At 61.6% G+C, this 57,671-nt stretch carries 37 protein-coding genes and 1 tRNA gene (1 of these 38 running past the window's edge); 20 read left to right on the top strand and 18 right to left on the bottom strand.

The window, feature by feature from the left end; genetic code table 11:
- The 3 genes from AC07N4_RS14120 to AC07N4_RS14110 all read left to right on the top strand — a co-directional run.
- Positions 1 to 5,848 carry the final stretch of a non-ribosomal peptide synthase/polyketide synthase gene (locus tag AC07N4_RS14120; protein ID WP_493066280.1) on the top strand. It extends 7,658 nt beyond the left edge of the window, so 5,848 of the gene's 13,506 nt are visible here — the last part of the coding sequence; its start codon lies off the left edge, out of view; its stop codon occupies positions 5,846 to 5,848.
- A complete protein-coding gene (locus tag AC07N4_RS14115) occupies positions 5,845 to 9,057 on the top strand; it encodes a non-ribosomal peptide synthetase (protein ID WP_493066279.1) in 3,213 nt (1,070 codons plus the stop codon). The genes AC07N4_RS14120 and AC07N4_RS14115 overlap by 4 nt, the downstream gene beginning before the upstream one ends.
- 346 nt (positions 9,058 to 9,403) lie before the next feature.
- Positions 9,404 to 11,884: a TonB-dependent siderophore receptor gene (locus AC07N4_RS14110; RefSeq protein ID WP_192560203.1), complete on the top strand. Its 2,481-nt coding sequence runs from the start codon at positions 9,404 to 9,406 to the stop codon at positions 11,882 to 11,884.
- 165 nt (positions 11,885 to 12,049) lie between these two features.
- On the opposite strand, the gene AC07N4_RS14105 is transcribed toward AC07N4_RS14110, so the two are convergent.
- The 5 genes from AC07N4_RS14105 to pvdM all read right to left on the bottom strand — a co-directional run bounded on the left by AC07N4_RS14105 (position 12,050) and on the right by pvdM (position 21,594).
- Positions 12,050 to 16,201: an amino acid adenylation domain-containing protein gene (locus AC07N4_RS14105; RefSeq protein ID WP_493066278.1), complete on the bottom strand. Its 4,152-nt coding sequence runs from the start codon at positions 16,199 to 16,201 to the stop codon at positions 12,050 to 12,052.
- 35 nt (positions 16,202 to 16,236) lie between these two features.
- The gene (locus AC07N4_RS14100; RefSeq protein ID WP_493066277.1) at positions 16,237 to 17,895 is read right to left on the bottom strand and encodes a cyclic peptide export ABC transporter; all 1,659 of its coding nucleotides are present in this window, start codon (positions 17,893 to 17,895) and stop codon (positions 16,237 to 16,239) included.
- An 88-nt stretch (positions 17,896 to 17,983) separates the two neighbouring features.
- Positions 17,984 to 18,892: a dihydropyoverdine dehydrogenase gene (pvdO, locus tag AC07N4_RS14095; protein ID WP_273539075.1), complete on the bottom strand. Its 909-nt coding sequence runs from the start codon at positions 18,890 to 18,892 to the stop codon at positions 17,984 to 17,986.
- A gap of 39 nt (positions 18,893 to 18,931) precedes the next feature.
- Positions 18,932 to 20,227 carry a pyoverdine-tailoring periplasmic protein PvdN gene (pvdN, locus tag AC07N4_RS14090; RefSeq protein WP_493066276.1) on the bottom strand — a complete coding sequence of 432 codons (1,296 nt, stop codon included), beginning with the start codon at positions 20,225 to 20,227 and terminating at the stop codon, positions 18,932 to 18,934.
- Positions 20,224 to 21,594: a pyoverdine-tailoring dipeptidase-like protein PvdM gene (gene pvdM, locus AC07N4_RS14085; protein ID WP_493066275.1), complete on the bottom strand. Its 1,371-nt coding sequence runs from the start codon at positions 21,592 to 21,594 to the stop codon at positions 20,224 to 20,226. Before pvdM ends, pvdN begins: the two co-directional genes overlap by 4 nt.
- A 184-nt stretch (positions 21,595 to 21,778) precedes the next feature.
- Between pvdM and pvdP the strand changes: the two genes are divergently transcribed.
- Positions 21,779 to 23,389 carry a pyoverdine maturation tyrosinase PvdP gene (gene pvdP, locus AC07N4_RS14080; protein WP_493066274.1) on the top strand — a complete coding sequence of 537 codons (1,611 nt, stop codon included), beginning with the start codon at positions 21,779 to 21,781 and terminating at the stop codon, positions 23,387 to 23,389.
- Between the two features lie 33 nt (positions 23,390 to 23,422).
- Here pvdP and AC07N4_RS14075 read toward each other — a convergent pair whose 3' ends face one another.
- Genes AC07N4_RS14075 through AC07N4_RS14065 form a run of 3 tightly spaced genes read right to left on the bottom strand, consistent with a single transcriptional unit; the run spans position 23,423 to position 27,971 of the window.
- Complete coding sequence (locus AC07N4_RS14075) at positions 23,423 to 24,817, bottom strand: efflux transporter outer membrane subunit (RefSeq protein ID WP_493066273.1); 1,395 nt, start codon at positions 24,815 to 24,817, stop codon at positions 23,423 to 23,425.
- Positions 24,818 to 24,824: 7 nt separating this feature from the next.
- The gene (locus AC07N4_RS14070; RefSeq protein ID WP_096821161.1) at positions 24,825 to 26,798 is read right to left on the bottom strand and encodes a MacB family efflux pump subunit; all 1,974 of its coding nucleotides are present in this window, start codon (positions 26,796 to 26,798) and stop codon (positions 24,825 to 24,827) included.
- Positions 26,799 to 27,971: an efflux RND transporter periplasmic adaptor subunit gene (locus AC07N4_RS14065; RefSeq protein ID WP_096821162.1), complete on the bottom strand. Its 1,173-nt coding sequence runs from the start codon at positions 27,969 to 27,971 to the stop codon at positions 26,799 to 26,801.
- A gap of 320 nt (positions 27,972 to 28,291) precedes the next feature.
- On the opposite strand from AC07N4_RS14065, the gene AC07N4_RS14060 reads away from it, so the two are divergent.
- The 7 genes from AC07N4_RS14060 (at position 28,292) to AC07N4_RS14030 (ending at position 38,719) form a co-directional block, all read left to right on the top strand.
- The gene (locus AC07N4_RS14060; RefSeq protein ID WP_096821163.1) at positions 28,292 to 28,774 is read left to right on the top strand and encodes a sigma-70 family RNA polymerase sigma factor; all 483 of its coding nucleotides are present in this window, start codon (positions 28,292 to 28,294) and stop codon (positions 28,772 to 28,774) included.
- Between the two features lie 132 nt (positions 28,775 to 28,906).
- Entirely contained in the window at positions 28,907 to 30,244 is a 1,338-nt protein-coding gene (locus AC07N4_RS14055) for a lysine N(6)-hydroxylase/L-ornithine N(5)-oxygenase family protein (protein WP_096821164.1), read from the top strand.
- A gap of 493 nt (positions 30,245 to 30,737) precedes the next feature.
- Positions 30,738 to 33,437 carry a magnesium-translocating P-type ATPase gene (mgtA, locus tag AC07N4_RS14050; RefSeq protein WP_096821165.1) on the top strand — a complete coding sequence of 900 codons (2,700 nt, stop codon included), beginning with the start codon at positions 30,738 to 30,740 and terminating at the stop codon, positions 33,435 to 33,437.
- 54 nt (positions 33,438 to 33,491) lie between these two features.
- Positions 33,492 to 34,208 (top strand): MgtC/SapB family protein, encoded by a 717-nt coding sequence (locus AC07N4_RS14045; protein ID WP_085711975.1) that lies wholly within the window; start codon positions 33,492 to 33,494, stop codon positions 34,206 to 34,208.
- 110 nt (positions 34,209 to 34,318) lie between these two features.
- Positions 34,319 to 34,753 (top strand): ANTAR domain-containing protein, encoded by a 435-nt coding sequence (locus AC07N4_RS14040; protein WP_493066272.1) that lies wholly within the window; start codon positions 34,319 to 34,321, stop codon positions 34,751 to 34,753.
- Positions 34,754 to 34,860: 107 nt separating this feature from the next.
- Positions 34,861 to 35,487 carry a response regulator gene (locus AC07N4_RS14035; RefSeq protein WP_493066271.1) on the top strand — a complete coding sequence of 209 codons (627 nt, stop codon included), beginning with the start codon at positions 34,861 to 34,863 and terminating at the stop codon, positions 35,485 to 35,487.
- Between the two features lie 13 nt (positions 35,488 to 35,500).
- Positions 35,501 to 38,719, top strand: a complete 3,219-nt coding sequence (locus AC07N4_RS14030) for an ATP-binding protein (RefSeq protein ID WP_493066270.1) — start codon at positions 35,501 to 35,503, stop codon at positions 38,717 to 38,719.
- A 4-nt stretch (positions 38,720 to 38,723) separates the two neighbouring features.
- Here AC07N4_RS14030 and dkgB read toward each other — a convergent pair whose 3' ends face one another.
- Entirely contained in the window at positions 38,724 to 39,527 is an 804-nt protein-coding gene (gene dkgB, locus AC07N4_RS14025; RefSeq protein ID WP_493066269.1) for a 2,5-didehydrogluconate reductase DkgB, read from the bottom strand.
- A 116-nt stretch (positions 39,528 to 39,643) separates the two neighbouring features.
- The gene (locus AC07N4_RS14020) at positions 39,644 to 40,552 is read right to left on the bottom strand and encodes a LysR substrate-binding domain-containing protein (RefSeq protein ID WP_102621968.1); all 909 of its coding nucleotides are present in this window, start codon (positions 40,550 to 40,552) and stop codon (positions 39,644 to 39,646) included.
- A gap of 104 nt (positions 40,553 to 40,656) precedes the next feature.
- Between AC07N4_RS14020 and AC07N4_RS14015 the strand changes: the two genes are divergently transcribed.
- From AC07N4_RS14015 to AC07N4_RS14000, 4 genes are all read left to right on the top strand, one after another.
- Positions 40,657 to 41,523: a pirin family protein gene (locus AC07N4_RS14015; protein WP_102621969.1), complete on the top strand. Its 867-nt coding sequence runs from the start codon at positions 40,657 to 40,659 to the stop codon at positions 41,521 to 41,523.
- Between the two features lie 93 nt (positions 41,524 to 41,616).
- Positions 41,617 to 42,300, top strand: a complete 684-nt coding sequence (locus AC07N4_RS14010) for an isochorismatase family protein (protein WP_096821172.1) — start codon at positions 41,617 to 41,619, stop codon at positions 42,298 to 42,300.
- A 51-nt stretch (positions 42,301 to 42,351) separates the two neighbouring features.
- Positions 42,352 to 42,978 carry an isochorismate family cysteine hydrolase YcaC gene (gene ycaC, locus AC07N4_RS14005; protein WP_096821173.1) on the top strand — a complete coding sequence of 209 codons (627 nt, stop codon included), beginning with the start codon at positions 42,352 to 42,354 and terminating at the stop codon, positions 42,976 to 42,978.
- A gap of 150 nt (positions 42,979 to 43,128) precedes the next feature.
- Positions 43,129 to 44,571, top strand: coding sequence for a mechanosensitive ion channel family protein (locus AC07N4_RS14000; RefSeq protein ID WP_192560214.1), 1,443 nt, complete (start codon positions 43,129 to 43,131; stop codon positions 44,569 to 44,571).
- 6 nt (positions 44,572 to 44,577) lie between these two features.
- Here AC07N4_RS14000 and AC07N4_RS13995 read toward each other — a convergent pair whose 3' ends face one another.
- Complete coding sequence (locus AC07N4_RS13995; protein ID WP_096821175.1) at positions 44,578 to 45,165, bottom strand: GNAT family N-acetyltransferase; 588 nt, start codon at positions 45,163 to 45,165, stop codon at positions 44,578 to 44,580.
- 198 nt (positions 45,166 to 45,363) lie between these two features.
- Between AC07N4_RS13995 and AC07N4_RS13990 the strand changes: the two genes are divergently transcribed.
- Positions 45,364 to 46,191: an arylamine N-acetyltransferase family protein gene (locus tag AC07N4_RS13990; protein WP_493066268.1), complete on the top strand. Its 828-nt coding sequence runs from the start codon at positions 45,364 to 45,366 to the stop codon at positions 46,189 to 46,191.
- A 3-nt stretch (positions 46,192 to 46,194) separates the two neighbouring features.
- On the opposite strand, the gene AC07N4_RS13985 is transcribed toward AC07N4_RS13990, so the two are convergent.
- Both AC07N4_RS13985 and AC07N4_RS13980 read right to left on the bottom strand, forming a co-directional pair.
- Positions 46,195 to 46,524 (bottom strand): BrnA antitoxin family protein, encoded by a 330-nt coding sequence (locus tag AC07N4_RS13985; RefSeq protein WP_096821177.1) that lies wholly within the window; start codon positions 46,522 to 46,524, stop codon positions 46,195 to 46,197.
- A 3-nt stretch (positions 46,525 to 46,527) separates the two neighbouring features.
- Complete coding sequence (locus AC07N4_RS13980) at positions 46,528 to 46,812, bottom strand: BrnT family toxin (protein ID WP_493066338.1); 285 nt, start codon at positions 46,810 to 46,812, stop codon at positions 46,528 to 46,530.
- Between the two features lie 254 nt (positions 46,813 to 47,066).
- On the opposite strand from AC07N4_RS13980, the gene AC07N4_RS13975 reads away from it, so the two are divergent.
- Positions 47,067 to 48,587 carry a nucleobase:cation symporter-2 family protein gene (locus AC07N4_RS13975; protein WP_493066267.1) on the top strand — a complete coding sequence of 507 codons (1,521 nt, stop codon included), beginning with the start codon at positions 47,067 to 47,069 and terminating at the stop codon, positions 48,585 to 48,587.
- Positions 48,588 to 48,708: 121 nt separating this feature from the next.
- On the opposite strand, the gene AC07N4_RS13970 is transcribed toward AC07N4_RS13975, so the two are convergent.
- Positions 48,709 to 48,784, bottom strand: a tRNA-Asn gene (locus AC07N4_RS13970).
- A 228-nt stretch (positions 48,785 to 49,012) separates the two neighbouring features.
- Between AC07N4_RS13970 and AC07N4_RS13965 the strand changes: the two genes are divergently transcribed.
- The gene (locus AC07N4_RS13965) at positions 49,013 to 49,243 is read left to right on the top strand and encodes a hypothetical protein (protein WP_102621973.1); all 231 of its coding nucleotides are present in this window, start codon (positions 49,013 to 49,015) and stop codon (positions 49,241 to 49,243) included.
- Here the strand turns inward: AC07N4_RS13965 and AC07N4_RS13960 are convergent.
- A complete protein-coding gene (locus tag AC07N4_RS13960) occupies positions 49,240 to 49,440 on the bottom strand; it encodes a hypothetical protein (RefSeq protein ID WP_007956421.1) in 201 nt (66 codons plus the stop codon). The two genes, AC07N4_RS13965 and AC07N4_RS13960, sit on opposite strands and share 4 nt — an antisense overlap.
- A gap of 112 nt (positions 49,441 to 49,552) precedes the next feature.
- Positions 49,553 to 50,749, bottom strand: coding sequence for an amino acid aminotransferase (locus tag AC07N4_RS13955; RefSeq protein ID WP_102621974.1), 1,197 nt, complete (start codon positions 50,747 to 50,749; stop codon positions 49,553 to 49,555).
- A gap of 336 nt (positions 50,750 to 51,085) precedes the next feature.
- Here AC07N4_RS13955 and uvrB point away from each other — a divergent pair, with 336 nt between their 5' ends.
- Entirely contained in the window at positions 51,086 to 53,101 is a 2,016-nt protein-coding gene (gene uvrB, locus AC07N4_RS13950) for an excinuclease ABC subunit UvrB (protein ID WP_096821182.1), read from the top strand.
- A gap of 60 nt (positions 53,102 to 53,161) precedes the next feature.
- On the opposite strand, the gene AC07N4_RS13945 is transcribed toward uvrB, so the two are convergent.
- Together AC07N4_RS13945 and AC07N4_RS13940 are read right to left on the bottom strand one after the other, a co-directional pair.
- The gene (locus AC07N4_RS13945) at positions 53,162 to 54,712 is read right to left on the bottom strand and encodes an MDR family MFS transporter (RefSeq protein ID WP_482082704.1); all 1,551 of its coding nucleotides are present in this window, start codon (positions 54,710 to 54,712) and stop codon (positions 53,162 to 53,164) included.
- Positions 54,702 to 55,751, bottom strand: coding sequence for an HlyD family secretion protein (locus AC07N4_RS13940; protein ID WP_096821184.1), 1,050 nt, complete (start codon positions 55,749 to 55,751; stop codon positions 54,702 to 54,704). The genes AC07N4_RS13945 and AC07N4_RS13940 overlap by 11 nt, the downstream gene beginning before the upstream one ends.
- Before the next feature lie 230 nt (positions 55,752 to 55,981).
- Here AC07N4_RS13940 and gltX point away from each other — a divergent pair, with 230 nt between their 5' ends.
- Positions 55,982 to 57,463: a glutamate--tRNA ligase gene (gene gltX / locus AC07N4_RS13935; RefSeq protein WP_102621977.1), complete on the top strand. Its 1,482-nt coding sequence runs from the start codon at positions 55,982 to 55,984 to the stop codon at positions 57,461 to 57,463.
- The last annotated feature ends 208 nt before the right edge of the window (positions 57,464 to 57,671 follow it).

Raw genomic sequence — 57,671 nt, 5'->3', positions numbered from 1 at the left:
GTTGACGCTCAACGGTCAGGTGTACGGCGGTGAGTTGAGTGTCGGCTGGACGTTCAGTTCGCAGATGTTCGACCCTGCGACGATTCAGGCGCTGGCCGATGCCTATGCGCAGGAACTGAAGGCGTTGCTGGAGCATTGCTGCCAGACCGACAGCCACGGCGTGACGCCGTCGGACTTCCCGCTGGCGAACCTGACTCAGGTGCAGCTCGATTCGCTGGCGCTGGCACCACAACAGATCGAAGACATCTATCCACTGTCGCCGATGCAGCAGGGTATGTTGTTCCACACCCTGTACGAGCAACAGGCCGGCGATTACATCAATCAGATGTGCGTCGACGTTCAAGGCCTGGACATCGAACGCTTCCGTGCAGCGTGGCAAGAGGCGCTGGATGCCCACGATGTGCTGCGCAGCAGCTTTGTCTGGGACGGTGAATTCCAGCGTCCGGTGCAAGTCATCCACAAGCACCTGACGGTGCCGTTCAGCGTGCTCGACTGGCGTGAACGCGCGGACCTGCCACAGGCCATCGCCGCCCTGGCGCTGGCCGAACAGCAGCAAGGTTTCGAACTGGGGGCCGCGCCGTTGTTGCGTCTGCGGGTGGTGCGTACCGCGGCCGATGCCTGCCGCCTGATCTATACCAGCCATCACATCCTGATGGATGGCTGGAGCAATTCGCAGTTGCTCGGCGAAGTGCTGCAACGCTACAGCGGTCAGCCACCGGCCGGTGGTGCGGGTCGTTATCGCGATTACATTCAGTGGCTGTCGCGACAGGACGCGCACGTCAGCGAAACGTTCTGGAACGCGCAACTGGCCGACCTGCAAGAGCCGACCCGACTGGCGCGCGCGTTTGCCGCGGTGCAACCGGTCAAGGGCCATGGCGAGCGTTTCCATGTACTCGACGAGGTGCGCACCCGACAGCTCAACGAGTTTGCCCGTGGCCATAAAGTCACCCTCAACACGCTGGTGCAAAGTGCCTGGCTGTTGCTGTTGCAACGCTTCACCGGGCTCGACACCGTCAGCTTCGGTGCGACCGTGTCCGGGCGTCCGGCGCAACTGACCGGCGTCGAGCAACAGATCGGCCTGTTCATCAACACCTTGCCGGTGATCGCCAGTCCGCGTGCCGAGCAAACGCTGAGTGCCTGGCTGCAACAGGTGCAGGCGCAGAACCTGGCACTGCGCGAGCAGGAACACACGCCGCTGTTCGAGATTCAGCGCTGGGCCGGGCAGGGCGGTGAGGCGCTGTTCGACAACATTCTGGTGTTCGAAAACTACCCGGTGTCCGAGGCGCTGCAACAAGGTGCGCCGCAGGATCTGCGCTTTGGCGAAGTGACCAATCACGAACAGACCAACTACCCGCTGACCCTGGCGGTCAGCCTCGACGCACAGCTCTCGCTGCACCTGAGTTTCGACCGTGAGCAGTTCGACGGGCGTTCGGTCGAGCATCTGGCGAGCCAGCTCGATCACCTGTTGCAGCAGATGGTGCAGGCACCGGCGTCGACCCGTCTCGGCGAACTGGCACTGGCGGCCGGGCCGATGCTTACTGCCGCCGACGCACCGGCCAGTGAACATTGCGTGCATCAGTGGTTTGAACAGCAAGTGGCGCAAACCCCGGACGCCATTGCCCTGATATTCGAAGACCGGCAACTGACTTACGCCGAGCTCAATGCGGCCGCCAACCGCGTGGCCCACGGTTTGTTGCAACACAACGTCGGCAGCGATGTGCTGGTGGGGATTGCGGTTGATCGTTCGATGGACATGATCATCAGCCTGTTGGCCGTGCTCAAGGCGGGCGGTGCTTATGTGCCGCTGGACCCTGGCTACCCGGCCGACCGTCTGCTGGCAATGATCGAAGACAGCGGCCTGCGCCTGATGCTCAGCCAGCAACACCTGCTGCAGCGGCTGCCCGCGGTGGCCGGCGTACGTACGCTGACCGTGGACGGCGATGCATGGCCGTTGCTCGACAGCAACCCGTCACCCGTCGTGCACGGGCAGAGCCTGGCGTACGTGATGTTTACCTCCGGCTCGACCGGGCGCCCGAAAGGCGTGGGCATCAGCCACGAGACGCTGGCGCGGCACACCCGTGTGTCCGAAGCCTACAAAGGCCTGTCGGCCAGTGATCGGGTGCTGCAATTTGCCACGTTCAACTTCGACAGTTTTGTCGAGCAGGTCTACCCGGCGCTGATCTGCGGCGCTGCGGTGGTGCTGCGTGGCAACGAGGTGTGGGACAGCGAAACCCTGTATCAGCAAATTATCGACCGGGACATCAGCATCGCCGACCTGACCACCGCGTACTGGAACGTGGTGGTGCAGGACTTCGCCGACCACGGCCCGCGCGACTACGGCCGTCTGCGCCAGATGGTGGTGGGCGGTGAAGCCATGCCGCCGCAAGGCATCGCGGCGTATCAGCGAGCAGGGCTTGAGCAGGTGCAACTGATCAACGCTTATGGTCCGACCGAAGCGACGGTCACCAGCACCGTGCTTGACTGCGTCGACTACGTGCGGGGCGGCCAGCCGCTGCCGGCGGCATTGCCGATTGGTCACGGTCTGGCAGGGCGCACGATTCATATCCTCGACAGCGCCGGGCAGCCGGTGCCGCAAGGTGTGGTGGGCGAGTTGCTGATCGGTGGCGAGCTGTTGGCGCGGGGTTACTTCCAGCGTCCTGACCTGACGGCTGATCGCTTCCTGCCGGATCCGTTCAGTGCGGTGGGTGGGCGGCTGTATCGCACCGGCGATCTGGCGCGGGTCAATGCTGACGGTTTGATCGAATACGTCGGGCGTCTCGATCATCAGGTCAAGGTGCGTGGTTTCCGCATTGAACTGGGCGAGATCGAAACGTGCTTGCTGCGTCTGGACGGTGTGCGTCAGGCGCTGGTGCTGGCACAGCCGGGGGCGGGTGGTCAGCAACTGGTGGCTTACGTCGTGCCACACGACGAATCACTGGCCAGCAACGCTGATGCAGCGCTGCTTCAAATACTGCGCGACGGGCTGAAAAACAGCCTGCCGGACTACATGCAGCCAAGCCATGTCCTGCTGCTGGCGCAATTGCCGATCGGCCCGAGCGGCAAGCTGGATCGCAAGGCCTTGCCACTGCCGGACAGCCAGGTGTCGAGCGAAGATTTCGTCGCACCACAGGGCCAACTGGAGCAACAGATCGCCCAGGTCTGGCAGGACGTGCTGGAGCGCGAGCAGATCGGGCGCAACGCGCACTTCTTCGAGGCCGGCGGTCATTCGTTGCTGGCGACCCAGGCCGTCTCGCGGTTGCGCAAGGTCACCGGTCTGACGCTGAGCCTGCGCGATCTGTTCGGTGTGCCGGTGCTCAAGGATCTGGCGGCGGTCATGCAGGCCAACGTCGGGGCCGAGCTGGCGGCGTTCGATTCGCGTCAGGTCGAGCTCAAGGCTCACGGCGCCAAGAGCAGCGCGCCGTTGTCGCTGGTGCAGCGCCGCTTGTGGATCGCCGAGCAATTGTCCGGTGGCACGTCCGCCTATGGCATGCCGATGGCGTTGCGTTTGCGCGGTGACTTGTCGGTGCAGCGCCTGCTGGCGAGTTTTGCCGAGGTGGTGCGGCGCCATGAGGTGTTGCGCACGGCCTATGTGCAGGACGACGAAGGCGATCCGATTGCCGTGATCGTCGATGAGGTCGAGCTGGATTTCCCGCTGATCGATCTGTCCGGCCTGTCGCGCAGCGATCAGGAAGAACAGGTGGCGCAAGCCGTCCTCGACAACGCCAACACGCCGATCGACATGGAGCAGGCGCCGCTGTTGCGCGGACGCATCCTGCACCTGAGCCCGGGCGAGCACGTGTTGCTGTATTCGATGCACCACATCATTTCCGATGGTTGGTCGATGGGTGTGTTGATCAACGAGCTGGTGGAAATCTACGACCGCGCCAGCGCCGGCGAACCGCATGCCTTGCCGGCCCTCGCCGTGCAGTATTCGGACTTTGCCCTGTGGCAACAGGCGCTGGAACAACAGGGCGTGCTCGGGCAGCAGGCGACGTTCTGGAAAGAACAACTGGCGGGCTACAACGGCCAGCTCAATCTGCCGCTGGACAACCCGCGCGGTGCGACGCCGTCCTACGCTGGCGACGCGGTGCAGTTTGCCCTCGGTGCGCAGTTGAGCCGTGACGTCCGGGCGCTGGCCTCACGGGCCGGTGTCACGCTGTACAGCACGTTGCTGGCGTCGTTCCAGATATTGCTGCACCGGGTCAGCGAAGGCGCCGACGTGTTGGTCGGTGCCGACGTGGCCGGGCGTGAGCGGGCGGAGCTGGAGCGTCTGATCGGCTTCTTCGTCAACGTGTTGCCGCTGCGTTCGCGGTTTGCGAGTGAGGCCTCGTTCAGCGGCTTCCTGACGCAGACCCAGGACACGCTGCTGCAAGCGCTGGAGCATCAGGACCTGCCGTTCGACATGATCGTCGATGCGTCGGGCGTGCCCCGTCACAAGGGCATGAACCCGCTGGTGCAGGTGCTGTTCGTGATGAACAACCTGCCGGGCCGCACCCAGGCCATGGGCGGTTTGAACGTCGAAGCGCTGCCGTCGCTGGAGACCCATTCTAAATTCGACATGGCATTGTTCGTTGACGAAGAAGAAGGGCAATTGCTGGGTAATTGGCAATTCGCCACAAGCTTGTTCGGACATGAGCGCATTCAGTACCTGGTCAAGGCCTGGATAGCCCTGTTGGAACAGATCGTCGCTGATCAGGACATTCAATTGGGAGCTATCAGCATGCCAGTCGACAATTTAGCAGCGGCCACCCGGCCGTCTGCCCCCGGACCCAAGGCCGACAAACTGGGCAAATTCCTCAAGCGCGGCGCCGCCCCGGTGGCCAAGGCACGCCCGGCGCCGGTGCGTGAATCGTTGATGGCGGCGCCACAACCGTTCCCGCTGCTGGTAGAACCGAACGAGCCGCAACTGGACCTGATCGAGTGGATCAAGAACAACCGGCCGCTGATCGAGGCGAAGCTCGCCACCCACGCCGGCATCCTGTTCCGCGGTTTCGAACTCGACGGCATTCAGGGCTTTGAAGCCTTCGCCGAAGCGATCCAGCCCGGCTTGTACGGCCAGTACGGCGATCTGCCGAAGAAAGAGGGCGGCAAGAACACCTACCGCTCCACGCCGTACCCGGAACGCAAGATGATTCTGTTCCACAACGAGAGCTCCCATCAGGACCGCTGGCCGCGCAAGCAGATGTTCTATTGCGAAGTGGCAGCCCCGGTTGGCGGCGCGACACCGGTGGTGGATTGCCGTTTGATGTACGAAAAACTACCGGCGGATCTGCGCGACAAGTTCGAGGAAAAGGGCCTGCTGTATGTGCGCACCTTCACCGACAAACTGGATGTTTCGTGGCAGCACTTCTTCAAGACCGAAGACCGCGCCGAAGTCGAGGCCCGTTGCCGGGCCGGCGGTATCGAATGGCGCTGGCTGGACAACGACGAACTGCAAACCCGCACCCCGGGCCCGGCGATCATTCGCCACCCGGTGACCGGTGCGAAATCGTTCTTCAACCAGGTGCAACTGCACCACATCTACTGGCTGGAGCCGGATGTGCGTGAAGACCTGTTGTCGATGTTCGGTCTGGAGCGCATGCCGCGCCACGTTTACTACGGGGATGGCACGCCGATCGAAGACGAAGTGATGCAGCGCATCGGTGAGCTCTACGAAGCCTGCGCCGTGCGGTTCGACTGGCAGAAGGGCGACGCCATTCTGCTCGACAACATGCTGGTGGCGCATGCCCGCGATCCGTTCGAAGGTCCGCGCAAGATTGTCGTGGCCATGGGTGACATGTTCGACCACAGCGACTTGCAAGGCGCCCGTGGCGAGCCGGTCCGCGCAACCGAAGGAACAGAGGCATGAACGAGGTGGTGATGGAACAACAGGACGTGGGGCAGGCGTTGACCCCCGAGCAACAGATGCTCTGCGATCAACTGCCTGGCGCTGCATGCTGGGCCGATGCCGCACGTTTCCTGCGCATCGATATCGCCGGCGAGCTCGACGTGGCGCGCCTGCAAGCGGCCTTCGACCAGGTGCTGGCACTGCAACCGATGTTGCTGGCCCGGTTGGCCAAGGCCCCCGGTTTTCATGGCCTGCGCCAGTTCACCGACGTCGCCGAGCGTTTCCCGCTAACGATGCAAAGCGCTCCCGCCAGCGAAGCCGACATTCAGGCGCAATTGACCGAATGGGCGCAGCGCGCCTTTGTGCCCGGCGAGTCAGCCGGTGTGCAAGCGGTGTTGTACGCGCTGCCCGAACAGCGTTGGACGCTGCTGCTGGGCGCGGCCCGTCACAGTCTGGACGACAACGCGCTGACGCTGGTCTATCAGCAGTTGCTGCGTGCGTATGAACAGCGTGAATGGCCTGAAGACGAAGAGGCAGGCGAGTTCGGTCAGTACCTGGAATGGCGCAGCGAAGTGATCCTCGATGAGGATGCCGCGACCGCCCGGGCGTATTGGCAGGCACAACTCAATGGCGTCGATGCGACCCTGTCGACGCCTTGGCTGGCGGCGCGCGAATCCACGGTGTCGGGCGCTGATTCGGCGAGCCTCAGCAAGCCACTCGACGCTTCATTGGTCGTGGGGCTTGAACGTCTGGCGCAGACCGTTGCACAACCGGTTGCAGTGCTGATGCAAAGTGCCTGGTGGTTGCTGCTGGCGCGTTTGAGCGGTCGCGATGAAGTGTTGATGGGCTGGCGCCACGATGGCCGCGAAGACTATGAGTATTTCTCCGGCGCGATCGGCGTATTCGAGAAAACCTTGCCGCTGAATCTGCCCGTGGATGCCGATCAGTCATTCGCGCAATGGCTGCCGACAGTCGCCGCGCGCCTGGAAGAACATCGGCTCTGGCAGGAATACTGGGCCCCTGAACTGCAACCGGCGGCTGCGTGCCCGGCCTATGGTTTTGCGCTGCACCGTCAGGCTCAGCCTGTGACGATCGGCGCCACGCGCTGCACAGCGCAACAGGTGGAAACCGGGCGTGGTGGCGTATTCGAGTTGCTGCTGCAAGTGCAGTTGAACGCGGAAAACGTGGCCAGCGCGGTGGCGCTTGAATATGCCGCGCAGCGCTACAGCGTGGCGTCCATGCAGGTGCTGCTGGATCAATACGTCACGCTGCTGGGTCAGCTCGTGGCTGACGCACACGCGCCGCTGAATACGATCAGCCTGCTGACCGAGGCCGAGCGTCAGCGCTTGCTGTCGATCAATCCGTCGGCGCGATCCTGGGCTGACATCTCTTTGCTGCCACAACGCATCGCCGAATGGGCGCAGTCCACGCCAGAAGCGCTGGCACTGACCGATGAGACCGGCAGCCTGAATTACGCGCAGTTGCAGGCGCAGATCGAGCGACTGGCGGCGGGGTTGCATGCCGAGGGTGTGGGCCGTGATTCGATCGTCGCGCTGGCCTTGCCGCGTTCGGCGGCGCTGGTGGTGGCGATGCTCGCGATCTGGCGAGTGGGCGCAGCGTATCTGCCGCTGGATCGCCAATGGCCGCTGGCCCGTCAGCAACTGATGCTCGAACAAGCGCGTGCCGGCCTGTTGTTGACCGATGCCGCGCAGATCGCTGAATGGCACGACAGCGTGCTGCCGGTGCGTTCTATCGATCAATTGCTGGCAGCGGATGCAGCCCCGGTTCCGGCTCATGAAACCCAGGGCAGCGATCTCGCTTACGTGCTGTTCACTTCGGGTTCTACCGGTACTCCGAAAGGCGTGTTGATCGAGCACCGTCATCTGCTCAACTACACTGCCAGTGTCAGCACGGCACTGGGGCTGGACGGTCACCGGCACTTCGGTCTGACCTCCACGGTGGCGGCGGATCTGGGCAACACCACGTTGTTCGGCGCGCTGTTCAACGGGGCGGCGCTGCACGTGGCCAGTGATGAATGCATGCAGGATGCACAGGCATTCGCCGGCTACCTGCAAGAGCATGCCGTCGACTGCCTGAAAATCGTCCCGTCGCATCTGGCTGCGCTGCTCGACAGCGACACGCCGCGTTTGCCGCGAACCCTGGTGCTGGGCGGTGAGGCGATTGCCGCACCGCTGATCCAGCGCATCGCGCAGGTGCGTGGCGATTGCCAGGTGTTCAACCACTACGGCCCGACCGAAACCACGGTCGGCGTGATGGTGCACAAGGTTGCGCCGGGGCAGGGCGCCGGTCTGCTGAGCCAGGTGCTCGACAACAATCAGGTGTACGTGCTCGACGCGCAGCTGCGATTGGCGCCGGTCGGTGTCGTCGGCGAGTTGTATGTCGGCGGTGCGCAGCTGTTTTGCGGTTACGTCAATGTCGAAGCCGAGGCAGGACTGTTGATCGACAACCCGTTCATCAGCGGCGAACGCCTGTATCGCACCGGCGATCTTGCGCGCTACTCGCCTGAAGGCGCGATTGTCCTGCACGGACGGCGCGATCATCAGATCAAAGTGCGCGGTTTCCGCATCGAGCTGACGGAAGTCGAGGCGCAATTGCTGCGCCTGCCATCCGTGCAGGAAGCGGTGGTGATTGCCGGGGACAGCCCTGAGCAAGGCTTGCAGGCGTTTGTCGTGGCGCGTGAATCGCTGGCGGCGGACAGTCTGCGTGAGCAACTGGCGCAGCAACTGCCGGCGGTGATGGTGCCGCAGCAGATTCGCTTCATCGAGCGCCTGCCACGGTTGGCCAACGGCAAGATCGATCGCAAGGCCTTGCAGCAACTGGCCGATCAAGGTGTCGACGACGATTACGTCGCGCCGCGTGATGCTCTCGAAACCTTGCTGGCCGGGCGCATGGCGCAGCTGCTCGGGCAGGATCGCCTGAGCATCGAACGCGACTTTTTCGCCGCCGGTGGTCATTCGTTGCTGGTGATCAAACTGGTCGCGGGTATTCGCAAGCTGTTGCAGTGCGAAATCCACCCGGGTGTGGTCTTCGACCATCCGACCGTGGCCGGGCTCGCGCAAGCATTGCGCGGTCAGGAAGCAAGTCCGGGGCAACTGGACAAACTGGCTCAGGCGCGAGTGCGTCTTGAATCGATGAGTCCCGAGGAAAAAGCCCTGCTGACCGAAAAGGCTCGGCAGCTGCAAGCCGCCAAGGTGGCTCAGGACGTTTAACCGTCCGCCCAGGAAAAACCGTCGCCCCAGTGCGACGGTTTTTTTTAATTTATTTCACAAATGATAAACAAACGCATTCCGGTTTTTTCGGTCTGCACCGTCTTACTAACGTAAGCGCGTGAAATGACTCGAAAAAGGGCCTTTTCAGTCAGGTTTTCACGCGGCAACAAACGGATTTCTTACGCAACCCATGACCGGCTCGCGCCACTGCGCGGGCGACTGCTGCCCGGGGAGGGGCCAGTCGATCGATTCACATGATTGAACGATCCCGGAGCGCGGGTATGCATTTCGAGGGGCGCTCGGCGGCCCGCAGGCTTTTCCACTTCGACCAATAATAGAGAGCACAATGTCCGCAATTCACGAATTGAAACCCCTGTTCAAGGCCCTGGTGATTTCCCGAACGTTGCGCTCGCGCTCTGTACTGGCGGGGATGGGCATGGCGTGCCTGCTGCCGCTCAGTGCTCAGGTCCAGGCCGAAGACAAAACCTTCAATATCGCGGCACAGTCCCTGCCACAGGCGCTGCAAGCGTTTGGCGAGCAGAGCAACATGCAGGTCATCTACAGCGCCGATGATCTGGCGGGCCTCAAGAGCTTTGCAGTCAAAGGCAACATGACCCCGGAGTCGGCCATCGGCCAGCTCCTGCGCGGCACCGATGTGCGTTTCACCGTGGAAGGCAACACCCTGATGCTGGTGCGCAGTGGCAGCGCCAAAGGTCTGGAACTGGGTGCCACCACGATCAACGCCACCGCGCTGGGCACCACCACCGAAGGCACCAATTCCTATACCACCGGTGCCGTGACCATCGGCAAGGGCCAGCAGAAGCTCAAGGACATCCCGCAGTCGGTCAGCGTCCTGACCCGCAAGCGCATGGATGACCAGAACATCAGCAACCTGACCCAGGCCGTCGAAGCCACCACCGGCCTGACCGCGCTGAAGTCGCCAGGCCCGGGTATCTTCATTTACTCCCGTGGTTTCGACATCGAAGCGATCCAGTACGACGGCGTGCCGATCCCGCGCAACGTGTATGCGCTGGGCAGCTACATCACCGAAAACATGGCGATCTACGACCGCATGGAAGTGATCCGTGGCGCGGCCGGTCTGCTGCAAGGCGCGAACAGCCCGGGCGGCGCGATCAACATGGTGCGCAAACGCGGCCAGGCTGAACCGACCGTGACCCTCACTGCCAAGGCGGGTAGTTGGGATCGTTATGGCTCCCAGGCTGACGTCGGTGGTCCGCTGAACGATGCCGGCACCATCCGTGGTCGTGCAGTGGTCAACTATGAAAAAGACCACTCGTTTACCGACTACGCCTGGAACTGGGAACAGACCGTGTACGGCGCCCTGGATTTCGACCTGGACGAAGACACCGTGCTCGGCATCGGTTTCAGCAACAAGAAGAGCCACGGCCGTCCGTATCTGCTGGGCCTGCCGCGCTACGCCGACGCGAGCAACATCAACCTGCCGCGCTCGACCTACACCGGTGCAACCTGGAACCGTTCGATGAACGACCAGACCGCGGTGTACGCCGACCTTGAACACCACTTCAACGACAGCTGGAAAATCAAGGCCTCGGCCATCGCCATGAACGAATCGAACGAGGCGACTTATCAGTTCGTTGCCGGCGTGGTTCCGGTGGGCGGCAGCACCGGCCCGCGTTTCTCCGATTACTCGACTGACTTCGCCAACAAGAACCGCGCATTCGACATTTACCTCGATGGCCAGTTTGAAGGCTTCGGCTTCAAGCAAGGCCTGACCGTGGGTGCCAACTACTCCAAGTTCACCAGCGATGACAAATACGCTCGCCAGTTCACGCCGGGCGTAGACATTTTCGACATCGATCACAACCGTCCGCAGCAGTCGTTCGACATGATCGCCGACAACGCCAACCTGGCCGTGAGCACTTACGATGTTCGCCAGAAAGGCCTCTACGGCAGTTACAGAATCAACCTGACCGATCCGCTGACCCTGATCCTCGGCGCGCGTACCAGCTGGTATGACTTCTCCTTCGACCAGGACAACTACTTCGCCCGCGAACTGCAGGAAGGCGGCGAGAAGAACTCGATCAAGAGCACCGGCCGTGTGACGCCTTACGTCGGCATGGTGTATGCGCTGAACGAACAGTGGTCGGCCTACGGCAGCGTTGCCGAAGTGTTCATTCCGCAAACCCAGCTGACCAAAGAGAAGACCGCGCTCAAGCCGATCGAAGGCACCAACTACGAGCTGGGTATCAAGGGCGAGCTGATGGATGGCCGCTTCAACACGTCCCTGGCGTTGTTCCGCTACATCCAGAAAAACCGCGCCGTGTCTGACCTGACCACCGACATCGAAGGGCCGGAAGCCTGCAACGGCTGGTACTGCTCGACGGCGTCGGGCAAGGTTCGCAGCCAGGGTCTGGAAGCGGAAATCGCCGGCGAACTGTTCGATGGCATGCAGATTTCCAGCGGCTATACCTACAACACCACCAAGTTCCTCGAAGACTCCGACCTCAAGGGCAAGCGTTTCGCCACCGGTACGCCGATGCACATGTTCCGCCTGTGGGGCGACTACACCCTGCCGGGTGATTTCCACAAGGTCAGCGTCGGTGCCGGCGTGAATGCCCAGAGCAGCACGGTCAGCTTCGACCGCAGCTTCGATCTGCCAGGCTTTGCCATCTGGGGTTCGCGCGTTGCCTACCAGGCTACCGACGAGGTCAACCTGGCCGTCAACCTGAACAACATGTTCGACAAGCGCTACATCATTCCGGCCTTCGCCCAGATCAACAGCAACAGCTACTACGGCGATCCGCGTAACGTGATGTTCAGCGTGACGTACAAACCGCAGTTCTGATCCACCGGTAATACCCGAACCCGGTCTGTCATTGCAGGCCGGGTTTTTTATTGCCCTGAATAAATCGTCGGCGCCTGGTTTCGGCGGCGGATGAACGAAAGGCTCCCCAAAGAAAAGCCCCGTCAACCAAGGATTGACGGGGTTTTTGGGGCTTGCGCGGAGGGCTCAGCGCACTCGACTGTTGCTCAGGAACGTGTCGATCAGGGGGTCGAGCAATTCATCCTGGAAGATCATGCTGCGGTGTTCCAGTGGTGACAGCTGCGAGCAGTTCAGTTCGCCCGATTGGCTGTAGCGCTGGATCAGCGCCTGGCTGAAGGCCAGTTCCTCTGCGGTTTTTTCCGGCACCGCCCACCAGCAACTCGGTTTGACCCGAAGTGACTTGTAGGTGAAGGCCTCGAAGGCTTCCACCAGACGCTCGTGGACCGAGAACGCCTGGGCGTTCATGACTTCACTCTTGATGTTCTGCACGGTGGCCAGCAAGTCACCTTGCCCCGGCTCGACCTGACCGGCTGCCCAGTCATAGAAGTCTTTGACGCTGCCATGCGGCGACGTTTGCAGGTAGGCGGTGGTGCGCAGTGCCAGGGTCGGGAACAACAGGTTGAAGTAGTGCACGGCGTCGAGCACTTCTTCCGAGGTGACGCCGAGCGCTTCGTCGTCCGGTCGCTGGAAGCGTGGCAGGTCGGCAGGGAAGGCCGAAGCCGGCACGGTACCGTCGACCAGTCCCAGAAACGCCACTTCATGACCCTGAGACTCCAGTGTCGCGGCCACGTCCATGGCCAGTGGACCACCCAGCGACCAGCCCATCAGGTGATAAGGCCCCTGCGGCTGGGTGTTGACGATTTCACGGCTGTAGTCGGCGATCATCTCCGACCAGGTTTGTGCGTCGTTGTGTTGCTGCGAGAAGCCGCGATGCATCACGCCGTAGACTTTCGCCCGGTTGTTCAAGCGTTTGGCCAGAGGCTGATAGCAGAACACGATGCCCCCGCTGGGGTGTAGGCAGAACAGTGCCGGTGCGTCGGCCGGTGCGTTGTTGAGTTCGACCACGCATTGCGCGGTTGCGAAATGCTGGCGGGCGACGAAAGCGGACAGTTCGGCGATGGTCGGGTGGGCCAGCAGCTCTTGCAGGCGCACTTCGATATCGAGCTGTGCCTTGAGCTGGGCGATCAACTGGATCGCGAGAATCGAATGGCCGCCCAACTCGAAGAAGTTGTCGGTGATCCCCACGCGCTCGATGTTCAACGACTGCTGCCAAAGACTGGCCAGCGCTTCTTCCAGCGGATTGCCCGGCGCCACGTAGGTTCGTTGCCAGAGGCTGGCATCCGGTTCCGGCAGGGCCTTGCGGTCGAGTTTGCCGTTGGCGTTCAACGGGAAGCGCTCAAGGAACAACAGGTGCGCAGGCACCATGTAATCGGGCAATTGCGCCCGCAGAGCAGCGATCAGGGTGTCGCGCAGTTCCGTCGAATCCGGTGCGATGACGTAGGCCACCAATTGCAGGCCGCTCGGGCCGTCGTGGGTCAGCACCGCGCAATCCTGCACCTGCGGCTGATCGAGCAGACGCGCTTCGATCTCGCCCAGTTCGATGCGGAAACCACGGATTTTTACTTGATGGTCGATCCGTCCGACGTATTCGATGCTGCCGTCGTTGCAGTATTTCGCCAGGTCGCCGGTACGGTACAGACGCCCACCCGGAACGCTGTCGAACGGGTCGGGGATGAAACGCGTGGCGGTCAGGTCGGTGCGGTTCAGGTAACCCCGGGCCAGCCCGGCACGACCGATGTACAACTCGCCGGTGCAGCCTTTGGCGACCGGGTTGAGGCCTTCATCCAGCAGGTACCAGGACAGGTCGGCAATCGGCACGCCGATGGGGCTGGCGGACTCTGCATTCAGGTCGGCCAGCGATAGCGGCCGGTAGGTGACGTGAACGGTGGTTTCGGTGATGCCGTACATGTTGATCAGTTGCGGGGCCTGATCGCCGAAGCGTTCGAACCAGGGGCGCAGGCTTTTCACCTCGATCGCCTCACCGCCGAAAATCACGTAGCGCAGCTGCTGGGTCAACGGCTGGTCGGCTTCGCAGGCGACTTTCATCAGTTGTTTGAACGCCGACGGCGTCTGGTTCAGCACGCTGACTTTTTCCTCGCAGAGCAGCGTGTAGACGTCTTGCGGCGAACGGCTGACGGCGTGGGGCACGATTACCAGGCGACCGCCGTACAGCAGCGCGCCAAAGATCTCCCAGACCGAGAAGTCGAAGGCATAGGAATGGAACAGGCTCCAGACATCGTTCTGATCGAAGCCGAACCAACCAGTGGTGGCTTCGAACAGACGTACGACGTTGTGATGCGCGAGCAGGGCGCCCTTGGGTTTGCCGGTCGAGCCGGAGGTGTAGATCACGTACGCCAGATTGTCCGGCTGCACGGCCACGTCGGGGTTGTGCTCGGCGGCGTCGCTCAGGTTCGTGGCGTCGTCGAGCAGCACGCAGCGCACGTGGGCCGGCAATGGCAATTGTTCACGCAGATGGGACTGGGTCAGGACCCAGTCGATGCGGCTGTCCTCGATCATGTAAGCCAGACGATCAGCCGGGTAGGCCGGGTCCAGTGGCACATAGGCGCCGCCGGCCTTGAGAATCGCCAGCAGGCCGATCAGCATCTGCGGCGAGCGCTCGGCGGCGATGCCCACCAGCACGTCCGGGCCGACACCGTTGGCGATCAAACGGTGGGCCAGACGGTTGGTCTGGCGGTTGAGCTCGGCGTAACTGACCTGTTGTTCGCCGAAGGTCAGGGCGATGGCGGCGCCATTGCGGGCGACCTGCGCTTCGATCAACTGGTGCAGGCACAGCGACGGGGCGATTCGGGTCTGCTGCGGGTTCCATTCAGCGAGGGTCTGCCGATGCTCTTCGGCATCAAGCAACTGCAACTCGTCCAGGCGCAAATCGGGGCGGGCGATCAGTTGCAGCAGCAATTGCTGCCAGTGCCGGGCCAAGCGCTCGATGGTGGCGGGGGTGTAGAGGTCGCGGCTGTATTCGAACGTGGCTTGCAGGTTCTGCGGGCTGAAGTCGATGTCCAGCGACAGGTCGAACTTGGCCTGGCTTTCGCCGACATCGAGAAATTGCAGGTTCAGCCCGCCCCATTCCACGGCCGCCGGTTCGCCGCCGCCCGTGCGCCAGTTGAACAACACCTGGAACAGCGGATTGAGCGATGTCGCACTGCCGCGTTGCAGTTGATCGAACAACAACTCCAGCGGGTAATCGGCGTGCTCCAACGTTGCCAGCGAATGCGCGCGCAAGGCGTTCAGGAAGTCCCGCGCCGGTTGCTGGCCGTCGAGCGTCGCCTTGTACACCTGACTGCTGACAAAAAAGCCCACCAGTTCCTGGCTGTCACTGCGGTTGCGGCTGGCGTTGGGCACGCCGACGGTGAATTCGCGTTGCTGGCTGTAACGGCCGAGCAGCAGTTGCCACGCGCCCATCGCCAGCACGAACGGGGTCAGGCCCTCGTGCTGACAGAAACGGTTGAGGGCTTGCAGCGCTGTGGGCGCAAGGCTCAGGGAATGACGCCCGGCCAGGTGTTGCTGGCCGTCGGCACGGGCATGATCGACCGGCAGCTCAAGCACCGGCAGTTCGCGGCCCAGGTACTGGCGCCAGTAATGGTCGGCGCGCTTGCAGGCCACGCCGTCGAGGTACTCGCTGCGTTGCCACTGCGCGTAGTCGCTGTATTGGATCGGCAACTCGCTCAGGGCCGGGCTGAGGCCGGCGCTGGCCTGCGCGTAGGCGCGCGCCAGATCCTGCATGAGGATTGCGTTGGACCAGGCGTCGGACACGATGTGGTGCATGTTCAGCAGCAACACATGTTCACGCTCGGCGGTCTTGACCAGGGTGGTGCGGATCAGCGGTGCGCGGCTCAGGTCGAACGGTTGCAGCGCCTGGGTCTGGAGGCGTTGTTCGAGGTGCAGGCGACGGGTGTCCTCATCCAGCGAGGAAAGGTCCTGGCGCTTGAGGTTCAGGCGTATCTGGCGCTCGACCACCTGGGTCGGCACGCCGTCGATTTCGCGAAAGGCAGTGCGCAGGATGTCGTGGCGATCGATCACCGCGTTGAGTGCGGTTTCCAGCGCCTGCGGATCGAGGTCACCGTCCAGGCGCAAGGCGCGCGGCAAGTTGTAGGCGGCATTCGCCGGTGCCTGTTGCTGCACCAGCCACAGGCGCTGCTGGGCGTACGACAGCGGCGCCCGATCGAGGCGTGCGCGGCGGGTGGCGACCGGGTCTGGCTCGACGGCGTCAGCATCGGCCAACAGCAGCGCCAGCAGGTCATCATCAAGAAGTTCGTTCATGGCTTTCTCTTAACACTCGACAGGGGCGGGCCGGTTCAGCAGACGGCTGCCGGGGCTTTTTCGCTGATGACCTGGCCGCCTTGCATGCGCACCAGTTGGTCGGCGACGTCGAAATAACGGTCGTCGTGGGAGATCACGATGATGGTCTTGCCCAGGTATTTGAGTTCTGGCAGCAGCTCGGTGTAGAAAATCCGCCGGAACACCGGGTCCTGATCCGCTGCCCATTCGTCGAACACCAGCACCGGACGTTCCTCCAGCCACGCGTTGAGCAGGGCCAGACGCTTGCGCTGGCCAGTGGACAGGTCGGTGGTGCTGAACGCGCCATCGCGAATGCTGACCTTGTGCGAAATCTCCAGGCGTTCGAGGTAGCGGTTGGCGTCCTCGGGCACTTGTTGATCGCCTTGCACCAGTTCGTCGAACAGGTAGTAGTCGGCAAAAATCGTGGTGAACAACTGACGGTAATCGTCACGGTTCTCGGCCACCACAGGCGCACCGTTGAGCAGGATTTCCCCGCCCTTTGGCGCATACAGCCCCAACAGCAATTTGATCAGGGTGGTTTTGCCGCCGCCGTTCTCGCCGACGATGAACACGATTTCACCCTGACGGATCGACAGATTGACGGGGCCGAGGGTGAACGGTTTGTTGTCGTCCACGGCGGCGAAGGCGTAGTGAACGTCACGCAGTTCCAGATGCTCGACCACCGGTTTGGCGCTGGCGGTGTCGCTCAGCAGCAGGTGGGGTTCCGGGGAGGAAAACTGTTCCGCCAGATCGGCAATGCGTTTGAAGGCGATGTTGGCGCGACTGACCACCGGCAGGGTGGTCACCAGGTATTCCAGCGGGCCTTTCATGTACAGCAGTACCAGCACGAAACCGCTGAGCACCGCTTTGTCAGTGCCCAGCCAGAAGGATTGCAGGGCGAGTGCCAGGCCGATCACCACGAAGAACAGCATCGAGCCAAACGTCTTGGCGACCACGAAGGTGTTGATCGAACGGATGTGGGTGTTGCAGATGTAATCGGCGGTGCCTTCGATGCGCTGGCTGAACATGCGCTGACGGCGCGGGCGATGGATGCGCAGTTCCTTGGCACCGGCCGCGATGGCGCTGTAGTGCTTTTGCAGTTCGTCTTCGGCTTCACGGGCGGCTTCGAAACCCTTGATGCCTTTGGCCCGGGCGATGTACTGCACGACGGTGCCGATGATGATCGCCACCAGCAGCAGCGCGAACATCGGCACCGAGAGGTAGGCCAGGTAACCCAGGCAACCGAGGGTGACGGTGAAGGCGATGGCCAGCGGCGCGAAGGAAAACGCGAAGTCGCTGACGGTGTCGACGTCATGGGTCAGCACCGGGATCAGGCGATGGCTGCGGAAGCGTTCGATCTGTTCGATCGGCGCCAGCAGGACTTTTTCGCCAAGGGATTTTCGCAGTCCGGCAATGATGTGCTGGCCGACATGGTTGGTGCCGATGTCGGACAGGATCGAGCTCAACAGTGCCAGTGCACAGAGCCCGGCGAAACTGGCGAGCACGCCCAGCGACGGGCTGCCGTTGGCGTTCAGGGCGTCATTGATGGTCGCCAGCAACGCCGTGACGCTGAGGCCGCCGACCATGCCGAGCATGATCGAGATCATGACCACCAGCCAATAGGGCTTGAGCAGACTGAGAACTTCGCTGATGGCGCCACGGGATTTAGTGGTCATGGGGGGATTCCGCTTTAGGAGGCCGCTGGGGGCGATGATTCGAGAAAAACCGGGAGGGCGTCGACCCGATGGTCGACGCCGGGGTGGATCAGAGGTCGCGGGCTACACGAAAGCCCAGCCAGTCGCCACGCACTTTGGGGTAGACCGCGTTGCGGTTGCCGGAACGCGAGAACACCGGCGCTTCGCCCCAGTCATTGCCGCGGATGCGCTGGATGGTGCAGTCGCCGCTCCGCCACGCACTGCCGTCACTCGGAGCGCCGACGTAGTTTTCGTTGTAGCAATCGGCCGTCCATTCGTAGACGTTGCCGTGCATGTCATAGACGCCGAAGGCGTTGGCCGGAAAGCTGCCGGCCGGTGCGGTGAAGTTGTAGCCATCGGCCGCGCCATAGGTGTTGGCGTGTTTGGCGATGCTGTATTCCTTGCCCTCATCGAACGGGAAAGGGAAGGGCCCGGCGCTGCCGGCACGCGCGGCGTATTCGCGCAGGGACTCACTGACCAGACGGTATTGCTTGCCGGTCTTTTTCGAGAGCCACGCCACATACGCGTTGACCTCGGCGAAGTCCATGCACACGGCCGGATGCCTGTCGGTGTACTGCTTGCGCGGGTCGCTGCCCGCATAATCCGGAATCCCGGCCTTGCACGCGCGGCCCTCGCGATCATCACCGTCGGGCATCTGATAACCGGTGTCCTTGAGGTAGGCGTCCCACTGGCCCCGAAGGACCTGGAAGCGGCTGATGGCCAGCGGTTTGGCGAACGTCACCGGGTGCATCGGGCCTTCGTCCGGCTCGCGGCCGACTTCGTCTTCCGGGGTGCCCATGGTGAACGTGCCGGTGGGCAGCACGACCATTTCCGGGCAGTCCTTGCAGTCTTTGAACACCTTGCCCGGCTGCAGCGGTTCAGCCGCCTGCGCCAGCCCCGGCAACAGGCTGGCGAGCAGGGCGGCCAGGGTCAGCGCGGGGAGCGACTTGATGGAAAAACTACGTAGCTCACTGTTCATCATTTCTCTCGATAACAGGTTTAAAGGAGTTCGCGGTGCTCAGATCTGGCTGACGAGCACGGTCATGAAGCGGTCGATTTCTTGTTCGTTGTTCAGCAGGCCCGGCGCGCTGCGAATGACCGGGCCGACGTCGCGGTCGACGGCATCGGCGATCACCTTGTTCTGCATCAGGTAGGCGGCGATCTTGTCGCAGTCCTTGCCCTTGACCCGGAAGAAGGTGAAACCGGCGGACAGTTCGGGGCTCAGCGGCGTGACCAGTTCGATCTGCGGGTGTTCCTGCAGGCGTTTTTTCAGGTAGCTGTTCAAGGCGTGAATGCGCGCCTGGACCTCGGCCTTGCCCAGTTGCAGGTGCAACTTGAACGCTTCGTTCAGGGCCCAGCGGTGCTCGAAGGCGTGGTAGCCGCCGGGGGTCATGGTGGTGGAAAACGCGGTGGCTTCGGAGAAGGTCGGAATGATCGGTGTGACGTACCTGACCTGATCAAAACGGCTGCAGACGATGCCGGTACCGCGCGGGCCGAACATCCACTTGTGGGTGCCGGCGATAAAGAAGTCGCAGTTCATCGCCGGGAAGCTCAGATCGTCGACGCCGAAGCCGTGCACGCCGTCCACCAGATAGATGATCCGGTTGTCGTCCGAACGGCCCTTGTTGTGCTTGTCGACCAACGCGCCGATTTCGGCGATCGGCAGTTTCACGCCGCTGCCCGAATGCACCCAGCACATGCCCAGCACGCGGGTTTCGGGGCGGATGTTGCTGTCGATGGCCGCGAGGATTTCGGCCTTGGTCGCCGTGTGCGGATCCTTGAACAGACGGATCTTGCGCACTTTGGTGCCTTCACGCTGTGTGCGCAGCGCGAGGATGGTGTGGGTGGCGTAGTGTTCGTGTTGAGTGGTGAGGATTTCCTGATCGGCACGCACATGGGCGCCGCCGTAAATCATCGCCAGGCCCTCGGTGGTGCTGCCGGTCAGGGCGATCTGTCTGGCACCGGCTTGCAGATAGCGTCCGGCCCAGACCCGCACCTCTTCCTCGCGCTGCTCGATCACGCCCAGGTCCCAGTCCATCGCCAGCCCTGGGTTTTTGTCGAGGGCGGCGCGGTGCAGGGCGATGGCGTCACGCACCGGTTTGGGGTGCGAGGTGATCAGGAAGTTGGAGAAGTGCAGGCAGTCCGGATCCTGCTCGAACAGCGTGCGCAGTTGCGCCCATTTGTCCTGTGCCGGCGCTGCTGGCGCAACGTTCGCGGTGTTGGCGGGGCTGGCGCCCTGGACGATGCCCGAGGCCAGCGGCAGGCCGGCGGCGAGAATCCCCGCCTGCTTGAGAAACGTACGACGATCACTCATGGCTTGATCTTGTCCTGCTGTGAAATCAGCGCAGGTCGGGCGGCTTTCTGCACCTGATCCCAGACCCGCAGGAAGTTGCCGCCCCAGAGCTTGGCGATGTCGGCTTCGGAGTAGCCGCGCGAAATCAGTTCGGCGGTGACGTTGGGGATGTCGCCGACGTTCTCCCAGCCTTTGACGCCGCCGCCTTCGTTGAAGTCGGAGCTGATGCCGACATGGTCGATGCCGATCTTGCGCACGGTGTAATCGATGGCGTCGCCGTAGTCCTTGAGCGTGGCTTTGGGTTCCTCATCGAGGATCGCGTAGAGGCGGCTGGCGTACTGGCCGAACTTGGCCTCGGGCCACGCGGCGATGATCGGGTCGCCCGGCATCAGCGCCATCGCGAGATTGGGCAGTGGCGGCAGGTCAAAGCTCTTGCGCAGTTCGTTGAGTTTGTCCTGGGTGGTCTGGGTCAGCGGGCGCAGGTACTGCGAGAAACCCACCACCTGCACCACGCCGCCGCTGTTCTTGATCAGTTGCAGTTCTTTGTCGCTGAGGTTGCGGGGGATGTCGACCATCGCCCGAGGCGCCGAGTGCGAGGCCACCATTGGTGTACGGCTCAGTTGTGCGACTTGCTCCAGGGCTTTGGTCGACATCTGTGACACGTCGATGATCACGCCCAGATCGTTGAGGCGCTTGACTGCTTGCTTGCCGATGTCGGAGAGACCGTCGAGCGCGTCCGGCGAATCATTGAAGAACGGCAGTGGCCGGGACGAGTCGGCCCAGTCGTTGTTGCCGATGTAGCTGAAACCGAACATGCGCATGCCGCGCGCGGTCCACAGGTCCAGCAGGTTCAGGTCGTGGCCCAGCGGGTAGGCGTTGAGCATGCTGATGAAAATCGCGAACTTGCCTTCGCCGTGCAGGCGCCGGAAATCATCGGGCGTGTAGGCGATCCCGACCTGATTGGGGAAGTCGCGGACCATGCCGGAGATGATCTTGTAGCGGATCTCCTGCTGGTTGCGCGCCTCTTCAACGAAACCCGCCGTCGGCTTGTGCGGCGCATTGGCGCCGTTCCACAGTTCCGGCCATCCGAAAATCGTCAGCGCCGCACCGGACAATTGCCCGCGATTGGCCTTGATCAGGTCGAATTGCCCGGGCCCGTCCTTGTCGGCTTTATTGCCGTGGGTACCGAAGTCCTGGAGGACGGTGATGTGGCTGTCGAACGACAGCAGGTGCTGGTGCATCTCGCGGGCCTGGTCCATCACCTTGGCCGGATAGCCGGGGTTGTCGTTGAGCCAGTAATCCCAGGCTGCGAAGCCTGCTGCGGCACTGATCGCCAGGGCCAGTGGCAGGCCAATGAAAAGAGCCTTTTTCGAACGTGGTTTTGTCATTGCCATCTCAGTCAGGTTCGCCGTCGAGGTACTGGCGCAGGGGCCATTGCTATCTGGAAAGAACGAGTGATTGGCAACGAAATTTAGTCGCATCGCCCCGTGGCGAGGGCGCCCTTAAATTTGTCGGGGCAGCGTACGTTCTAGCTTGGATAAGGCCTGCTTCATGGCTGACACAGGTAGGGCAATGAAGATTTCTCGACGATGGTTCATGGCAGGCCTGGCGCTGACCGGCGCTGCGGTGCCTGCGGCTTATTTTGGTCATCGTGAATGGACCAGACCGGACCCCACGATCACCCCCGGCGAGGCGTCGTTCGACGTGGCCGACATGGCCGGTCAGCGTCTGGCGAACAAATTGCGCGGGGTCTGGGACATCCGTTTCGAGGGCCGCGACGCCGGTGTCGAAGGGCTGCCGGCAAGCGGTCTGCAAGTGTTCCTCGACATCGGCCAGAAGGGGCGCGGTGTCTGCGGTTTTCTGGATACGCCCGAGCGTCTGCGCTCCGGCGAAACACCGCGTTACCGAATAATCGGAGATCTGGCCGAGGGCGACGCAGCGAAGCTGAGCTGGCGGCTGATCAGCGCGAACGGTCATGTCGATTACGAACTGCAAATGATCCTCGACGAAGTCTGGGCCGACTTCGGCAACGCCGGCAGCGGCAGCCTCAGCGGTCGGGTGTCACGTCTGGATCGGCCGTTGGCGCTGCCGATGCAGGACAACCGCTTCATTGCTGTCAAACATCTGTTCCCCGAAGCCCGGCAGCGCACGCCGCTGAATCCGACGCTGCTGGCGTGGCTGATCTCTCCCGAGCATCGGTTGTTTCACCAGGTCTGGCATGCGACGCGGGACAAGTGGCACACCCTGGCCGAAGACAAGCGCAACGCGTTGCGCGGTCTCGGCTGGCAGCCCGGCCCGCGTGACAACGAGCGCGATGCCCGTGGCGACCGCAAGGATCGCAACGGTTCGGGCGTCGACTTCTTCTTCATGCACCGGCACATGCTGGGCACGGCGCGTTCGATGCAGGATCTGCCGTCGTGGGAGTATTTCCCGCTGCCGCAACCCGAACTGATCCGCGACCGGGTCGGTTTCGCCCGCTACTTCGACAACCACGACGGCACGGCACTGCCGCCGACGTGGCTGGCCGATGGCGACAATGAGTACAGTCAATGGGTCAGCGACCTGAAAACCGCCGAAACCTATGAAAGCAATTTTCAGGTCTGGGAGTCGCAGTACCGCGATCCGGCCTATCTGGCCAAGCTCACGTTGGGCCAGTTCGGTTCAGAAGTGGAGCTGGGGCTGCACGACTGGCTGCACATGCGCTGGGCCTCGGTGCCGCGCGATCCGTCCAACGGCCAACCGGTGCCGTTTGCCCGGGATCCGGCGGATTTCGCCGCACGCTGGTTTGCGGCGGAAAACGACTTCCTCGGCGATCCGTTTTCATCCCACGTCAACCCGGTGTTCTGGCATTTCCACGGCTGGATCGATGACCGCATCGAGGACTGGTTCCGCGCTCACGAACGTTTCCATCCGGGCGAAGTCACCCGGCAAGTGGTCAACGGTGTGCAGTGGTTTGCGCCGGGGCGCTGGAACGAGGTCGCGGATCCGTGGCTGGGGCCGACCACCCACGGTTGCAGCACGACGCCGGGTTTGCAGGTGGGCAAGTCAGTGGAGATGGATCCCGAGACCATGAAGCTGGCGCTGCGCATCACCTTCATCGGCGACGAGAAGAAACTCGCCGCGCTGTTCCGCCGCGTGCCGCAACGGCCGTGGTATGCGCGTCATTTGAAAGCCAAGGTTTGAAGCAAAAGATCGCAGCTTGCGATCTTTTGTTTTTCAGCGCGTCTCCCAACCCCCGCCCAACGCTTTGTACAACGCAATGCTCGCCTGCATCCGCGCCAGTCGCAGTTGCACGTTGAGATCCTGCGCGGCGTACAGCGTGCGCTGGGTTTCCAGCACCGTCAGCAGGTCTTCGGCGCCGGCCTGGTAGCGGCTTTGGGAAAGGTTGAACGCAGTCTGTGCCTGGTTCAGTTCTTCGGTCTGCCATTGCCGCTGCTGATCCAGACCCTGAATGCTGTTCAGGGCTTTTTCCACGTCGGCGAAGCCATTGATGATCGCGCCGCGATAGGTTTCCAGCAGTTCTTCCTGGCGAGCGGTTGCCTTGTCGCGTTCTGCGGACAGACGACCGTTATTGAAGATCGGTGCGATCAGCCCGGCGGTGAAGTTGTAGAACGGGCTGCGCATTACATCGTCGAAGCGGTTGGCGCCGGAACCCAGCTGCGCGCTCAGGGTGACCTTGGGCAGCATGGCGGCGCGGGCGACTTTGACGTCCGCCTGGGCGGCTGCCAGTTGCGCTTCGGCGCGGGCGATGTCCGGGCGACGGGTCAGCAGATCGCTGGGCAATCCGGCAGCGATTTGCGGCCATTGCAGTTGATCGAACGATTCGAGGCTCGGTGGTAATTCCTGCACCGGTTGCCCGAGCAGAGCCGCAAGACCGATTCGCGCGTCCTCGGCCTGTTGCTGCACCGTGGGCAGTTGTCGCTGTTGCGCGGCCACCAGACTTTTCTGCTGGGCCAGTTCCAGCGCGGTGGCAGAGCCGGCATTGAAACGGGTCTGCACCAGTTGCAGAACACTCTGCGCGTTGGCCAGGTTCAGCGCGGCAATGCGGCTTTGTTCCTGCAATGACAGCGTCTGGGTGTAACGGTTGGCGACGTCGCTGAGCAGGGTCAGTTCCACGGTGGCCTGATCGAACTCACTGGCGCGCAAGCCTTGGCGGGCGCTTTCGCGGGTGGCGGACTGACCGCCCCAGAAGTCGATTTCATAACTGGCGCTGAGGTTGGCGTCGAAGTAGTCCACAGCCTTGTTGCTGCTGTCGGCATCCAGTTGGCTGTAGCCGTTGCCGCGCAGCAGTTTCTGGCGGTTGGCATTCAGGCCTGCGGTTATTTCCGGCAATTGCGAACCGCCGGCGATCACCGTGCTGGCGCGGGCCTGACGCACGCGGGCAATGGCGGCGGCCAGGTCGTGGCTGCCGCTTTGCGCCTGTCCGATCAACTGGTTCAGGTGCGGGCTGGCGAAATGCGTCCACCATTGCTGGTTGGTCTGCGCCACCGATTGCCCGGTCGGCGACTGCCACGCGGCGGGGGCGGTCACGCCGCTTTCCGGGCGTGGGGCGGGGCTGCCGCAGGCACTCAGCATCAGGCAAAGGGTCAACAGGCTCAGTTGCGGTTTCATAGATCGATCATTCACTGGTGAGGGCCGTGACCGGGTCGAGCCGGGCAGCTTTGCGGGCGGGCATGAAGCCGAAAACGACCCCGGTGATCAGTGCGCAGGCGAAGGCGCCGGCGATGGCCACCAAGGAAAATGCGACGGCGACTTCGCTGAGTATCAACACGCCGCCCACGAGCAACGCCAGGCCGATGCCGGCAATGCCGCCGACTACCGAGAGCATCACCGCCTCGGTCAGGAACTGACGCAGGATGTCGCGTTGACGGGCACCGGTGGCCATACGGATACCGATTTCGCGAGTACGTTCGCGCACGGTCATCAGCATGATGTTCATCACGCCGATGCCGCCGACCAGCAGCGAAATCGCGGCAATCGAACCGAGCATCAGCGACAGGGTGTTTTGCGTACGCGCTTCGGCCTGAATCATCGCGGCGTTGTTGGTCAGCTCGAAATCCTTCTTGCCGTTGTGCAACTGCAACATCAATTGCTCGATGGCCATTTCGGTTTCGTGGACCTTGCGCGCGTCGGCGGCGGCGATCACCACGTACTCGGGGTTGTGCGTGCCGAACAGTCGAACGCTGGCCGCGGAGTAGGGGATGGCGATGCGATTGTCGCTGTCCTGATCGCCGGAGCTGGCGCCCTTGCCGGCCAGTACGCCGACCACCTGGAACGGCACGTTCTCGATCAGGATGTATTGGCCGATGGGATTGCTCACGTTCTTGAGCAACTTGTCGCGGACTTTCTTGCCGATCACCGCGACGGCCGCACCGTTGCGCTCATCGGCCTCGGTGAAGTAGCTGCCTTCGACCACTGGCCAGTTGAAGATGTCCGGGAAATTGGTGTCGTTGCCGCCGATGTAACTCATGTGGTCGAGATTGCCGAAGCGCACCCCGGCTTCGGCACCGTTGACCGGCATGATGCGAGTGATCTGCGGCAGGCTGGCCAGTGCGGCGACTTCATCCAGGGTGACGATGCCCGGCGGCGTGCGCGGGTTCGGCGCGGCGCCGCTGAGGTAAATGATGTTGGAACCGAAGGCACCCATCTGCGCCATGACCTGGCGTTTGCTGCCTTCACCGACGGCGAGCATGACCACCACCGACGCCACGCCGATGATGATGCCCAGCAGCGTCAGCGCGGTCCGGAAGCGGTTGATCCACATGACGCGCCACGCCGCTTGCACCGCATCGACCAGTTCGCCTTTCCAGGCGCCGCTCGCTTCGCTGCCCTCGCTCAGGCGCTTGCGCAGATCCACGGCCTGCAAGGCGCCGGGGTTGGCGCTGGCCTGCACGGTGGGGTCTTCCGTGGCGCTGTCGCGGATGATCAGGCCGTCGCTGATTTCAATGATGCGCTTGGCTCGGGCTGCCACTTCACGGTCGTGGGTGATGAGGATGACCACATGACCCTGGCTCGCCAGCTCGTCAAGCAGCGCCATGACTTCCTTGCCGCTGTGGCTGTCGAGGGCGCCGGTCGGTTCGTCCGCCAGAATGATATGACCGCCGTTCATCAAGGCGCGGGCGATAGACACCCGCTGTTGCTGACCACCGGACAGTTGATGGGGACGGTTGCCGGTGCGCGAGGCCAGACCGAGGCGTTCGAGCAGGGCGGCGGCCCGTGCATGGCGCTCGGCGGCGGGAATGCCGGCATAGATGGCCGGCATCTCGACGTTTTCCTGGGCGGAGCCGGACGGAATCAGGTGGTATCCCTGAAACACAAAACCGAAGGCTTCGCGACGCAGCCAGGCCAGTTCATCGGTGTCCAGGCCGGCGACGTTTTCCCCGGCAAAGCGGTATTCGCCGGACGTGGGCCGGTCGAGGCAGCCGAGGATGTTCATCAGCGTCGATTTGCCGGAGCCGGACGCGCCGACGATCGCCACGAACTCGCCGGCATGGATCGACAGGTCGATGCCGCGCAGCACGTGAACTTCGGGTGCGTCACCGCCGCCGTAGGATTTGCGGATGTCCTGCAGGTCGATCAGGGGCGTTTGCATTCAGCCTCCGTTGCCGTCGGCCGGGCCGATCAATAGATGATCGCCTTCGCTGAGGCCGTCGAGGATCTGCACTTTCAAGCGATCGCTGATGCCGGTGCGCACAGTGCGTTGCTCGATGTCGCCGTTCTGTGCCACGACCCGGGCAATCTGGCTGTCGGGTTTGGTGCTGCCATGCAGGGCCGCAATCGGTGCGGTGAGGACGTCTTTCGCCTGATTCGAGACAAAGAACACTTGGGTGGTCATCTCCGCCATCAGCGCGTTGTCGGCGTTGTCGACGTCCAGCAACACGGTGTACAGCACCACGCGACCGGCACCGCTTTTGCTGGTGCTGGTCGGGCTGCCGCCGCCCTGGCTGGTCTGGTCCAGCGGTTTGGGCGGCACTGGCAGGATCTGCCGCACGGTGCTGCTCCAGCGCCGGTTGCCACCGCTGAGGGTGGTGAAATAAGCGCTCATGCCCGGTTTGACGTGGCCGATGTCGGCCTCGGAAACTTCCGCCCAGACCGTCATTGGCGACAGCTTGGCGATCCGCAGGATCAGTGGCGTCTGTTGCTGGGCGTTGAGTGTCTGGCCTTCGCGAGCGTCCAGCGCAACCACGGTGCCGGCCATCGGCGCGAAGATCCGGGTGTAGCCGAGTTCGGCCTGATCGCTGCGCAGACTTGCCTGTGCCTGACGGATCTGCGCCTGGAACATGTCGATGCGCGCCTGTGTGGCTTTGAGTTCGGCGCGGGCGGTCTGCACGTCCTCTTCACGGGTGGCGCCGCCGGCGGCCAGGTTCTGCTGGCGCTGGTACTTCTGGCGCGCCAGTTCGTGTTGAGCCTGTTGTTCCTGCAACTGTGCCTTGAGGTTTTCGATGGAAAACTGGCTGGCGTCGAGTTTGGCCTTTTGCGTGGCCGGGTCGATTTCCACCAGCAGTTGGCCTTCCTTGACCACGTCGCCGACTTCCACGTGGATCTTGCGAATCTGCCCTGAAGCCTGGGCGCCGACGTCCACATAGCGGCGAGGCTGGAGGGTGCCGAGTGCGGTCACGCTGCTTTCTATATCGCCACGGGAGACTTGCACGGTGGCGAATTTGTCCCGGCCGGGCGGCAAGACTTGCCAGGCGGCAACGGCAATAACGGGAATCAGACAAAGGGCGATGAGCAGGGCGCGTCGGGCGGGGCGGGGACGTTTCATGCAGGGTTCCGGCCAGTGGAAATCGGCCCGTCGTTCAGCAGGCACCGCGAACGGGCCACGGTCGAACGCTGTCGCAGGGCGCGACAGACACGGGGGGCTGTCCTTTAAACGAGAGACGGTGTGGGGAATTTAAGCGCTGAAAAACGCGGTAACAGGTATAGCTGGCAACAATTTGTCGGGCAAATGGAAACAGCGCTTTAAATCTATATGAGAATTACTATAAATTACGCGTCTGAATTTGCCACCATCGTGCCACTGCCTGTTTTGGCAGATCGCCGGTCTGGCTCAAGGATCGAAACCGCACCCTGCGGCCGGGAGTCATGTTGGAAAACTACTATCGCGAGCTGGTGTGTTTCCTGAACGCCAAGCTAGGCAACCGCCAGGTGGCCGAAGATGTGGTGCATGACGCTTATCTGCGGGTACTGGAGCGTTCCAGCGACACGCCAATCGAGCAGCCCCGCGCATTTCTCTACCGCACGGCGCTCAATCTGGTGATCGATGACCACCGGCGCAATGCTTCGCGCCAGGTCGAATCCCTTGATGTGCTCGACAGCGAAGAGCGCTATTTCAGTCCTTCTCCTCATCACAGTCTCGATCATGGCCAGCGCCTGGCGCTGTTGCAGCGTGCACTGGCCGAGCTGCCGGCGTTGTGCCGCGAGAGCTTTTTGCTGCGCAAGATCGAAGGGCTGTCGCACCCGGAGATCGCCGAGTGCCTGGGTATTTCCAAGGCCTTGGTCGAAAAACACATCGTCAACGCCATGAAACATTGCCGAGTGCGCATCAAGCAATGGGATGGACATTGATCGTTCCCGGTTAAATTTTTTTTCACCGTCCTCGTTCCTACTCAACAGACGATCTGCTGTCCTGCACAAGGCCGGTCAGGTCACCCAGGCTTCATCCCCGCTGTTGAGGGGTACATCCAGAGGACACTGGAAATGACACAGGCAATTGCATCGCCCATCGTTCACGACCTGATCGGCGTCGGTTTCGGCCCTTCGAACCTGGCGCTGGCCATCGCTCTGCAAGAGCGCGGCCCGACCCAGGGCGAACTGGATGTGCTGTTTCTCGACAAGCAACCGACCTACAGCTGGCACGGCAACACGCTCTCGACCCAGAGCGAGTTGCAGATTTCCTTCCTCAAGGATCTGGTGACCCTGCGCAATCCGACGAGCCCGTACTCGTTCGTCAATTACCTCAAGCAGCACGGTCGTCTGGTGGACTTCATCAACCTCGGCACCTTCTATCCGTGCCGCATGGAGTACAACGACTACCTGCGCTGGGTGGCCGCGCAGTTCACCGAACAGAGCCGCTACGGCGAAGAAGTGCTGACCATCGAACCGGTGCTGCACAACCATCAGGTTGAAGCGCTGCGGGTGATTTCCCGTGGTGTGGACGGCCAGCAATTCGTTCGCACCGCACGTTCGGTAGTGGTCAGTGCCGGCGGCACACCGCGCATTCCCGAAGCCTTCAAGGCACTGAAGGGCGATGCGCGAGTATTCCACCACTCGCAGTACCTGGCGGAGATGGCCAAGCAGCCGTGCGTCAATAATCAGCCAATGAGCATCGCGATCATCGGTGGCGGCCAGAGCGCGGCGGAAGCGTTCATCGATCTGAACGATTCGTTCCCGTCGGTGCAGGTCGACATGATCCTGCGCGGCTCGGCGCTGAAACCGGCGGACGACAGCCCGTTCGTCAACGAAGTGTTCTCGCCGGAGTTCACCGACCTGATCTTCCAGCAGAAGAGCAGCGAGCGTGAGCGTCTGGTCAACGAGTACCACAACACCAACTACTCGGTGGTCGACATCGACCTGATCGAGCGCATCTACGGCATTTTCTATCGGCAGAAAGTCTCGGGCGTGGCGCGCCATGCGTTCCGCACCCTGACCACTGTCGAGAAAGCCACCGCCACCGAACACGGTATCGAACTGACCGTGCGCAACAACGCTACCGGCGAAGTCACCGTGCGTGCCTACGACGCGGTGGTGCTGGCCACCGGTTACGAGCGTCAGATGCATCGCAAACTGCTGGCGCCGCTGGAAGAGTACCTGGGCGACTTCGAGGTCGATCGCAACTACAAGCTGATCACCGACGAGCGCTGCAAGGCCGGTCTGTACATGCAGGGCTTCTGCCAGGCCAGCCACGGCCTGAGCGATACGCTGCTGTCGATCCTGCCGATTCGTGCGGACGAGATCGCCGGCTCGCTGTATGAGCATGGCAAGCACCGTGGGCACAGCCGTTCGGTGATGGATTTGTTGTTGGCCACGGCCAGCTGATGACGTCCTGACGACTCCCGCGCCGAGCGCGGGAGTCGTTTCGAGGTCAATCCTGAACCCTTCCTGAATGACCTCCACATCTTCCGACCTCATTCCCTTTACGGGTTTACTCTCCAGGCATCGGGGCGTAAGCTTCGCGCGTTTTCATCAATAGCGGAGACCCACAGTGGGTACTTGTTCGAGTGACAGTTGTCGGCCGGTCCTTGTAACCGGCAGATTCTCGGCAAGATAACGCGCATTCCTTTGTGCCGTTGTCTCGCCGAACAGCGAGCAGCGGCATCCCGATCATGGTCAGTTGAGACCATGTCCCGACGTCCTTCTCATCGACGCTGAAAAGAGCGTGGTTTCGACTTTTTCGTCGCAATCGCAGCCCTATCGACACGCCTGTCTTTTTTGACTGGCGCGCCAACCCTTGCCGTGCCGAATTTTTCGGTGCAAGAGGGCTGGACGTACCTGCTTGACGGTTTCCCGGCTGACCATAGGGGCAACAGCCATGAAACTTACGCTCAAGGAATTTTTCGCAGGCTTCCTGCGGACCCGTCACATCGCCCGGCACTTCCGTCGTCTGGCCGTGCTGGAAAGTCTTCGCGATACCACGGTCAGCCGTGAAGTGCCGCCCACCCTGGCCAACACGTTGGTGGACGCCGCCCATTGCGACAGCGGCGTGTTGCTGTCGAACCTCGGTACCCACACCGACGGCCTCACCGATTTCGAAGTCGATGTGCTGCGTGCGCAGCATGGCCTCAACGAAGTCGAGCATGAGCAACCGCTGCCGTGGTGGACCCACCTGTGGCACTGCTACAAAAACCCGTTCAACCTGCTGCTGACCCTGTTGGCGGTGATCTCGTGGCTGACGGACGACCTCAAGGCCGCCACCGTGATTTTCTCGATGGTGGTGCTCTCGACCCTGCTGCGCTTCTGGCAGGAAAGCAAATCCAACCGGGCGGCCGACGCGCTCAAGGCGATGGTCAGCAACACCGCCACCGTGCTGCGCCGGGATGCGCCGCGCACTGAACTGCCGATCAAGCAACTGGTGCCCGGCGATCTGATTGTGCTCTCGGCCGGTGACATGATTCCTGCCGATTGCCGGGTGCTCAGCGCCAAGGATCTGTTCGTCAGCCAGGCCGCGATGACCGGCGAATCGATGCCGGTGGAGAAATTCCCCCGTCAGGCGGATCGCGATACGCGTAACCCGCTGGAGCTCGACAACATCCTGTTCATGGGCACCAACGTGGTGTCCGGGACAGCGGTCGCGGTGATTCTCACTACCGGCAACAGCACCTATTTCGGTGCGCTGGCGCTGCGGGTCGGGGCAACCGATCGCGGGGTGACGTCGTTCCAGCAAGGCGTGAACAAAGTCAGCTGGCTGTTGATCCGTTTCATGTTCGTCATGGCGCCGCTGGTGCTGTTCATCAACGGTTTCACCAAGGGTGACTGGACCGAAGCCCTGCTGTTCGCGCTGTCGATCGCCGTGGGCCTGACTCCGGAAATGCTGCCGATGATCGTCACCTCGACCCTGGCCAAGGGCGCGGTGTTCCTGTCGCGCAAGAAGGTCATCGTCAAACGCCTGGATGCGATCCAGAACTTCGGCGCCATGGACGTGCTGTGCACCGACAAGACCGGCACATTGACCCAGGACAAGATCTTCCTGGCGCGCAATGTCGACGTCTGGGGTGAAGACTCCGACGACGTGCTGGAAATGGCCTATCTGAACAGCTACTACCAGACCGGCCTGAAAAACCTGCTCGACGTGGCGGTGCTGGAACACGTGGAAGTCCACCGTGAACTGAAGGTCGGCACGGCGTTTCGCAAGGTCGACGAGATCCCGTTCGACTTCAATCGCCGGCGCATGTCGGTGGTGGTCGAAGGGCACGGCCAACCGCATCAGTTGATCTGCAAAGGCGCGGTGGAAGAAGTGTTGTCGGTGTGCACCCGGGTTCGTCACGGTGAAGTCGACGAAGCCTTGAGCGATGAATTGCTGGCGAGAATTCGTCAGGTAACAGCAGCATTCAACGCTGAAGGCTTGCGCGTGGTAGCGGTGGCGGCACGGTCGATGCCTGAAGGTCGCGACACTTACAGCCTGGGCGACGAGCAGGAACTGACGCTGATCGGTTACGTGGCATTCCTCGATCCGCCGAAGGAAAGCACCGCACCGGCACTCAAGGCTCTGGCCGAACACGGCGTGGCCGTGAAAGTGCTCACCGGCGACAACGAGCTGGTGACCGCCAAGATCTGCCGCGAAGTGGGCCTCGCGCAACAAGGCCTGTTGATGGGTAACGACATCGAACGCATGAGCGACGCGGAACTGGCGGTGGCGGTAGAGACCACCAACGTGTTCGCCAAGCTGACGCCATCGCACAAGGAGCGCATCGTGCGCATCCTCAAGGGCAACGGCCACGTGGTCGGGTTCATGGGCGACGGCATCAACGACGCACCGGCGCTGCGCACCGCAGACATCGGTATTTCCGTGGACAGCGCGGTGGATATCGCCAAGGAAGCGGCCGACATCATCCTGCTGGAAAAGAGCCTGATGGTGCTGGAGGAGGGCGTGCTGGAAGGGCGCCGGACCTTCGCCAACATGCTCAAGTACATCAAGATGACCGCCAGCTCGAACTTCGGCAACGTGTTCTCGGTGTTGGTGGCCAGTGCGTTCATTCCGTTCCTGCCGATGCTGCCGATGCACCTGCTGGTGCAGAACCTGCTGTATGACATTTCGCAGATCGCGATCCCGTTCGATAACGTCGACGACGAAATGCTGAAACAGCCGCAACGCTGGCAGCCCGGGGATGTCGGACGCTTCATGCTGTTCTTCGGTCCGATCAGTTCGATCTTCGACATCACAACGTTCGCCTTGATGTGGTACGTGTTTGATGCCAACACCCCGGATCACCAGACGTTGTTCCAGTCCGGCTGGTTTGTGGTGGGATTGCTGACCCAGACGCTGATCGTGCACATGATCCGCACGCCGAAGATTCCGTTCCTGCAAAGCCGCGCGGCCATGCCGCTGCTGGTGATGACAGGAATCATCATGGCCGTGGGCATCTTCCTGCCGATGGGGCCGCTGGCGCACTACTTCAAATTGCAGGCGCTGCCGTCGATGTACTTCGTGTTCCTGCCGGTGATCCTGCTGGCGTACATGGCACTGACCCAGGCCGTAAAAGGCTTCTACATCCGCCGGTTCGGCTGGCAGTAACAGGAAAGATTCCCCCCTTGTGGGAGCAAGGGGGGCGGTTTCAAGGAGTTCAACATGCAAGCCATCAACAACATCAACCTCGATTCGCTGCTCGACACCCTGGTCAGCCTCAGCGCGGCCTTCATCCTCGGTGGCCTGATCGGCTTCGAACGTCAGTACCGGCAACGCACGGCGGGCTTGCGCACCAACGTGCTGGTGGCGGTCGGCGCGGCGATTTTCGTCGACATGGCCAACCGGCTCGGCGGGGCGGAAGGCGCGGTCCGGGTGGTCGCCTACGTGGTGTCCGGGATCGGTTTTCTCGGCGCCGGTGTGATCATGCGCGAAGAGGGCAATGTGCGCGGTCTCAACACCGCCGCCACACTCTGGACTTCGGCAGCGGTGGGCGCCTGTGCCGGTGCCGACCTGCTGGCCGAAGCCGTGCTCGGCACCTTGTTCGTGCTCGCCGCGAATACCTTGCTGCGCCCAATCGTCAACAACATCAACCGCCAGCCGCTGGATGTGGTCTCGGCGGAAGTCACCAACATCGTCTACGTCATCGCCCGGCGCTCGCAGCAGACGGCTGTGTTCGCCTTGCTTGAAGCCGAGCTCGAACGCAGCAACTACCCGGCCAGTGACGTCGATGTGCACGCCTTCGGTGCCGACGAAATCGAGATCGAAGCCACGCTCGCAACCACGTCGGTGGACGGCGATGAGCTTGACGCCCTGGTGAAGCGGATTTCAACGTCGAACCTGGTGGTGCAGGCGTTCTGGAGCCCGAGCACTACGGAGTAAAGCGTTCAATCCGGATGAGTGACGGTGTTTTTCGGAAAAGTCCTACAGAGCTCGTCCCGATGCTTGGGTAGTCTTTGCCGCCACTTGAAGCGACTACCGGGACTCCCACATTGACCGACAAAACCTTGCGTATCCTGATCGCCGACCCGCAGCATTTTCACCGGATGAAAATCGAGCGGATGTTCAATGGCCTCGATTACTACCGTATCGCACCGGTGCAGAACCTCGCCGAACTGTTGACGCTGGTCGATTACGGCTGCCAGCCGTTCGATGTGCTGGTGATCAATGCCGAACTGGCGGCCGGGATGTCGGATCTGCGCGGTTTTCTGTTTGATCATCCGCAAATCCGGCGGGCGCTGGTCTATGGTGAGCCCGCGAGCGACTCAGGTGTGTCCGGGCACTTCGGGGAAAAGATCATCACCAGCCCTGACGCGCGGCCTTCAATCCGCGACATCCAACAGTTGATGACCTCGGTCGAGGCCTTGGTTGAGCGCTCATCACGTGTTCGATCACAGATCGGTCTATCGCACAACTGTCAGATCTGACAGGTGATTCAGCGTGCACACCGTGCAAAAGTAGTAGCGCCGCTATCCATAGTCCCGTTCATGCAAGATCGGTGGCGTCATGTCATGTATTCGCTCCGGGAGTGATCATGTTTTCAGCAGGGATCGTCGACGATCACCCGGTGGTCGTCCGCGCAGTCAGAATGCTTCTGGAGTCACTGGGCTATAAACCGATTCATGTCGCTTCGAGTGGCGTCGACGTGGTGCCGATGATCCGTGCACATGCGCCGAAACTGATCGTGCTCGATTTGAAGCTCAAGGGCATGGGCGGTCTTGAAGTGCTGGACCGGATCAATGCGCTCGGGCTGCTCTGCAAAGTGGTGATTTTTACCTCGGCGGAGCCGGACAGCTATATGGTGCGTTGCCGACGTGCGGGGGCGATGGCGTTTGTGAGCAAGTCCGCCTCGCTGCAGCAATTGCACGATGCGATCAAGGCTGTCCACTCGGGTTATAGCTATTTTCCGGAATTGCCTGAGGTCAATCCAGGTCACTCTGATGTACACAGTGATGAGCGGCAGCTGATCGAACGATTGTCCAATCGCGAATTGCACATCCTCTTGCAACTGGCGCACGGCAAAGCCAACAAGCTCATCGCCGAGGAGATGAGCCTGAGTCACAAGACTATCAGCACTTACAAGACCCGCCTGATGCTCAAGCTCGGGATGAGTTCGCTGGTGTTGTTGCGAGAGTTGGTCAAGCGCAACGGTCTGTTCTGAACGGTTGCGCACGATGAGGCCGCTACGTTTTGCCTTCCTGTTGCTGTTGATGCTCGCCAACGGGGTGCAGGCAGGCGAGGCCGCACAAAGACTGGAAATTGTCTCTCGCACCCGGTTGGAGGGTGTGCAGCTTCGCCTCGATGAACAGGATCGACAGTGGCTCAGTGCACATCCGGTGCTGCGTATCGGTGCCTCCTGGCCGGATTACCCACCCTTTGAATTGACTCGCAAACGATACGAACTGGAAGGCCTCACAGCCGATTACGCCGACGCGATCGCCCAGTTGCTGAGCATCGGTGTCGAGGTCTGGTGCTACCCCGATCGCGAAGCCGCCATGGCGGCACTCAAGGCCGGGGAGGTGGACCTGCTGGGCACGTCGAACAACTTCGAAATCGCTGATCCCGACCTGATGCTGTCCCGCGCCTACGCCGAGGATCAGCCGATGTGGGTGACCCGGCTTGACGAGCCATTGCCGGAAGATCTGGCAGGAAAGCGCATCGCCATGGTGGACGACTACCTGCCAGCCGCGATGATCGAGAAGGCTTACCCGCAAGCCTCCCTGCAGCGTTACCGCTCGATTCTCGATGCCCTCGGCGCCGTGGCGTTCGGTCGGGATGCTCTGTACCTCGGCGATTTCATCAGCGCCAGTTATCTGATCAACACCAATTTTCACAACGACCTGCAACTGGCCGGGCCTTCCGGCCTTGATGCCAACCCGTTCGGCTTCGCCCTGACTCGCAGCAACACGCGTTTGAAGCGTCTGGTCGACAAGGCGCTGCTGGCCATTCCCATGGAGCAGCGCCTGGCCATTGAACTGCGCTGGAGCGCCGGTCGTGCCGACATGGCGGCCCAATCGCGAGTGAGTCTGAGCGCCAGCGAGCAGCAATGGCTGGATCAACATCCGGTGGTGCGCGTCGGCGCTGTCGACGACTTTGCGCCGTTGACGTTCTTTAACGCTGACGGCCGTTTCACTGGGCTGACCGCCCAACTGCTCAACCTGATCAGTCAGCGCAGCGGCCTGAGGTTCGAAGTGGTACGCGGGCAGTCCCTGGATCGCCAGGTCGAGCAATTGAAGACCGGGGAGCTCGACCTGTTACCGGTGCTGACCCCGAGCCGCGAGCGCGAACTTGAAATGCTGTTCACCCGGGCGTACGCCAACAGCCCCTTTGTGCTGATCGCCGATTCAAAGGCGCCCGGGCCTCGCAGCCTGGACGAGATGGCGGGCAAGCGTCTGGCGCTGTATCGCGGCAATCCATTGCGCGCCTATCTGTTGGAACATGTGCCGCAGATCCGTCTGGTCGAATTGCCAAGCCCCGAGGCGGGCACGCAGGCACTGCTCGACGGTCAGGCCGAAGCGACATTGAGTTCATTGCTGGTGGCGCGTTATCAGATCGATCACCAGTACCGTGATCGCCTGCGTATTGTCTCGACGCTGGGCGATCAGCCGGCCCGGATCGCGATGGCCACGGCACTTGATGCTCCGCAGCTGCAATCAATTCTGAACAAGGCACTGCTGAGCATCGCTCCGCAGGAAATGGACGATCTGGTCGCGCGCTGGAGTCGTAACGTAGTGCTGCAGGACAGTTACTGGCAGCGTCATCGGGAGCAAATCCTGCGCGGGTTTGCCGTTGCGGCGGGGTTGTTGTTGCTGGCATTGGGCTGGATCGGTTTTCAACGCCGGCAGATTCGCCAGCGCCAGCAATGGCTGCGTCAATTGCAGGAGGCCAAGGAGGTGGCGGATGACGCCAACCGTGCCAAAAGCACGTTTCTCGCGGTCATGAGCCACGAAATCCGCACGCCCATGAACGCGTTGCTGGGCATGCTCGAGCTGGCACTCAAGCGTGCCGACGAAGGCGTGACCGATCGCCCGGCGATTGAAGTGGCGTCCCATGCGGGGCAGCAGTTATTGGCATTGATCGGCGATATTCTCGACATCGCGCGGATCGAGTCCGGGCATCTGTCGCTGGCCCCTGAGCGTGCCAATCTGCGCGAGGTGGTGGCGTCGGTGTGTCGGGTGTTCGAAGGCCTGGCACGACAGAAGTCATTGTCCTGGCGGGTGGAGCTGGATGAGCGTAGCGACGTCGACGTGATGCTCGACCCCGTACGCTTCAAACAGGTGCTGTCGAACCTGTTGAGTAACGGGATCAAGTTCACCGACGAAGGTGAGGTCAGCCTGCGCTTGCAAGTGTTCACCGAGCAGGACGGACAGTTGGAAGCGGGCGTGATCGTCGAAGACAGTGGCCGGGGGATCAGCGCCGAGGATCAGCAACGGTTGTTCAACCCGTTTGTGCAGGTTGGTAGTCATCAACCGTCGGCGCCCAGCGGTTCCGGTCTGGGGCTGGTGATCAGCCGCAATCTGTGTCGACTCATGGGCGGCGACTTGTGGATCAGCAGCGAGCCGGGGCGTGGCACGCAGGTCATGCTGCGGTTGGAGCTGCGTGTGCTGGAGCCGCTTGTGCAGGAGGCCGCAACGACGTCAGCGGTGACGGCGGTAAAGTCGCTGAAGGTGCTGGTGGTGGATGATCATCCGGTCAATCGCTTGTTGCTGTGCCGGCAGTTGAGCGAACTCGGGCACCGCGCCGTCGACACCGGGAACGGTGAGCAGGGGCTGGTGCTGTGGCGGGGGCAACCTTTCGATGCGCTGATCACCGATATCAACATGCCCGGGATTGACGGTCATGAACTGGCGCGGGCGATTCGTGAAGAAGAGGCGGCGACGGGCAGGGCGCGTTGCCTGATTCTGGGTTTTACCGCCAATGCACGGATCGAAGAAAAACAGCGATGCCTGGCGGCCGGCATGGACGATTGTCTGTTCAAGCCGATTCTGCTGCGCGAACTGAGCGAGGCCTTGCTGGCCGCAGAGGCCGGCGAAACGCAGGTAGAGAGTGTGGATGATCAGGGGTCGACTGAATTCGACCTGAGTGCGCTGTTGAAGGTGGCGGGTGCGGACAACCCGCTCATCGGCCAATTGCGTGAAGAGGTACTGAGCAGCCTGCGCGCCGACCTCGAACGGCTGGACGTGTCAGGCCGTAAAGGGGACCGCGCAGGCTTGCGTGACCTGGCGCATCACGTCACGGGTGGGGCGCACATGATCGGTGCCGAGCGCGTGGTCTCGGCCTGCCGGGTACTCGAACGGGCCTGCCGCGACGACGAGCCCGAGGCTGCGCTGACGGTCGCCATCGATTCGCTGCGCGAGGCCATGCACGACCTCGCGCAGCATCTTCAGGCCTGATCGATCAATCCCACTGCGGCGCGATGCCTTTGGGGCTGGTCAGGCGATGGCCGCGCTCCAGTGTGGCGATCAGTGCCATGTCGGCGTCGCTCAGGGTCAGCGCGGTGGCGCCGAGATTGCCTTGCAGGTTGGCACGCTTGGTCGACGACGGAATCACCGCGTAGCCCGACTGCATCGCCCACGCCAGCGTGACTTGCGCCGGGGTGGCTTGCAGTCGTTCGGCGATCTGCACGATCAGCGGATCCTTCAGCACTTCGCCATAGGCCAGGGTCATGTACGACGTGACCTGGATGCCCTGGCTCTGTGCGAACTCGACGACCTGGCGGTTCTGCAGGTACGGGTGCAGTTCGATCTGGTTGGTGGCGATGTTTTCTGCGCCAACGGCGGCAATCGCCTGTTTCATCAGGTCGATGGTGAAGTTGGACACACCGATCTGCCGGGTCAGGCCCAGGCGCTTGGCCTCCAGCAGGGCGCCCATGAATTCCTCCACCGGCACCTGATCTTCCGGCGACGGCCAGTGGATCAGTGTCAGGTCGAGGTAGTCGGTCTGCAGCTTTTGCAGGCTCTCCTTGAGGCTCTCGATCAGCCTGTCGTTGGCGAAGTTGGCGATCCAGATCTTGCTGGTGATGAACAGTTCGTCGCGAGGGATGCCGCTGGCGGCGATGGCCTGGCCGACCTCGGCTTCGTTTTCATAGATTTGTGCGGTGTCGATGACCCGGTAACCGAGTTCAAGGGCGGTGCTCACCGAATCGATGACCACCTGACCTTGCAGGCGAAACGTACCAAGACCGAAAGCGGGAACAGACATGCAGGACTCCAGGGTTGCAGTGGGAATGGGCGGGAGTATCCGCGTCTGATTCCTCTGGAAAAACCGCTGTCGGGGCAAAGTACTGTTGACCAGAAGTCACGAATCAATCGCAGGTCTCAAGCGATGTCGCTGTGAGCAAATTCCTCACCCAGAAAATCGATCAACGTGCGCACCGACGGCAGCAGTCCCCGGCGCGACGGAAAGATCGCGTGCACGATCCCGCATTTCGGCGCCCAGCCCGGAATCAACTCCACCACGCGTCCTGCGGCGATGTCTTCGCGTACGACCACGCTCGGCAGATGCGCGACGCCGACTCCGGCAATCACCGCCTGACGCAGGGCGATCAGGTCATCGGTGACCAGCCTTGGCGTGTGCCGGACCTGCGCCGAAGCGCCGTTCGGCCCGAGCAGCTCCCATTGATACTCACGTTGCGCCGCGCCCCAATGCAGGCTCGGCAAGCCATTGAGATCCGCCGGCGAGGGGGGTGATGACAGGCGCTCGGCAAACATCGGGCTGCCGACCACCGATTGGGTGCTGTTGCCCAGCACCTTCATCACCATGTCGGTGTTTTCCAGTGGCGGAAAGCGCACGCGCAGCGCAATGTCGAAACCTTCGTGCAGCAGGTCAACCCGACGGTTGGTGCTCTCGATGAACACTTCCACCAGCGGGTACTTGAGCATGTAGCGGGTGAGCATCGGCCCGACCCAGGAATTGAGCAGCGCCGTCGGGCAGCTCAGGCGTACCAGCCCCTGAGGCTCGGAGCGATTGCGCTCGATCAGCTCGGCGGCACTCTCGGCCTCGACCCGCATCGCCAGGCAACGCTGGTAGTAGGCCTGGCCGATCTCGGTCAGTGAACAATGCCGGCTGGTGCGGTGCAGCAGGCGTACGCCAAGGCGTTCTTCGAGCTGCGAGATGCGTCGGCTGAGTTTCGACTTGGGGATGTCCAGCGCACGACCAGCGGCGGCAAAGCCGTGATGCTCCACCACTTGAGTGAAGTAATAGAGGGTGTTGAGGTCTTCCACCATCGTTCTCCATATAGAACGCTAAAGCTGATTTTTGCAGTCTAGTCCATCAATGGTCATGGATTTAAGCTTAATCCATCGCGTCATTCACCCGATTGGAGGCAACCATGAAAAACATCATCGGTATCTACACCAGCCCTCGCGGCCATTGGGTCGGCGATGGTTTCCCGGTTCGCACGCTGTTTTCCTACGACAACCTGGGCAAGCACATCAGCCCGTTCCTGTTGCTGGATCACGCCGGGCCTGCGCAATTCACCCCGACTACCGAACGACGTGGCGTTGGTCAGCATCCACACCGTGGGTTCGAAACCGTGACTATCGTTTACGAGGGCGAAGTGCAGCACCGCGATTCCACCGGCGCCGGCGGCACCATCGGCCCGGGCGATGTGCAATGGATGACCGCTGCGTCCGGGATCCTGCATGAGGAGTTTCACTCGGACAACTTCGCCAGAACCGGCGGCAATCTGGAAATGGTGCAGCTGTGGGTCAACCTGCCGGCCAAGGACAAAATGGCAGCGCCCGGTTACCAGACCATTCTGGACGGCGACATCCCGAGCATCCCGCTCAAGGACGGCGCGGGCAGCCTGCGCCTGATCGCCGGTGAGTTCGACGGCCACAAAGGCCCGTCCCGCACCTTCACGCCTATCGACGTGTGGGATCTGCGCCTGAACGCCGGCAAGTTGCTGACGCTGGATCTGCACGAGGGCCGCAACACCGCGTTGGTGCTGTTGCGCGGTTCGGTGCAGGTCAACGGTCTGGAATCGGTACGCCAGGGCCAGTTGGCGCTGTTCGAGCGTGACGGCCGGCAACTGACGCTTGAGGCCAGCGAGGATGCGGTGGTGTTGCTGCTCAGCGGCGAGCCGATCGACGAACCCATCGTCGGCCACGGTCCGTTCGTGATGAACACCGAGCAGGAAATCCACCAGGCATTCGCCGACTTCCAGTCCGGCCGCTTCGGCCGCATGCACGGCTGACACGCCGCGCTTCCACACCCCGCTCTACACAGGATGCGTAGGCCGGTTCGAAGGCCAGGGATGGCTGCTGCCCAAAAGAAAGAGGAAACGCACATGAACACTGTCAATGCGGCCAACTTCAATGGCCAAAAACCGACTATCGACCCAAACGACAGCGCCATGCTGTTGATCGATCATCAAAGCGGTCTGTTCCAGATCGTCAAGGACATGGATGTACCGCAACTGCGCGCCAATGCCATCGCGCTGGCCAAGGCGGCGACCCTGTTGAAGATGCCGGTCATTACCACGGCCTCTGTGCCGCAGGGGCCGAACGGGCCGTTGATTCCCGAGATTCACGAAGCCGCGCCCCATGCGCAGTACGTGGCGCGCAAAGGTGAAATCAATGCCTGGGACAACCCGCAGTTTCACGCGGCCGTCAAAGCCACCGGCAAGAAAACCCTGGTGATCGCCGGGACCCTGACCAGCGTGTGCCTGGCATTCCCGTCCATCGCCGCAGTGCACGAAGGCTACAAGGTCTTCGCGGTGGTCGATGCTTCCGGCAATCACTCGAAACTGGCCACTGATCTGACCATCGCCCGCCTGGCCCAGGCCGGGGTGGTGCCGATCGACATCATGGCCACGCTTTCCGAGCTGCAGGGTTCGTGGAACCGTCCCGATGCCGAGCAGTGGGCAGCCGTCTACGCCCAGGCCATGCCGCATTATCAATTGCTGATCGAGAGTTACCTCAAGGCCCAGCAAGTCGCGAACGAACACGAAACGCTGGATTCCCAGCGCTGACCCGAGACCTCGACATTCCGTCGAGGTCGACAACACGCGAGGATTACTGCAATGAGCACTCAATACAAACGTCTGGACAAGAACAACGCCGCCGTTCTGCTGGTCGACCATCAGGCCGGGCTGCTGTCGCTGGTGCGCGACATCGAGCCTGACCGGTTCAAGAATAACGTGCTGGCGCTGGCCGACCTGGCCAAGTACTTCAAGCTGCCGACGATCCTGACCACCAGTTTCGAAACCGGCCCCAACGGCCCGCTGGTGCCCGAGCTCAAGGCGTTGTTCCCCGAGGCTCCGTACATTGCCCGTCCCGGCCAGATCAATGCCTGGGACAACGAGGACTTCGTCAAGGCGATCAAGGCTACCGGCAAGAAACAGCTGATCATTGCCGGCGTGGTGACGGAGGTGTGTGTGGCATTCCCGGCGCTGTCGGCCCTTGAAGAAGGGTTTGATGTATTCGTGGTGACCGACGCCTCCGGCACGTTCAATGAACTGACCCGTGAATCGGCATGGAACCGCATGTCCAGCGCCGGCGCGCAATTGATGACCTGGTTCGGTCTGGCCTGCGAGTTGCACCGTGACTGGCGCAACGATATCGAAGGGTTGGGCACGTTGTTCTCCAACCACATCCCGGACTACCGCAACCTGATGACCAGTTACAGCACGCTGACCAGCGGCAAGTAACCAGCCCCATGAAAACCTGTGGGAACAAGGTGTCTCCCACAGGTTTTTTCGGCGCCTGCCAAATAGCACTCATCCCGCCAAATCAATTGCTCCTACACTAAGCCCAATCTGTGCGATCTTCTCGCGATTGACCTCTGTCGGAGTTGTTTGATGCTGTCTCTGCTGACTGAACATCCGTTGTTCTGCGCGTTGATCCTGATCCTGCTCGACCTGGGCCTGTGGCGCCTGATCAGCTCCCGGGGCAGCGAATGGAAGCTGCTGGTGCGGGTGCTGATTTTCAGCCTGTTCAGCGTGCTGCTGTTCAACGAAGGCCTCAATCCGATGGAGCCGGCGCCGTGGGCCGACAACGTGCCGCTGCACCTGGCGGCGACCGGGTTGCAGATCGGCTGGTGGCTGTTCGGGGCGCGCACGCTGACGGTGCTGATCGGCGCGGTAATGATGCAACGGGTCGGTCATACCGGACGGCTGTTGCAGGATCTGCTCGGCGCAGTGATTTTCCTGATCGCCATTATTGCGGCACTGGCCTATGTGCTGGATCTGCCGGTCAAAGGCGTGCTGGCCACGTCCGGGGCACTGGCGATCATTGTCGGTCTGGCGCTGCAAAGCACCCTGAGCGATGTGTTCTCCGGCATCGTCTTGAACACCACCAAACCCTATCAACTCGATGACTGGATCTCCATCGACGGCACGGAAGGGCGGGTCACCGACATCGACTGGCGCGCCACGCGCCTGCAAACGTCCCAGGGCAGCATGGCGGTGATTCCCAACTCGCTGGCGGCCAAGGCCAAGATCATCAACTTCAGCCGGCCGAGCAATATGTTCGGGGTTGCCGTCAGCGTGCAGGTCAGCCCCCATGCGCGACCGAACTCGGTGATCGACGCCCTGGAGCGGGCGATGCAAGGTTGTCGCCCGCTGCTGGACACCCCGGCGCCGAGCGTGGCGCTGAAGAGTTCCAGCAGTGCCGGTGCGGAATACGAAATCAGCGGATTCGTGGCCTCGATGAACGAGAAGCGCGCAGTGCGCAATCAACTGTTCGATCTGGCTTACCGGCATCTGCAAGCGTCCGGGTTCAATCTGCTGTCGAGCGATGAGCCCGCGGCCCCGGCCCATCTCTCACGGCCACGGGCGCTGCTCGACAGCTCGCCGATTTTCTCCACCCTGCGTCAGGAAGAGAAAGAAACCTTCAGCCAGAACATGACCCTGCAAACCTTCCGCGCCGGCGAGATCATTCTGGCGGGCGGGGAGGTCAGCGATCATCTGTTCATCATTGAATCCGGTGTGGTTTCGGTGACCTTGAAGCGTCACGGCACACCGTTCGAGTCCGGGCGCATGGGGCCGGGTGAAGTGATCGGTGAGGCGGGGATTCTTTCCGATACCTCGCTGCCGGCGGACTTTTCCGCCAAGACCTTCTGTGCGCTGTATCGCATCGAAAAGTCGTATCTCAAGCCTTGTCTGGATGCTCGCCACGACATCAACGACGCGATGAAGGCATTGCTCGATTTCCGTCTGCTCAAGGCCCAGTCCCTGACCCAGGAAGCGCCGGTGGTTGCACCGAAAAAAGGCTTCCTGCAGTGGCTGCGCAATCGCGCCTGATGACCGTCAGCGTTGCTCGTACCCGGCGAGTTTGCGCTCAAGGTTCAGGCGCACCTGCGGCCATTCGTCATCGATGATGCTGAAGCGCACCGAGTTGCGCTTGCGGCCGTCCGGCATGATCCGCTCGTGACGCACGATGCCTTCCTGCTGTGCGCCCAAGCGCAGGATCGCGTTGCGTGATTTCTGGTTGTTTTCGTCGGTGGTGAACTGCACGCGCACGCAATCGAGCACTTCGAAGGCGTGCCGCAGCATCAGGTACTTGGCCTCGGTGTTGACGAAGGTTTTCTGAAAGCGTGCCGAAATCCAGCTGCTGCCGATTTCCAGCTTGCGATTGAGCGGGTCGATCTTCCAGAACCGGGTCGAGCCGATCACCTCCCCGGTCTCCTTCAACACGATCGCAAAGGGCATGACCGTGCCGGCCTCGCGGCCGTCGAGGGCCTTTTTCAGATAGCTGTCAACGGTAGTTGCCGAGGGCACCACGGTGACCGTGAGGTTCCACAACTCGCCGTCGGCAGCGGCATGGAGCAACGCATCGGCGTCGGTGTATTGGAGAGGGCGCAGGAGGATGCCCTGGCCTTGCAGCGTGGTTTGCATGAGGGGCGGCTCTTGTCGGTTCGGGCGAGCGTCCATTACGCCGCAACGAGCGTCGTCGTTGCAACTGCTCATGGAGCCTGATTCAAATCAGTCGACAGAGCCGATTGGTGAAATCTATTGTCGATCCAATAGCCGGATCCCGTATACATGGCGACCATCGGCGGAGTGATCCGCGTCTCCCTGCAAAAGGACTGAGCAATGAGCGAGCCACGCCTGGCGAATCTGAAACAGTATCTGCAACGGCTGGGGTTCGACGCGCCCCCGGCACCGACCCTTGAAACCCTGCGACTGTTGCAGTTGCGTCATACCGGTGCCTTTCCTTTCGAGAATCTGTCGACCCTCTCTGGCGAGCCCGTGCTGATCGATCTGCCATCGATCCAGCGCAAGGTCCTGGACGATGCCCGTGGCGGTTACTGCTACGAACTCAACAATCTGTTTCTGGCCTTGTTGCTGGAGTTGGGGTTCGATGCGCGGGGCATCAGCGGGCGAGTGGTCATGAATCAGCCCGAAGGCAGCTGGACGGCACGGACTCATCGCTTGAGTCTGGTGACCCTCGACGGCGTGCGCTACATCACCGATGTCGGCTTCGGTGGCATGGTGCCGACCGCGCCGCTGATTCTGGATACCGAAGCCGAGCAGTCCACACCCCACGAACCCTATCGCATCGAAGTGCAAGCCGATGGCTACATGCTGCGGGCCAGGGTCTCCGGCGAATGGCGGCCGATGTACCTGTTCGACCTGCAACGCCAGGAAGACATCGATTACACCCTCGGCAACTGGTACGTCTCGACCCATCCGGATTCACCGTTCGCCCAGCGCCTGATGGTCGCGCGTACGGGCGACGGCTGGCGGCGCACATTGAACAACGGCAGTTTCGCGATCCATCGCATCGGTGCCGAGAGCGAGCGACGCGAGGTGACGGATGTCGATGAGCTCATCGAATTGCTGGAGCGGGAGTTCGGCCTGCGCTTGCCGCACCAGCCTGGTGCGCGTCTGGCGCTGGCGCGCTTGATCCAGCCGGCCTGAAACCTACGGTTTTACATCCGGCTCCAGTACCCGCCGGATTTCGTTCACGGCCGCCGACAGTTTTTTCTCAAGACTCTTGAGGTCGGTGGCGGTGATGCCTTTCTTGAATTGCCCGCTGGCATGCTCGGGTTCATCGGCTGCACCCCGGCTGTCGAGCAGTGCATGGCGCAGGGTGTTATTGATTACCGTCTGATAGCCATACCCCTCGCTTTCAGCGACCCCTCGCGCGGCCTCGATGACCGCGTCGTCGAGCATGATGGTGATGCGGGTCTTGCCCTTGTTGGAGGCGACGGCGCCCCGTGTTCCGTGGGTGAAATCGTATTCATCCTTCATTGATCAAGTCTCCGGAAAATAATGGCGTCGCTCGCTGGGCGTTGCGCTGCGCGCGGAAATGATTCGAACCAGATTCGGCTCCCGATAGCTGTACACGACAACCAGCAAACGTCCCTTGCCGTCGTTGCCGAGAGTGATCCAGCGTTGTTCGTCATGGTCGTTATCCTCAATCGTCAATGCTCGCTCATCGTGGAAGACCGGTTCGGCCTCGGCGAGGCTGATCCCTCTGTGCTTGAGTTTGTTGGCAGCATTCTTGCTTTTGTCGAACTGAATCTTGAATGACTTAATTATGCATACTTTATATGTATAAAAAAGAGAGCGGCCGCGCCGTCGGTCGCCATGAACACTTCAGCCTAGGTGGATAGAGCGCAGGGGCAGTTAACGATGTGTTGCCGGATTTGTGAGGGATGGAAGCGGCGGGATAGAAGGTTGGGTGGCTACCTATCCATAATGTGACCGATAAGTTGTATACAACTCTATGGACATTTGTCACGAGTATTGAATACAGTGTGCGCATAACAAAAACCAGGGAACCCCCCACCATGAAAACGCCCCATGTTTCACACCAACGGCCCGAGGACGAAAACCTCGGGGTCGGCGCGAATATGGCTTACGGCCTGCAACATGTTCTGACCATGTATGGCGGTATCGTCGCGGTGCCGCTGATCATCGGTCAGGCCGCCGGGTTATCGCCGGCGGACATTGGTCTGTTGATTGCTGCTTCATTGTTTGCGGGGGGGCTGGCCACGTTGCTGCAAACCCTGGGTCTACCGTTTTTCGGATGTCAGTTGCCGCTGGTGCAGGGCGTGTCGTTTTCCGGTGTCGCGACCATGGTGGCGATTGTCAGCAGTGGCGGGGAGGGCGGCTTTCAGTCGGTACTCGGGGCGGTGATTGCCGCGTCGTTGATCGGTTTGCTGATCACGCCGGTGTTCTCGCGAATCACCAAGTTCTTTCCACCGCTGGTTACCGGCATCGTGATCACCACCATCGGCCTGACGCTGATGCCGGTGGCCGCGCGCTGGGCCATGGGCGGCAACAGCCACGCTCCGGACTTCGGCAGCATGCAGAACATCGGTCTGGCGGCGGTCACGCTGGTGCTGGTGTTGTTGCTGAGCAAGGTCGGCAGTTCCACCATCTCGCGTCTGTCGATCCTGTTGGCGATGGTGATCGGCACGGTGCTGGCGGTGTTTCTCGGCATGGCGGATTTCTCTAACGTTACTCAAGGGCCGATGTTCGGCTTCCCGACACCGTTCCATTTCGGCATGCCGACCTTCCACTTCGCTGCGATTCTGTCGATGTGCATCGTGGTCATGGTGACCCTGGTGGAAACCTCGGCGGACATCCTGGCGGTCGGTGAAATCATCGGTACCAAGGTCGACTCCAAACGTCTGGGCAACGGCCTGCGGGCGGACATGCTGTCGAGCATGTTTGCACCGATCTTCGGTTCGTTCACCCAGAGCGCTTTCGCCCAGAACGTTGGCCTGGTGGCGGTGACCGGAATCAAGAGCCGCTATGTGGTGGCGACCGGCGGCATCTTCCTGGTGATCCTCGGCCTGCTGCCGTTCATGGGCCGGGTGATCGCAGCAGTGCCGACGTCGGTACTCGGTGGTGCCGGCATCGTGTTGTTCGGCACCGTGGCGGCGAGCGGCATCCGCACACTGTCCAAGGTGGATTACCGCAACAACGTCAACTTGATCATCGTCGCGACCTCGATCGGCTTCGGCATGATCCCGATTGCCGCGCCGAACTTCTACGATCACTTCCCGAGCTGGTTCGCGACCATTTTCCACTCGGGCATCAGTTCGTCGGCGATCATGGCGATCCTGCTGAACCTGGCGTTCAACCACTTCACGGCGGGTAACTCGGATCAGCAGTCGGTGTTTGCGGCAGCAGAAGAGCGAACCCTGCGTTATCGGGATCTGGCAGCGCTGCGCGAGGGCGATTACTTCAGCGACGGCAAACTGCATGACTGCGACGGCAATGAAGTGCCGGTGATCGAGACGGACTCGGATCACGGACACGGCGCACCGAAGGCGCATGCCAAGAGTGGTGAGCACGTCTGACCGCTGTTTCTGAATGAGAAGGGCCGATCAGTTGCGAAACTGATCGGCCCTTTTTATTGCACTGTATTTTCCAGCGTCCACAAAAAAGCCCCTGAATCTTTCGATTCAGGGGCTCTGTATTTGGCTCCACAACCTGGACTCGAACCAGGGACCCAGTGATTAACAGTCACTTGCTCTACCAACTGAGCTATTGCGGAATTGGTGCGTATGTTACTGATTTAAAAAGACTAGTCAAGCGCCAGTTGTAATTTTTTTGGAAGGGTCAGGACGGACGGCAGCAAATCGGCGATTGGCGGTTACCAGAACCGCAGCAGAGGTCTACCATGGCCGCCCGGAAGTGGTCACACGCGCTGCCGGCCATTCGCCGAAAAGGTACGCGCCATGAATAGATCCATCCTGATCCATCGTCCTGCCGAGGTGTTCGCATGAGCACCGCGCAAATCAGCCTGCCCAAAGGCGTCGGCCCGCACGCCGAAAAGCTTTTCGACGCGATCACCCAGGCCGCCACGGCTGAAGAACTGAACCGTGCAGGCGGCAAGGCCGAAGGTTTTGTCCTCGGCCTGGAAAGCACCAAGGCCATCAAGAGCCAGGTCGCCGAATCGCTCTACGTCGTTTATGACGATGCGGCGACTCAGCGTGCAACGGAACTGGCTTAACCGCCGAACGTGAAGGTGCCGAGCATCAGTTTGGCGTACAGCATCGTTGCGCCCAGTTGCACCAGCCACAGTGCCAGCCCGCCGAGAAACACCCCGGCCGCGACTTGCAGCACCAGGTTGTTGCCGCGTTTGGCCGGGGCACGGGGGATGAAATCATCCAGATCGTCGCGGTCGGCGCGCAGGTCATCGTTTTTCATGTTGTCTCTCTGAAATATCGTCTGTGTGCAGTCTAGAGGGTGTAGCGGCTTTTCTTCAGACAAATAAAAAACGGGAAGCCCGAAAGCTTCCCGTTTTCAGTGCTACGTCAGATCAGATGACCTGAACGATGGCGTCCGTCACGACTTCGATGTTGCTCTGGTTCAGCGCGGCGACGCAGATGCGGCCGGTGTCCAGGGCGTAGATGCCGAACTCGTTGCGCAGGCGGTGAACCTGCTCGGTGGTCAGGCCGGAGTAGGAGAACATGCCGCGCTGGCGACCGACGAAGCTGAAGTCACGCTGCGGGGCTTTCTTCGCCAGCAGAGCGACCATCTGCTCGCGCATGCCGCGAATGCGCAGGCGCATTTCAGCCAGTTCCGCTTCCCACTGGGCGCGCAGTTCCGGGCTGTTCAACACCGCAGCAACGATGCTTGCGCCGTGGGTCGGCGGGTTGGAGTAGTTGGTGCGGATCACGCGTTTGACTTGCGACAGCACGCGCGCGCTTTCTTCTTTCGATTCGCTGACGATCGACAGGGCACCGACGCGCTCGCCGTACAGCGAGAACGACTTGGAGAACGAGCTCGACACGAAGAAGGTCAGGCCGGACTCGGCGAACAGACGCACGGCAGCGGCGTCTTCGGCGATGCCGTCACCAAAGCCCTGGTAAGCCATGTCGAGGAACGGCACGTGACCTTTGGCCTTGACCGCTTCCAGCACGTTGTTCCAGTCCGCCGGGCTCAGGTCGACACCGGTCGGGTTGTGGCAGCAGGCGTGCAGCACGATGATCGAGCCGTTCGGCAGGGCGTTGAGGTCTTCGAGCAGGCCGGCACGGTTCACGTCGTGGGTGGCGGCGTCGTAGTAGCGATAGTTCTGCACCGGGAAACCGGCGGTTTCGAACAGCGCGCGGTGGTTTTCCCAGCTCGGATCGCTGATCGCCACAACGGCATTCGGCAGCAGTTGCTTGAGGAAGTCGGCACCGATTTTCAGTGCGCCGGTCCCGCCGACCGCCTGAGTGGTGACAACGCGGCCAGCCGCCAGCAGTGGCGAATCATTGCCGAACAGCAGCTTTTGCACGGCCTGGTCGTAGGCAGCGATGCCGTCGATTGGCAGATAGCCACGGGAGGCATGCTGAGCGGCGCGAATGGTTTCGGCTTCGATGACGGCGCGCAGGAGTGGAATTCGCCCCTCTTCGTTGCAGTACACACCCACCCCGAGGTTGACCTTATTGGTCCGGGTATCGGCGTTGAATGCTTCGTTGAGGCCCAGGATTGGATCGCGGGGTGCCATTTCGACAGCGGAGAACAGGCTCATTTTTACGGCAGCTCTAATGGAGAGTGGAGGGACGTGTGGCGCTCCAGCCGAATGCACTAGAGCGGTGCACAAACGGGGAGCTAGTATAGAGGCCATCATCGATCAATGGCGACAGGCGATTCGGCTTTTAAGGTAAGTTTTTCCGATTATTTCTCGACCGTTAGTCGAATGGACTTGTCGGAGACTTTACCGGATGTAGGACGTTTGCCTTGAAAGGCGAGGCAATCGGCTCCACATTCAGCACAATCTTCGTTTTTCCTTGCGCGACATCGGTCGTTTGCGGTCTTTCTCGTGGGGCTCCGGTTTGTCCGCAGCGTCGCGATTCCAGAGGTGTTTATGTCTGAATTCCAGCTCGTCACCCGATTCGACCCTGCCGGCGATCAGCCTGAAGCCATTCGCCAGATGGTCGAGGGCATCGAAGCCGGGCTGGCGCACCAGACCCTGCTCGGTGTGACCGGCTCGGGCAAGACCTTCAGCATCGCCAACGTGATTGCCCAGGTACAGCGTCCGACCCTGGTGCTGGCGCCGAACAAGACCCTGGCGGCGCAGTTGTATGGCGAGTTCAAGTCATTCTTCCCGAACAACGCCGTCGAATACTTCGTTTCCTACTACGACTACTACCAGCCTGAAGCCTATGTGCCATCGTCCGACACCTTCATCGAGAAGGATGCGTCGATCAACGACCACATCGAGCAGATGCGTCTGTCGGCAACCAAGGCATTGCTGGAGCGCAAGGACGCGATCATCGTCACCACGGTGTCGTGCATCTACGGTCTGGGCAGCCCGGAAACCTATTTGAAAATGGTCTTGCACGTCGATCGCGGCGACAAGCTCGATCAACGTGCGCTGGTGCGGCGCCTGGCCGACCTGCAATACACCCGCAACGACATGGATTTCGCCCGTGCGACGTTCCGTGTGCGCGGCGATGTAATCGACATCTATCCGGCCGAATCCGACCTCGAAGCGATCCGTATCGAGTTGTTCGATGACGAGGTGGAAAGCATTTCCGCGTTCGACCCGCTGACCGGCGAGGTCATCCGCAAGCTGCCGCGTTTCACGTTCTATCCGAAGAGCCACTACGTGACGCCCCGGGAAACCCTGCTCGACGCCATCGAGGGGATCAAGGTCGAGTTGCAGGAGCGCCTGGAATACCTGCGCAACAACAACAAACTGGTTGAAGCCCAACGTCTGGAGCAGCGTACCCGGTTCGACCTGGAGATGATCCTCGAACTCGGTTACTGCAACGGCATCGAAAACTACTCGCGTTACCTGTCCGGGCGCCCGGCCGGTGCGGCGCCGCCGACGCTCTACGATTACCTGCCGGCCGACGCCTTGCTGGTGATCGACGAATCCCACGTCAGCGTGCCGCAAGTCGGCGCGATGTATAAGGGCGACCGTTCGCGCAAGGAAACCCTGGTGGAATACGGCTTCCGCCTGCCATCGGCGCTGGACAACCGGCCGATGCGGTTCGACGAGTGGGAAGGGGTGAGCCCGCAGACGATTTTTGTCTCGGCCACGCCCGGCAACTACGAAGCCGAGCACGCCGGGCGGGTGATCGAGCAAGTGGTGCGCCCGACCGGTCTGGTCGACCCGCAGGTCGAAGTACGTCCGGCGCTGACCCAGGTCGACGATCTGCTTTCGGAAATCACCAAACGTGTGGCGGTGGAGGAGCGAGTGCTGGTCACCACGCTGACCAAGCGCATGGCCGAAGACTTGACCGATTACCTGGCCGATCACGGCGTGCGCGTGCGTTATCTGCACTCGGACATCGACACGGTCGAACGGGTTGAAATCATCCGTGATCTGCGCCTGGGCACCTTCGATGTGCTGGTAGGGATCAACCTGCTGCGTGAAGGCCTGGACATGCCGGAAGTCTCGCTGGTGGCGATCCTCGATGCGGACAAGGAAGGCTTCCTGCGTTCCGAGCGTTCACTGATCCAGACCATCGGTCGCGCGGCACGTAACCTCAATGGCCGGGCGATTCTATACGCGGATCGCATGACCGGTTCGATGGAGCGTGCCATCGGCGAAACCGAGCGCCGTCGCGACAAGCAGATCGCCTTCAACCTGGCCAACGGCATCACACCGAAGGGCGTGTTCAAGGACGTCGCCGACATCATGGAAGGCGCCACCGTGCCCGGTTCGCGCAGCAAGAAGCGCAAAGGCATGGCGAAGGCCGCCGAAGAGAACGCCAAGTACGAAGCCGAACTGCGCTCGCCGAGCGAGATCACCAAGCGCATCCGCCAACTGGAAGAGAAGATGTACCAGCTGGCCCGCGATTTGGAATTCGAAGCGGCGGCGCAGATGCGCGACGAGATTGCCAAAATGCGCGAGCGATTGTTGGCAGTCTGACTGATCGTTCCCACGCTTTGCGTGGGAATGCAGCCCTGGACGCTCTGCGTCCACTCAGGGTTAGTGCGCCTCGCCAGCCTTCAGGCCGGCGGGCAGTTTCTTGGTCAGCAATATCGCCAGCATGCTGATCCCCAGTGCAATCCCGACAAAACGAAACGCATCGTTGTAGGCCATGATCAGCGCCTGCTGATGAACGATCTCGCTCAATTTCCCCAGCGCCGCCGTGTCACTGCCGAAGCGATCGGCCATCGACGCCAGCCGTTCGGCCACCTGCGGATTGGTGGGTACCACGGCTTCACGCAGGTAATCGAAGTAGGTCTTGGTGCGCGCATCCAGCAACGTCGCGAGCAGGGCAATGCCGATGGCGCCGCCGAGGTTGCGCAGGATGTTGAACAGACTCGATGCCGAGCCCGCGTCCTGCGGCAGGATGTAAGCTGTGGCGATCAGCGAAATGGTCACCATGATCAGCGGTTGGCCGAGGGCGCGGATGATCTGGATCTGATTGAACTGCGGTCCGGCAAAGTCCGGGTTGAGCACGCCGGATGAAAAACTCGCCAGCCCGAACAGGCCGAAGCCGATCGTGCACAGCCATTTCGGCGATACGAACTTCATCAGTTTCGGCACCAGTGGAATCAGAAATAGCTGGGGCACGCCCATCCACATGATCACTTCGCCAATCTGCAAGGCGTTGTAATTCTGGATCTGCGCCAGGTACAGCGGCAGCAGATAGATCGAGCCGTACAGCCCGACCCCCATACCAAGGCTGGAAATGCTCGACAGCCCGAAGTTGCGATTGCGCAGGATGCCAAGGTTGATCAGCGGGTTGGGCTTGGAAATCTGCACGATGACGAAGGTGATCAGGCTCAACAGAGCGATGCTGCCCAGTGTCACGATCAGGCTCGATTCCAGCCAGTCCTTGCGATGGCCTTCCTCAAGAAACACCTGCAGGCAACCGAGGCCAACGCCCAGCGTGAGAATGCCGGTGTAATCGGTGCTTTTCAGCAGTTCCCAGTGCGCTTCTTTTTTCTCCAGACCGTACATCAGCCCGGCGATCATGATCAGCCCCGGCGGAATGTTGATGTAGAAGATGTATTCCCAGCCCCAGTTCTCCGTGAGCCAGCCGCCGAGGGTCGGTCCGATGGACGGGGCGAAAGTGGCGGTCATGGCGAACATCGCCATGCCTTTGGCGCGGTGGTGTTCGGGGAGTTTGATCAGGGTCAGGGTGAAGGCCAGCGGGATCAGCGCGCCGCCGGTGAAGCCCTGCATGGCGCGGAACACGATCATGCTGTCGAGGCTCCAGGCCATCGAACACAGCAACGACGAAATCAGAAACCCCAGCGACACCCACACCGCCAGCCGCCGTGCCGAGAGCAACTGCACCAGCCATGCGGTCAGCGGGATCATGATGATTTCCGCCACCAGATAGGAGGTGGAAATCCACGAGCCTTCTTCCAGGGTCGCCGACAGGGCGCCCTGAATATCCTTGAGCGATGAGTTGGTGATCTGAATGTCGAGCACCGCCATGAACGCGCCGAGCATGACGCTCATCACCGCGATCCAGTCCCGCCGGGTCGGTTCGCCGACCGGGCGGATCAGTTGATCACCGGCCATTGTCTGGGGCGTCTTTGATATTCACGGTGGCGGTGACCGACATGCCCGGACGGATCTTGCCGTGCAGCGGGTTATCGGCCTTGAAGGTCAGCTTGACCGGAATCCGCTGCACGACCTTGGTGAAGTTGCCGGTGGCGTTGTCCGGCGGCAACAGGCTGAACTGTGCGCCGGAGGCGGCGAACAGGCTGTCGACCCGCGCTTCGATCGGCGTATCGCCATAAGCGTCGAAGACCAGTTCGGCCTTCTGGCCCGGCAGCATGTGGCCGATCTGGGTTTCCTTGAAGTTGGCCTGCACCCAGATGTCTTCGTCTGGAACGATCGACAACAAGTAAGCGCCAGCCTGCACGATTTGGCCATTGCGTGCGGCGCGCTGGCCGATCAGGCCGCTGATCGGCGCGTGGATTTCGCTGCGGGTCAGGTTCAGCTCGGCCTGGGCGAGGTCGGCGCGGGCGTTGGAGATCTGTGCGTCGAGGCGTTTGATTTCGGCGCTCAGCGCGTTGACTTGCTGGCGCTGACTCTGCGCATCGGCCTGGGCCTTGGCCACTTGCGAGCGGGCGATGTGGGCGTCGGCGGAGAGGGTGGTGACCCGCTCCTCGGAGACGTAGCCGGGTTTGCGCAGGGTTTCTGCCCGCGACAAATCGACCTGCGAGCGGCCGAGGGTGGCTTGCGTGGTTGCTACTTGTGCGTCGCTGGCAGCGATCAGGCTGGCCTGCTGGGTCAGTTTGCTCTGGGCTTGCAGGCGCTCGGCCTCGCGGGTGGCGAGGGCGGCGTTGGCGCGATCGACCGCGAGACGGAAATCATCGCCTTCGAGACGCACCAGCAACTGGCCTTTTTCCACATGCTGGTTGTCCTGCACCAGGACTTCGTCGATGCGTGCGCTCAGCTGGCTCGACACGCGGGTGATTTCACCCTGGACATAGGCGTTGTCGGTGCTTTCATAAAAGCGTCCCTTGAAAAACCAATGAGCAAAAAAGCCCCCGGCAATCAGCAGGACGAGCAGCAGGAAAATGAACAGGCGACGCTTGAGTTGGGCAGGCATGGGCAAACTGTAGTCGAGGAATTGTAAGGAAAGTTATCAGCAGGCGAATCTGGCATACAGCCGATGAACGGTAAATGCCGTCTGTTGATATTCAGCCATTCACCACGGCCAACGGGCGTTACAGACGCAAAGTTGGCTTAAATGCCCTGTCCGCTGGAGCGGGGCGGGTGTCGCCTGTTACCATTCGCCGCTTGATCGTTCTTTGCTTTTCATTCTTTTCGAGACATGCCATGACCACCGTCCGCACTCGCATCGCGCCATCGCCTACCGGGGATCCCCACGTAGGTACCGCTTACATCGCATTGTTCAACTACTGCTTTGCCAAGCAGCACGGCGGTGAGTTCATCCTGCGCATCGAAGACACCGATCAGTTGCGCTCGACCCGCGAGTCCGAACAGCAGATCTTCGACGCTCTGCGCTGGCTCGGTATCGACTGGAGCGAAGGCCCGGACGTCGGCGGCCCGCACGGTCCTTATCGTCAGAGCGAACGCGGCGACATCTATCAGAAGTACTGCCAGCAACTGGTCGATATGGGCCATGCCTTCCCGTGCTTCTGCACCGCCGAAGAGCTGGACCAGATGCGCGCCGAACAAATGGCTCGCGGCGAAACCCCGCGCTACGACGGCCGTGCGCTGTTGCTGTCCAAGGAAGAAGTCGCCCGTCGCCTGGCTGCGGGCGAGCCGCACGTGATCCGCATGAAAGTGCCGAGCGAAGGCGTGTGCGTTGTTCCGGACATGCTGCGTGGCGACGTCGAGATCCCGTGGGATCGCATGGACATGCAGGTACTGATGAAGACCGACGGTCTGCCGACGTACTTCCTGGCCAACGTGGTCGACGATCACCTGATGGGCATCACCCACGTGCTGCGCGGTGAAGAATGGCTGCCGTCGGCGCCGAAACTGATCCTGCTTTACGAATACTTCGGCTGGGAACAACCGGAGCTGTGCTACATGCCGCTGCTGCGTAACCCGGACAAGAGCAAGCTGTCCAAGCGCAAGAACCCGACCTCGGTGACGTTCTACGAGCGCATGGGCTTCATGCCGGAAGCCATGCTCAACTACCTGGGCCGCATGGGCTGGTCGATGCCGGACGAGCGCGAGAAGTTCTCGCTGCAGGAAATGGTCGACAACTTCGACCTCAAGCGCGTCTCGCTGGGCGGGCCGATTTTCGACATCGAGAAGCTGTCGTGGCTCAACGGCCAGTGGCTGCGTGATCTGCCGGTGGAAGAGTTCGCCGCTCGTGTGCAGAAGTGGGCGTTCAACTCCGAATACATGATGAAGATCGCACCGCTGGTTCAGGGCCGCGTCGAGACGTTCAGCCAGGTTGCACCGCTGGGCGGTTTCTTCTTTGCCGGTGGTGTGAACCCGGATGCCAAGCTGTTCGAATCGAAAAAGCTCTCGGGTGATCAGGTTCGTCAACTGATGCAGTTGATCCTGTGGAAGCTCGAAAGCCTGCGTCAGTGGGAGAAGGACAGCATCACGGCGACGATTCAGGCAGTAGTCGAATCCCTCGAACTGAAACTGCGTGATGCGATGCCGTTGATGTTTGCCGCGATCACCGGTCAGGCGAGCTCGGTATCGGTGCTCGATGCGATGGAAATTCTCGGGCCGGACCTGACCCGTTTCCGTCTGCGCCAGGCGATTGACCTGCTGGGCGGCGTGTCGAAGAAAGAAAACAAAGAGTGGGAAAAGCTGTTGGGCGCTATCGCCTGATTGCGTTTGACTCTGCAGGACGCGCCGGAGGTCAGGATCTTTTGATCCCGTCCTTCGGCGTTTTCCCCCGAATTTACGGGGGGAGGGTGGTAAGTGATTGTTATGCCGACAAAAAATTTTGAAATTTTTCAAAAATAAGTTTGACAGCCTTTCGATACACCCTTAAGATTCGCCCCGTCCTCAGCGATGACATCAACGATGAGGGGCT

This window comes from Pseudomonas sp. GW821-FHT09E04 (assembly GCF_059416185.1).
This window is presented reverse-complemented; position numbering and strand designations above follow the sequence as displayed.

What these genes read in the sequence shown, in the direction of transcription:
- AC07N4_RS14035 (WP_493066271.1), top strand. Translation starts at nt 34,861, where the DNA reads ATGTTTTCAGCAGGGATCGTCGACGATCACCCGGTGGTCGTCCGCGCA.
- AC07N4_RS14060 (WP_096821163.1), top strand. Translation starts at nt 28,292, where the DNA reads ATGTTGGAAAACTACTATCGCGAGCTGGTGTGTTTCCTGAACGCCAAG.
- AC07N4_RS13975 (WP_493066267.1), top strand. Translation starts at nt 47,067, where the DNA reads ATGAAAACGCCCCATGTTTCACACCAACGGCCCGAGGACGAAAACCTC.
- AC07N4_RS14070 (WP_096821161.1), bottom strand. Translation starts at nt 26,798, where the DNA reads ATGCAAACGCCCCTGATCGACCTGCAGGACATCCGCAAATCCTACGGC.
- AC07N4_RS14065 (WP_096821162.1), bottom strand. Translation starts at nt 27,971, where the DNA reads ATGAAACGTCCCCGCCCCGCCCGACGCGCCCTGCTCATCGCCCTTTGT.
- mgtA (WP_096821165.1), top strand. Translation starts at nt 30,738, where the DNA reads ATGAAACTTACGCTCAAGGAATTTTTCGCAGGCTTCCTGCGGACCCGT.
- AC07N4_RS13995 (WP_096821175.1), bottom strand. Translation starts at nt 45,165, where the DNA reads ATGCAAACCACGCTGCAAGGCCAGGGCATCCTCCTGCGCCCTCTCCAA.
- AC07N4_RS14115 (WP_493066279.1), top strand. Translation starts at nt 5,845, where the DNA reads ATGAACGAGGTGGTGATGGAACAACAGGACGTGGGGCAGGCGTTGACC.
- ycaC (WP_096821173.1), top strand. Translation starts at nt 42,352, where the DNA reads ATGAGCACTCAATACAAACGTCTGGACAAGAACAACGCCGCCGTTCTG.
- AC07N4_RS14000 (WP_192560214.1), top strand. Translation starts at nt 43,129, where the DNA reads ATGCTGTCTCTGCTGACTGAACATCCGTTGTTCTGCGCGTTGATCCTG.
- AC07N4_RS14100 (WP_493066277.1), bottom strand. Translation starts at nt 17,895, where the DNA reads ATGACCACTAAATCCCGTGGCGCCATCAGCGAAGTTCTCAGTCTGCTC.
- AC07N4_RS14010 (WP_096821172.1), top strand. Translation starts at nt 41,617, where the DNA reads ATGAACACTGTCAATGCGGCCAACTTCAATGGCCAAAAACCGACTATC.
- pvdP (WP_493066274.1), top strand. Translation starts at nt 21,779, where the DNA reads ATGAAGATTTCTCGACGATGGTTCATGGCAGGCCTGGCGCTGACCGGC.
- pvdN (WP_493066276.1), bottom strand. Translation starts at nt 20,227, where the DNA reads ATGAGTGATCGTCGTACGTTTCTCAAGCAGGCGGGGATTCTCGCCGCC.
- AC07N4_RS13945 (WP_482082704.1), bottom strand. Translation starts at nt 54,712, where the DNA reads ATGGCCGGTGATCAACTGATCCGCCCGGTCGGCGAACCGACCCGGCGG.
- AC07N4_RS14015 (WP_102621969.1), top strand. Translation starts at nt 40,657, where the DNA reads ATGAAAAACATCATCGGTATCTACACCAGCCCTCGCGGCCATTGGGTC.
- AC07N4_RS14020 (WP_102621968.1), bottom strand. Translation starts at nt 40,552, where the DNA reads ATGGTGGAAGACCTCAACACCCTCTATTACTTCACTCAAGTGGTGGAG.
- AC07N4_RS13965 (WP_102621973.1), top strand. Translation starts at nt 49,013, where the DNA reads ATGAGCACCGCGCAAATCAGCCTGCCCAAAGGCGTCGGCCCGCACGCC.
- AC07N4_RS14110 (WP_192560203.1), top strand. Translation starts at nt 9,404, where the DNA reads ATGTCCGCAATTCACGAATTGAAACCCCTGTTCAAGGCCCTGGTGATT.
- AC07N4_RS14075 (WP_493066273.1), bottom strand. Translation starts at nt 24,817, where the DNA reads ATGAAACCGCAACTGAGCCTGTTGACCCTTTGCCTGATGCTGAGTGCC.
- pvdM (WP_493066275.1), bottom strand. Translation starts at nt 21,594, where the DNA reads ATGACAAAACCACGTTCGAAAAAGGCTCTTTTCATTGGCCTGCCACTG.
- dkgB (WP_493066269.1), bottom strand. Translation starts at nt 39,527, where the DNA reads ATGTCTGTTCCCGCTTTCGGTCTTGGTACGTTTCGCCTGCAAGGTCAG.
- AC07N4_RS14030 (WP_493066270.1), top strand. Translation starts at nt 35,501, where the DNA reads ATGAGGCCGCTACGTTTTGCCTTCCTGTTGCTGTTGATGCTCGCCAAC.
- AC07N4_RS14105 (WP_493066278.1), bottom strand. Translation starts at nt 16,201, where the DNA reads ATGAACGAACTTCTTGATGATGACCTGCTGGCGCTGCTGTTGGCCGAT.
- AC07N4_RS14055 (WP_096821164.1), top strand. Translation starts at nt 28,907, where the DNA reads ATGACACAGGCAATTGCATCGCCCATCGTTCACGACCTGATCGGCGTC.
- uvrB (WP_096821182.1), top strand. Translation starts at nt 51,086, where the DNA reads ATGTCTGAATTCCAGCTCGTCACCCGATTCGACCCTGCCGGCGATCAG.
- gltX (WP_102621977.1), top strand. Translation starts at nt 55,982, where the DNA reads ATGACCACCGTCCGCACTCGCATCGCGCCATCGCCTACCGGGGATCCC.
- AC07N4_RS14045 (WP_085711975.1), top strand. Translation starts at nt 33,492, where the DNA reads ATGCAAGCCATCAACAACATCAACCTCGATTCGCTGCTCGACACCCTG.
- AC07N4_RS13985 (WP_096821177.1), bottom strand. Translation starts at nt 46,524, where the DNA reads ATGAAGGATGAATACGATTTCACCCACGGAACACGGGGCGCCGTCGCC.
- AC07N4_RS13955 (WP_102621974.1), bottom strand. Translation starts at nt 50,749, where the DNA reads ATGAGCCTGTTCTCCGCTGTCGAAATGGCACCCCGCGATCCAATCCTG.
- AC07N4_RS13960 (WP_007956421.1), bottom strand. Translation starts at nt 49,440, where the DNA reads ATGAAAAACGATGACCTGCGCGCCGACCGCGACGATCTGGATGATTTC.
- AC07N4_RS13940 (WP_096821184.1), bottom strand. Translation starts at nt 55,751, where the DNA reads ATGCCTGCCCAACTCAAGCGTCGCCTGTTCATTTTCCTGCTGCTCGTC.
- AC07N4_RS13990 (WP_493066268.1), top strand. Translation starts at nt 45,364, where the DNA reads ATGAGCGAGCCACGCCTGGCGAATCTGAAACAGTATCTGCAACGGCTG.
- pvdO (WP_273539075.1), bottom strand. Translation starts at nt 18,892, where the DNA reads ATGAACAGTGAGCTACGTAGTTTTTCCATCAAGTCGCTCCCCGCGCTG.